The 57,108-nt window shown below is 61.0% G+C and carries 49 protein-coding genes and 1 pseudogene (1 of these 50 cut by a window edge); 27 read left to right on the top strand and 23 right to left on the bottom strand.

Translation table 11 applies throughout. The annotated features are described in order from the left end of the window. Positions 1-299: 299 nt before the first annotated feature. The gene (locus tag ACWHXD_RS10960; protein ID WP_032892485.1) at positions 300-1,118 is read right to left on the bottom strand and encodes a shikimate 5-dehydrogenase; all 819 of its coding nucleotides are present in this window, start codon (positions 1,116-1,118) and stop codon (positions 300-302) included. A gap of 156 nt (positions 1,119-1,274) precedes the next feature. Here ACWHXD_RS10960 and ACWHXD_RS10955 point away from each other — a divergent pair, with 156 nt between their 5' ends. From ACWHXD_RS10955 to ACWHXD_RS10945, 3 genes are all read left to right on the top strand, one after another. After that, positions 1,275-1,649, top strand: coding sequence for a hypothetical protein (locus ACWHXD_RS10955; protein WP_138762691.1), 375 nt, complete (start codon positions 1,275-1,277; stop codon positions 1,647-1,649). Positions 1,650-1,883: 234 nt separating this feature from the next. Beyond that, complete coding sequence (locus ACWHXD_RS10950; protein ID WP_003190284.1) at positions 1,884-2,078, top strand: hypothetical protein; 195 nt, start codon at positions 1,884-1,886, stop codon at positions 2,076-2,078. Positions 2,079-2,169: 91 nt separating this feature from the next. After that, positions 2,170-2,352, top strand: a complete 183-nt coding sequence (locus ACWHXD_RS10945; protein WP_003190283.1) for a hypothetical protein — start codon at positions 2,170-2,172, stop codon at positions 2,350-2,352. Between the two features lie 3 nt (positions 2,353-2,355). On the opposite strand, the gene ACWHXD_RS10940 is transcribed toward ACWHXD_RS10945, so the two are convergent. Beyond that, complete coding sequence (locus ACWHXD_RS10940; RefSeq protein ID WP_019818663.1) at positions 2,356-3,423, bottom strand: AI-2E family transporter; 1,068 nt, start codon at positions 3,421-3,423, stop codon at positions 2,356-2,358. 171 nt (positions 3,424-3,594) lie between these two features. On the opposite strand from ACWHXD_RS10940, the gene trhP reads away from it, so the two are divergent. After that, positions 3,595-4,908 (top strand): prephenate-dependent tRNA uridine(34) hydroxylase TrhP, encoded by a 1,314-nt coding sequence (gene trhP, locus ACWHXD_RS10935; protein WP_138762692.1) that lies wholly within the window; start codon positions 3,595-3,597, stop codon positions 4,906-4,908. Positions 4,909-5,482: 574 nt separating this feature from the next. On the opposite strand, the gene ctpM is transcribed toward trhP, so the two are convergent. Continuing rightward, positions 5,483-7,162, bottom strand: a complete 1,680-nt coding sequence (gene ctpM / locus ACWHXD_RS10930; protein WP_138762693.1) for a methyl-accepting chemotaxis protein CtpM — start codon at positions 7,160-7,162, stop codon at positions 5,483-5,485. 166 nt (positions 7,163-7,328) lie between these two features. Continuing rightward, entirely contained in the window at positions 7,329-8,648 is a 1,320-nt protein-coding gene (locus ACWHXD_RS10925) for a Na+/H+ antiporter family protein (RefSeq protein WP_161794324.1), read from the bottom strand. A gap of 229 nt (positions 8,649-8,877) precedes the next feature. Between ACWHXD_RS10925 and ACWHXD_RS10920 the strand changes: the two are divergent. Both ACWHXD_RS10920 and ACWHXD_RS10915 read left to right on the top strand, forming a co-directional pair. Further along, a pseudogene (locus ACWHXD_RS10920) lies at positions 8,878-10,167 on the top strand (methyl-accepting chemotaxis protein); the annotation flags it as partial. Positions 10,168-10,269: 102 nt separating this feature from the next. Beyond that, positions 10,270-11,025: a methyl-accepting chemotaxis protein gene (locus tag ACWHXD_RS10915; RefSeq protein ID WP_371914724.1), complete on the top strand. Its 756-nt coding sequence runs from the start codon at positions 10,270-10,272 to the stop codon at positions 11,023-11,025. Between the two features lie 147 nt (positions 11,026-11,172). Here ACWHXD_RS10915 and ACWHXD_RS10910 read toward each other — a convergent pair whose 3' ends face one another. Genes ACWHXD_RS10910 through ACWHXD_RS10895 form a run of 4 tightly spaced genes read right to left on the bottom strand, consistent with a single transcriptional unit; the run spans position 11,173 to position 13,764 of the window. Beyond that, positions 11,173-12,486 carry a sensor histidine kinase gene (locus ACWHXD_RS10910; protein WP_138762695.1) on the bottom strand — a complete coding sequence of 438 codons (1,314 nt, stop codon included), beginning with the start codon at positions 12,484-12,486 and terminating at the stop codon, positions 11,173-11,175. Beyond that, positions 12,483-13,151, bottom strand: a complete 669-nt coding sequence (locus tag ACWHXD_RS10905; protein WP_034135263.1) for a response regulator transcription factor — start codon at positions 13,149-13,151, stop codon at positions 12,483-12,485. The genes ACWHXD_RS10910 and ACWHXD_RS10905 overlap by 4 nt, the downstream gene beginning before the upstream one ends. Continuing rightward, entirely contained in the window at positions 13,151-13,462 is a 312-nt protein-coding gene (locus tag ACWHXD_RS10900; protein WP_003190266.1) for a PepSY domain-containing protein, read from the bottom strand. The genes ACWHXD_RS10905 and ACWHXD_RS10900 overlap by 1 nt, the downstream gene beginning before the upstream one ends. Then, positions 13,462-13,764: a PepSY domain-containing protein gene (locus ACWHXD_RS10895; protein ID WP_032892493.1), complete on the bottom strand. Its 303-nt coding sequence runs from the start codon at positions 13,762-13,764 to the stop codon at positions 13,462-13,464. Before ACWHXD_RS10895 ends, ACWHXD_RS10900 begins: the two co-directional genes overlap by 1 nt. A 158-nt stretch (positions 13,765-13,922) precedes the next feature. Between ACWHXD_RS10895 and ACWHXD_RS10890 the strand changes: the two genes are divergently transcribed. From ACWHXD_RS10890 to codA, 4 genes are all read left to right on the top strand, one after another. Then, on the top strand, positions 13,923-15,002 hold the full coding sequence (locus ACWHXD_RS10890) for a patatin-like phospholipase domain-containing protein (RefSeq protein ID WP_098952082.1): 1,080 nt from the start codon (positions 13,923-13,925) through the stop codon (positions 15,000-15,002). Between the two features lie 80 nt (positions 15,003-15,082). Further along, a complete protein-coding gene (queD, locus tag ACWHXD_RS10885; RefSeq protein WP_003237990.1) occupies positions 15,083-15,439 on the top strand; it encodes a 6-carboxytetrahydropterin synthase QueD in 357 nt (118 codons plus the stop codon). A 230-nt stretch (positions 15,440-15,669) separates the two neighbouring features. Further along, positions 15,670-16,938, top strand: a complete 1,269-nt coding sequence (codB, locus tag ACWHXD_RS10880) for a cytosine permease (protein WP_138762696.1) — start codon at positions 15,670-15,672, stop codon at positions 16,936-16,938. 50 nt (positions 16,939-16,988) lie between these two features. Further along, positions 16,989-18,224, top strand: coding sequence for a cytosine deaminase (codA, locus tag ACWHXD_RS10875; protein ID WP_138762697.1), 1,236 nt, complete (start codon positions 16,989-16,991; stop codon positions 18,222-18,224). 9 nt (positions 18,225-18,233) lie between these two features. Here codA and ACWHXD_RS10870 read toward each other — a convergent pair whose 3' ends face one another. Genes ACWHXD_RS10870 through ACWHXD_RS10855 form a run of 4 tightly spaced genes read right to left on the bottom strand, consistent with a single transcriptional unit; the run spans position 18,234 to position 23,890 of the window. Continuing rightward, positions 18,234-20,378 carry a lipase family protein gene (locus ACWHXD_RS10870; RefSeq protein WP_138762698.1) on the bottom strand — a complete coding sequence of 715 codons (2,145 nt, stop codon included), beginning with the start codon at positions 20,376-20,378 and terminating at the stop codon, positions 18,234-18,236. A gap of 14 nt (positions 20,379-20,392) precedes the next feature. After that, positions 20,393-21,154 carry a hypothetical protein gene (locus ACWHXD_RS10865; protein WP_178110703.1) on the bottom strand — a complete coding sequence of 254 codons (762 nt, stop codon included), beginning with the start codon at positions 21,152-21,154 and terminating at the stop codon, positions 20,393-20,395. Between the two features lie 4 nt (positions 21,155-21,158). Beyond that, positions 21,159-21,995: a DUF4123 domain-containing protein gene (locus ACWHXD_RS10860; RefSeq protein WP_138762699.1), complete on the bottom strand. Its 837-nt coding sequence runs from the start codon at positions 21,993-21,995 to the stop codon at positions 21,159-21,161. Then, positions 21,995-23,890: a type VI secretion system Vgr family protein gene (locus ACWHXD_RS10855; RefSeq protein ID WP_138762700.1), complete on the bottom strand. Its 1,896-nt coding sequence runs from the start codon at positions 23,888-23,890 to the stop codon at positions 21,995-21,997. Before ACWHXD_RS10855 ends, ACWHXD_RS10860 begins: the two co-directional genes overlap by 1 nt. A 1,135-nt stretch (positions 23,891-25,025) precedes the next feature. On the opposite strand from ACWHXD_RS10855, the gene ACWHXD_RS10850 reads away from it, so the two are divergent. Beyond that, entirely contained in the window at positions 25,026-26,177 is a 1,152-nt protein-coding gene (locus tag ACWHXD_RS10850) for an MFS transporter (RefSeq protein ID WP_098952092.1), read from the top strand. 8 nt (positions 26,178-26,185) lie between these two features. Here ACWHXD_RS10850 and ACWHXD_RS10845 read toward each other — a convergent pair whose 3' ends face one another. The 7 genes from ACWHXD_RS10845 to ACWHXD_RS10815 all read right to left on the bottom strand — a co-directional run bounded on the left by ACWHXD_RS10845 (position 26,186) and on the right by ACWHXD_RS10815 (position 33,434). Beyond that, entirely contained in the window at positions 26,186-26,848 is a 663-nt protein-coding gene (locus tag ACWHXD_RS10845; RefSeq protein ID WP_238344574.1) for a type III secretion effector protein, read from the bottom strand. Between the two features lie 424 nt (positions 26,849-27,272). Further along, positions 27,273-27,440 carry a type III secretion effector protein gene (locus tag ACWHXD_RS10840; RefSeq protein WP_084570923.1) on the bottom strand — a complete coding sequence of 56 codons (168 nt, stop codon included), beginning with the start codon at positions 27,438-27,440 and terminating at the stop codon, positions 27,273-27,275. A gap of 290 nt (positions 27,441-27,730) precedes the next feature. Beyond that, complete coding sequence (locus ACWHXD_RS10835) at positions 27,731-28,753, bottom strand: type III secretion effector protein (protein WP_192901655.1); 1,023 nt, start codon at positions 28,751-28,753, stop codon at positions 27,731-27,733. 235 nt (positions 28,754-28,988) lie between these two features. Further along, a complete protein-coding gene (locus ACWHXD_RS10830) occupies positions 28,989-31,382 on the bottom strand; it encodes a TonB-dependent siderophore receptor (protein WP_138762702.1) in 2,394 nt (797 codons plus the stop codon). A 97-nt stretch (positions 31,383-31,479) separates the two neighbouring features. Further along, positions 31,480-32,427, bottom strand: a complete 948-nt coding sequence (locus tag ACWHXD_RS10825; RefSeq protein WP_138762703.1) for a FecR family protein — start codon at positions 32,425-32,427, stop codon at positions 31,480-31,482. 26 nt (positions 32,428-32,453) lie between these two features. After that, a complete protein-coding gene (locus ACWHXD_RS10820) occupies positions 32,454-32,954 on the bottom strand; it encodes a sigma-70 family RNA polymerase sigma factor (RefSeq protein WP_032892511.1) in 501 nt (166 codons plus the stop codon). A 78-nt stretch (positions 32,955-33,032) separates the two neighbouring features. Then, the gene (locus tag ACWHXD_RS10815) at positions 33,033-33,434 is read right to left on the bottom strand and encodes a cytochrome c (protein ID WP_098952100.1); all 402 of its coding nucleotides are present in this window, start codon (positions 33,432-33,434) and stop codon (positions 33,033-33,035) included. Between the two features lie 146 nt (positions 33,435-33,580). Here ACWHXD_RS10815 and ACWHXD_RS10810 point away from each other — a divergent pair, with 146 nt between their 5' ends. Genes ACWHXD_RS10810 through ACWHXD_RS10800 form a run of 3 tightly spaced genes read left to right on the top strand, consistent with a single transcriptional unit; the run spans position 33,581 to position 37,099 of the window. After that, positions 33,581-34,381 carry a glucose 1-dehydrogenase gene (locus tag ACWHXD_RS10810; RefSeq protein WP_138762704.1) on the top strand — a complete coding sequence of 267 codons (801 nt, stop codon included), beginning with the start codon at positions 33,581-33,583 and terminating at the stop codon, positions 34,379-34,381. After that, entirely contained in the window at positions 34,374-36,200 is a 1,827-nt protein-coding gene (locus ACWHXD_RS10805; protein WP_138762705.1) for a glycoside hydrolase family 15 protein, read from the top strand. The genes ACWHXD_RS10810 and ACWHXD_RS10805 overlap by 8 nt, the downstream gene beginning before the upstream one ends. Beyond that, positions 36,188-37,099 (top strand): alpha/beta fold hydrolase, encoded by a 912-nt coding sequence (locus ACWHXD_RS10800; protein ID WP_138762706.1) that lies wholly within the window; start codon positions 36,188-36,190, stop codon positions 37,097-37,099. The genes ACWHXD_RS10805 and ACWHXD_RS10800 overlap by 13 nt, the downstream gene beginning before the upstream one ends. Here ACWHXD_RS10800 and ACWHXD_RS10795 read toward each other — a convergent pair. After that, entirely contained in the window at positions 37,085-38,053 is a 969-nt protein-coding gene (locus ACWHXD_RS10795; RefSeq protein WP_138762707.1) for a GlxA family transcriptional regulator, read from the bottom strand. The two genes, ACWHXD_RS10800 and ACWHXD_RS10795, sit on opposite strands and share 15 nt — an antisense overlap. An 88-nt stretch (positions 38,054-38,141) precedes the next feature. Between ACWHXD_RS10795 and inhA the strand changes: the two genes are divergently transcribed. Next, a complete protein-coding gene (gene inhA / locus ACWHXD_RS10790) occupies positions 38,142-38,822 on the top strand; it encodes an isonitrile hydratase (protein WP_138762708.1) in 681 nt (226 codons plus the stop codon). Between the two features lie 74 nt (positions 38,823-38,896). Here the strand turns inward: inhA and ACWHXD_RS10785 are convergent, their stop codons facing one another. Both ACWHXD_RS10785 and ACWHXD_RS10780 read right to left on the bottom strand, forming a co-directional pair. Continuing rightward, positions 38,897-39,151 carry a DUF6124 family protein gene (locus tag ACWHXD_RS10785; RefSeq protein ID WP_098952109.1) on the bottom strand — a complete coding sequence of 85 codons (255 nt, stop codon included), beginning with the start codon at positions 39,149-39,151 and terminating at the stop codon, positions 38,897-38,899. Between the two features lie 909 nt (positions 39,152-40,060). Next, a complete protein-coding gene (locus ACWHXD_RS10780; RefSeq protein WP_032892519.1) occupies positions 40,061-40,690 on the bottom strand; it encodes a LysE family translocator in 630 nt (209 codons plus the stop codon). Positions 40,691-41,412: 722 nt separating this feature from the next. On the opposite strand from ACWHXD_RS10780, the gene ACWHXD_RS10775 reads away from it, so the two are divergent. The 12 genes from ACWHXD_RS10775 (at position 41,413) to ACWHXD_RS10720 (ending at position 56,583) form a co-directional block, all read left to right on the top strand. After that, on the top strand, positions 41,413-42,852 hold the full coding sequence (locus ACWHXD_RS10775; RefSeq protein WP_032892520.1) for an undecaprenyl-phosphate glucose phosphotransferase: 1,440 nt from the start codon (positions 41,413-41,415) through the stop codon (positions 42,850-42,852). Further along, a complete protein-coding gene (locus ACWHXD_RS10770) occupies positions 42,852-44,312 on the top strand; it encodes a mannose-1-phosphate guanylyltransferase/mannose-6-phosphate isomerase (RefSeq protein ID WP_138762710.1) in 1,461 nt (486 codons plus the stop codon). The genes ACWHXD_RS10775 and ACWHXD_RS10770 overlap by 1 nt, the downstream gene beginning before the upstream one ends. Continuing rightward, positions 44,312-45,223 (top strand): glycosyltransferase family 2 protein, encoded by a 912-nt coding sequence (locus ACWHXD_RS10765; protein WP_138762711.1) that lies wholly within the window; start codon positions 44,312-44,314, stop codon positions 45,221-45,223. Before ACWHXD_RS10770 ends, ACWHXD_RS10765 begins: the two co-directional genes overlap by 1 nt. A gap of 6 nt (positions 45,224-45,229) precedes the next feature. After that, entirely contained in the window at positions 45,230-46,057 is an 828-nt protein-coding gene (locus ACWHXD_RS10760) for a polysaccharide biosynthesis/export family protein (RefSeq protein ID WP_138762712.1), read from the top strand. Positions 46,058-46,127: 70 nt separating this feature from the next. Further along, positions 46,128-48,107, top strand: a complete 1,980-nt coding sequence (locus tag ACWHXD_RS10755; protein ID WP_278917835.1) for a GumC family protein — start codon at positions 46,128-46,130, stop codon at positions 48,105-48,107. Then, on the top strand, positions 48,107-49,288 hold the full coding sequence (locus ACWHXD_RS10750; protein WP_138762714.1) for a glycosyltransferase: 1,182 nt from the start codon (positions 48,107-48,109) through the stop codon (positions 49,286-49,288). The genes ACWHXD_RS10755 and ACWHXD_RS10750 overlap by 1 nt, the downstream gene beginning before the upstream one ends. Next, on the top strand, positions 49,285-50,625 hold the full coding sequence (locus ACWHXD_RS10745) for a glycoside hydrolase 5 family protein (protein ID WP_138762715.1): 1,341 nt from the start codon (positions 49,285-49,287) through the stop codon (positions 50,623-50,625). Before ACWHXD_RS10750 ends, ACWHXD_RS10745 begins: the two co-directional genes overlap by 4 nt. 22 nt (positions 50,626-50,647) lie before the next feature. Next, complete coding sequence (locus tag ACWHXD_RS10740; RefSeq protein ID WP_138762716.1) at positions 50,648-51,862, top strand: glycosyltransferase family 4 protein; 1,215 nt, start codon at positions 50,648-50,650, stop codon at positions 51,860-51,862. Beyond that, positions 51,853-52,956: a glycosyltransferase family 4 protein gene (locus tag ACWHXD_RS10735; protein WP_138762717.1), complete on the top strand. Its 1,104-nt coding sequence runs from the start codon at positions 51,853-51,855 to the stop codon at positions 52,954-52,956. The genes ACWHXD_RS10740 and ACWHXD_RS10735 overlap by 10 nt, the downstream gene beginning before the upstream one ends. Continuing rightward, a complete protein-coding gene (locus tag ACWHXD_RS10730) occupies positions 52,956-54,359 on the top strand; it encodes an O-antigen ligase family protein (protein ID WP_138762718.1) in 1,404 nt (467 codons plus the stop codon). Before ACWHXD_RS10735 ends, ACWHXD_RS10730 begins: the two co-directional genes overlap by 1 nt. Continuing rightward, positions 54,356-55,177, top strand: a complete 822-nt coding sequence (locus ACWHXD_RS10725) for an acyltransferase (protein WP_138762719.1) — start codon at positions 54,356-54,358, stop codon at positions 55,175-55,177. Before ACWHXD_RS10730 ends, ACWHXD_RS10725 begins: the two co-directional genes overlap by 4 nt. Then, entirely contained in the window at positions 55,177-56,583 is a 1,407-nt protein-coding gene (locus tag ACWHXD_RS10720) for a lipid II flippase MurJ (RefSeq protein WP_138762720.1), read from the top strand. The genes ACWHXD_RS10725 and ACWHXD_RS10720 overlap by 1 nt, the downstream gene beginning before the upstream one ends. A 37-nt stretch (positions 56,584-56,620) precedes the next feature. Here ACWHXD_RS10720 and ACWHXD_RS10715 read toward each other — a convergent pair whose 3' ends face one another. Continuing rightward, on the bottom strand, positions 56,621-57,108 hold the 3' portion of the coding sequence (locus tag ACWHXD_RS10715) for a DUF4174 domain-containing protein (protein WP_032892532.1). 91 nt of this gene lie beyond the right edge of the window; the window shows 488 of its 579 coding nt (coding positions 92-579); its start codon lies beyond the right edge, outside the window; it ends in the stop codon at positions 56,621-56,623.

Raw genomic sequence — 57,108 nt, 5'->3', positions numbered from 1 at the left:
GATATGTACTCGGTATTACGGTGTCGACTGTGAGGCCGTCTTCGCGAGCAAGCCCGCTCCCACAGTTGGATCGTGGGGTGTCAGGGAGATAGCCGTCGCTTGGCAGGCCGCCATCGCAGGCAAGCCAGCTCCCACAGTTGGATCGTGGGGTGTCAGGTAGATAGGCGTCGCCTGGCAGGCCGCCATCGCAGGCAAGCCAGCTCCCACAGTTGGATCGTGGGGTGTCAGGTAGATAGGCGTCGCCTGGCAGGCCGCCATCGCAGGCAAGCCAGCCCCCACATTGGATTTGGCGCAAGGCTTTAGCTGCGGGCGAAGGCCACCGCTGCCTCGAACTGCTCCTGCGTAGGCCGCACGCCGGTATAAAGCACAAACTGCTCCAACGCCTGGATAGCGATCACTTCCAACCCGGTAATCACCCGCTTGCCCTGCGCACGCCCCCGCACGATCAACGGCGTTTCCGCCGGGATCGCCACCACATCGAAGACGGTCTCAGCCTGATCGATTGCCTCAGCCTCAAACGCCAATGCATCCGCCTCCGCCCCACCCGTCATGCCGATGGGCGTCACGTTGATCAGCATCTGTGGCCGCAGGCTACCCAGATCCGCCTGCCACGCGTATCCCAGGTTCCTGGCCAACGCCTGGCCCGCCACCTCATTGCGCGCCACGATCACGCCATTGGCGTACCCCCCGTCACGCAAGGCACTGGCGACCGCCTTGGCCATGCCGCCGCTGCCGCGCAGGGCGAAGCTGGAGTCTTTGGGCACGGCGTGCTTTTTCAGCAGTTGCTCAATGGCGATGTAATCGGTGTTGTAAGCCTTGAGGTGACCGTTGGTATTGACGATGGTGTTCAGGGAGTCAATGGCTTGAACCGAATCGTCGAGTTCGTCCACCAAGGCAATCGCGGCCTCCTTGAACGGCATGGACACCCCGCAACCCCGCACGCCAAGGGCGCGGATACCGCCGATCGCGCCGGGTAAGTCCTGGCTGCTGAAGGCTTTATAGTAAAAATTCAGACCCAGCTGTTCATACAGGTGGTTATGAAAACGCAGGCCAAAGTTCCCAGGGCGCGCCGACAGTGACATGCACAGTTGGGTGTCCTTGTTGGGGTGCATCTGCATGGATAACTCCTTGAAGTAAGCAAATCGGTACAGACCTTACACAACCTTTACCCAGTGGCGGTGCTGTTTTCTCGAAATACGTTGTCTTAAAAGTATCCCCGCGACAATCCTTGAGTCTATTGATTGCAGACCACAAGCGCAGGGGCTAATTGAGGAATGACCATCATGCGTAAACTCCCCAGGATCGCCTTGCTTATCGGCGCACTCGCGATGGCCGGCCAAGCCTCCGCCCACGGTGGTGGTTGGGGTGGCCCGGCCGTGTTCGGTGCACTTGTCGGCGCAGCGGTAGTCGGCTCCGTGGTTGCCAGCCAGCCGCGTGAGGTGTACGTGCAGCAACCGGTATATGTGCAGCCGCAGCCGGTGTATGCCGCTCCTCCCCCGGTCTACTACGCGCCACCGCCACCGGTGTATGTGCAACAGCAGGTTTACTACCGCCCGGCGCCCGTCTACTACGGCCCACCGCGCAGTTATTATGGACCGCCTCGTGGCTACTACGGCCCGCCCCACGGTTACTACCGCCGCGGTTGGTAAGTTCTAATACCCGTTGCCCCCACAGGCCTCGCCCACACGCGGGGCCTTTTTTTGCCTGGGAAGTCCGGATTTATCCTGCCAGTGTCGCTGTGAGAACAACGCACGAGCACCAATCCCACATCATAAGCGTCGAATATCCTCTTGATCGATTGCGGGCTGCGCTGTCATGTTTGCGTCACAAAACAGTCGCACTATCGACCCAGTCCAGCCAATAACAATTAAGGACGATTGACCATGCCCACACAAAACCCGCACCGCACCGCCGGCCTTTGCACCTCCAGCAAGGTCTACAGCGCCTTGACTGAGCTCAAGCACCTTGAAGGCCATCGCAGCGCCAAGTTCCTGGCATTGCTGGCCGAAAACCTGGTGCGCAAGGGCCTGCTCAGTGAGCACGAAGTGGTGAACATGCTCGACCAGGTGGTGGATTAACGCCTGGCATTGATGTCGACTATCGAGCCAGGTGATTTTTCCCAGGCGCCAGCAAACCGTAAGGTGACCTCCATAACGTTTGGAGGTACTTATGCCCACTGTTCAAATCATGTCTGTCATCGGTAGCGCCGTCCCCGCCCCTCTGCGCAAACTGGGCTTGCTCGCCTGCTGGTATGTGGTGCGCGATGGCGAGCCGATCAGCGGCCCGCTCACCTCGTTATCAGATGCCGAAACACAACGCCGGATGGCAACCGACTTCAGGCTAGAAGCCTGAGCGTTACGGCAGCGGCAGCTTGACCCGCGGCTTGGTTTCGACGAACAACGCCCAGCACGACATGAACAACGCTGCCACCAGCGGCCCGATGACAAAGCCATTAAGGCCGAACACCGAGAGGCCGCCCAAGGTCGAGATCAGGATCAGGTAGTCCGGCATCTTGGTGTCCTTGCCCACCAGGATCGGGCGCAGCACGTTGTCCACCAGGCCAATCACGAACACGCCGAACAGCCCCAGCACCACGCCCTGCCAGATCGAACCGCTCAACAGGAAATAAACTGCCACCGGCCCCCAGACCAGCCCGGCACCCACCGCAGGCAGCAGGGACAGGAACGCCATCAATACGGCCCAGAGCAAGGCACTGGGAATGTCCAGGAACCAGAAAATCAAGCCACCCAGCGCACCCTGGGTCACGGCCACCAGCACGTTGCCCTTGACCGTGGCGCGCACCACGCGGTTGAACTTGAGTTGCAGGCGACGCTTTTGCGGCTCGGCCAAGGGCACGGCTGTACGCACTTTGCGTACCAGCTCCGGGCCGTCGCGCAGCAGGAAAAACAGCAGGTACAGCATGATGAAAAAGCTCACCAGGAAATCAAACGTCCCCTGGCCAAAGCTGAACGCCTGGGAGGCAAAGAACTGACTGCCCTGCATCGCGCCCTTGACGACCTTTTCCCGCAGCCCTTCGAGGTTACCCATGCCGAAGCGGTCGAGCAATTGCTGAAAATACGGCGGTAGGACGTTCTTGAATTGCTCGATATAACCCGCCACGTCGAGTTTGCCGCTCTCGATGTTTTTGTAGAGCGTGGCCCCCTCTTGCACCAGCAACGCACTGGTGATGATCACCGGCAGAATCGCGATCACCAGGCACACCATCAAGGTGGTCAGGGAGGTCAGGTTGCGGTTCCAGCTAAAACGCTGCTGCAGGCGGCGCTGCATCGGCGCAAAGATAATGCCCAGGATCACGGCCCAGAACACCGCGCCGTAGAACGGCAGCAATATCCAGATAAAGGCCACGGTGACCAGGGCCAGTAGCAGCAACAGGGTTTTGAATTGCAGGTTGGTTTGATTCATGTCCGGTCCATGTCAGAAAAACAGGGCCGATCGCGGCCCTGTTGCTTAGTCCGCAGCCAAACCTGGGAGTGCCCTTGTTTTTCGAACAAGCATAGATCGCCCTGTTTAGACGTGGATCAATGCACGGCGCCCGGCCCTGCACTACCCTCGCGCCTTTTGCGACCTACAGCCATGCCCTCCATGATTGCCCCCGAACTGCTCGCCCCTGCCGGCACCCTGAAAAACATGCGCTACGCCTTTGCCTACGGTGCCGATGCGGTCTATGCCGGCCAGCCGCGCTACAGCCTGCGGGTGCGCAACAACGAGTTCGACCACGCCAACCTGGCCCTCGGCATCCAGGAAGCCCATGACCAGGGCAAGCGCTTCTACGTGGTGGTGAACATTGCGCCCCACAACGCCAAGCTCAAGACCTTCCTCAAGGACCTGGCGCCCGTTATCGCCATGGGCCCGGATGCGCTGATCATGTCCGACCCGGGGTTAATCATGCTGGTGCGCCAGCACTTCCCGCAGATGCCGATCCACCTGTCGGTACAGGCCAATACGGTGAACTGGGCCAGCGTGGTGTTCTGGCAGCAACAAGGCATTTGCAGGGTGATTCTGTCGCGGGAGCTGTCCCTGGAAGAGATCGGCGAAATCCGCCAGCAGGTGCCGGCGATGGAGTTGGAGGTGTTTGTGCATGGGGCCTTGTGCATGGCCTATTCCGGGCGGTGCCTGCTGTCGGGCTACATGAACAAGCGTGACGCCAACCAGGGCACCTGCACCAATGCCTGCCGCTGGAAATACCAGGCCACGCCGGCAGTGGAGAATGCCACTGGCGATATCGTCCAGAAATATCAACCCACATTGGGCATCGGCACGCCCACCGATCAGGTGTTCCTGCTACAGGAAACCAATCGCCCCGATGAACCCATGCCCGCCTTTGAAGACGAACACGGCACCTACATCATGAACGCCAAGGACCTGCGGGCCGTGCAGCATGTGGAGCGCCTGGCACAGATGGGCGTGCATTCGTTGAAGATCGAAGGCCGCACCAAATCGCACTTCTACTGCGCGCGCACCACCCAGGTGTACCGCCAGGCCATCGACGACGCTGTGGCCGGCCGTGCGTTTGACCGCGGCTTGATGACCAACCTCGAGTCCCTGGCCCAACGTGGCTACACCGAAGGTTTCCTGCGCCGCCACGTGCACGACGAATACCAGAACTACCAGAACGGCAGCTCGGTTTCCGAACGCCAGCAGTTTGTCGGAGAACTGACCGGCGAGCGGCGTGGCGCGTTGGCCGAGGTGAAGGTGAAGAATCGCTTTGCGCTGGGCGACCACCTGGAGTTGATGACGCCCGCCGGCAATTTTCACTTTGACTTGCCGAGCCTGCATAACGCCAAGGGCGAAAGCATCGAGGTGGCGCCGGGGGACGGGCATACGGTGTATGTGCCGATTCCGGCGCAGATGGACCTGCGCTTTGGCCTGCTGATGCGCGACGTTTAATCCCTGCCATGGGCATCGGTATCTACACAACTTTGTGGGCTATAGCAGCAGACGGTAACCACGATGCGAAGCGAGCCGCTCTTGCTCTTGATCTGCTGTTGATCTGCTTTTGATCTTGATCTCAGGCGCCCCGTCAAACCACGCTGGCCGGAATTCGACAGGGATTTGGGGGGTAAACCGGCAGGGATGCCGGTTTAGCCGCCCCGCGCCATGGATGGCGCGTGGCGGCGGCCCCCCAAATCACTGGCGGATTACGGGCACACCGAGCCTAAGCGAGGTGCCGAGTGGTGGGGCAAGAGCCCTTTTGGTTACTTTTGGGGCTCTTTTCCAAAAGTGACCCGCTGTCAGAGCGGAACCCTAAGTGGCCGTTACCGCAGGAATGGATATGTACACGGTCCAACAGTGTTGACTGTCAGGCCGTCTTCGCAGGCAAGCCAGCTCCCACATTTGGATTGCGGTGCCTCAGGGAGATAGGCGCCAGCTGTCAGGCCGTCACGGGAGCAAGCTCCCTCGCCACAAGTTCAGCGTCGCACCAAAATTGTGTAGATACCTATGCTGCCATGGGTTGAAAGGATCAGATCCTGAACTGGCCCACCAACTGCCCGAGGCGCTGGCCCAGGTCGGCCAGGCTGCGAGACGTCTGAGCGCCCAACTGGGTTTCGTCCGCCACGCTGTCTACCGCTACGGCAATCTGATGCACGCTGCGGTTGATCTCTTCCGCCACGGCGGTCTGCTCTTCGGCGGCGCTGGCGATCTGGGCGTTCATTGAATTAATAGTGCCAATCAGTTGCGCCATGGTGTCCAGGGACGTCCCGGCTTGGTTGGCCTGGGCCGAGGTGCCGTCGCCGGCATCGCTGGAGCGGCGCATTGCGTCCACGGCCGCCTCGGTGCCCTTTTGCAGGCGGTCGATCATGCCCTGGATTTCCTGGGTGCTGGTTTGGGTGCGGCTGGCCAGCGCACGCACTTCGTCGGCGACCACGGCAAAGCCACGCCCGGCCTCCCCGGCCCGTGCGGCTTCGATGGCAGCGTTGAGCGCCAACAGGTTGGTTTGTTCGGCGATGGAGCGGATCACGCCGAGCACGCTGACGATAGACGACACATCCTGCTGCAGGCTGTCCAAGGACACGCCGCTGCTGCGGATGTCGTTCACCAGCGCATGGATCTGCGCGATGCTGCCGTCCACTACACGCTTGGCTGCCTGGCCTTCGGCATCGGTCTGCTGCGCGGCGACGGCGGCGCCCTGGGCACTGCGCGCCACTTCGTGGGCAGCCGAGGACATCTGGTTGATCGCGGTGGCTACTTGGTCGGTCTCGTGGCGCTGGCGTTCCATGGCCTGCTCGGAGCGCTGGGCCTGGTCGGACACCTGGCTCACCAACCCGGTGAGCTGAGCGGTCATGTCAGTGATCTGGCGCACCAGGCCGTGGATCTTATCGACAAAGCGGTTGAACGCACCGGCCAGGTCGCCGAGTTCATCCTGGCTGGTGATGGCCAGGCGGCGGGTCAGGTCGCCTTCACCCGCTGCGATGTCATCGAGGTTGGCTTTCATCAGGTGCAGCGGACGCAAGATGGTATTGGCCAACAGCATGCCCACGGCGGCGATCACCAGCAACACCACCACGGCGACGCCGAGGATGCTCAGCAGTACACCTTGCATGCGCTTCTCGACTTTAGCCTGCACCACCGCCACCTGGGCGTCGATGCCATCGAGGTTCACCGAGGTGCCGATCACCATGTCCCACTTGGGCAGGTATTCGGTATAGCCGAGCTTGGGCACCAACTCGGTCTGGCCGGGCTGGGTCGAGCTGTATTGCAGGTAGTGGGTGCCGTCCTTGCCGACCTTGACCAGGTCGCGGTTGACGTAGACGCCGTTGGGGTCACGGTTGTCTTTGAAACTTTTGCCTACGCCGTCCGGGCTGTTGCCCTTGAACAGGCGGATGGTCTCGGAGTCGTAGCCGAAGAAATAGCCGTCTTTGCCGTAGCTGGTATTGGACAACAATTTGACCACCTGCGCCCGCGCCGCGCTGTCGCCGGGGGCTGCCGCGTCGTAGAGCGGCTTGATGGTGGTCATGGCCACCTCGACATAACCTTGCAGGGTGGCCTTGGCGTCGTTGAGCAGGCGCTGGCGGGTTTCATCCACTTCGTTGCGGGCCTGGCCCTGCAGAATCCACACGGTGGTCAGGCTGATGACCACGGCAAACAACAACACCGGCACGACAGCAAGGGCCAGGACTTTGGCCTTCAAACTCAGACGCATGGCTTTTCTCTCTTGTTAGTGGCGACTTGAGAGGTTAACGGCCATGTGAGCAATTTCTGTAGGAGCGAGCTTGCTCGCGAAGAACCTGAGAGCACTGCGGGGTGCCAGGTTGCCCGCGTTATCGTTGACGCTTTTCGCGAGCAAGCTCGCTCCTACAGGAACCTCGTCAGAGCGTCATCGCAGCCAACCAGCCGAACGCCAGCAGCGGCAGGTTGTAGTGCAGGAAGGTCGGCACCACGGTGTCCCAGATATGGTGGTGCTGGCCGTCGATGTTCAGGCCGGAGGTTGGGCCGAGGGTGGAGTCCGAGGCGGGCGAACCGGCGTCGCCCAAGGCACCCGCGGTACCGACGATGCACACGATGGCCAACGGGCTAAAGCCCAGCTGCACACACAATGGCACGAAAATCGCCGCGAGGATCGGCACCGTGGAAAACGACGAACCGATGCCCATGGTCACCAACAACCCCACCAGCAACATCAACAACGCCCCGACGCCCCGGCTATGGCCGATGAACGCCGCCGAGGCTTGCACCAGCGAGTTCACGTCACCGGTGGCCTTGAGCACTTCGGCAAAACCTGAGGACGCGATCATGATGAAGCCGATCATCGCCATCATCTTCATGCCTTCGGTGAACAGGTCATCGGTGTCGCGCCAGCGCACGATGCCCGACACCGAGAAGATCAGGAACCCGGCCAGGGCGCCGATGATCATCGAGTCCAACCACAACTGGATGATGAATGCCGAGGCAATTGCCAGGCCGGCCACCAGCAGGGTCAGCGGGTTGTACTGCACCGCCACTTGCTCGACGCGCTCGATTTTCTTCAGGTCGTACACACGCTTTTTACGGTAGCTGATCAACACCGCCACCAGCAGGCCCACCACCATGCCCAGCGCCGGCAAACCCATGGCGTGGGTGACATTGACCCCGCTGATATCCACCCCGCTCTTGGCGACGTTGGCCAGCAGGATCTGATTGAGGAAGATATTGCCAAAGCCCACCGGCAGAAACATGTATGGAGTAATCAGGCCGAAGGTCATCACGCAGGCGATCAGGCGACGGTCCAGTTGCAGCTTGGTCAGTACGTACAGCAGCGGCGGTACCAGCAGCGGAATAAACGCAATGTGGATCGGCAAGATGTTCTGCGAGGCAATCGCCACCACCCACAACAGGCCGATCAGCAGCCATTTGACGTGGTTGCCACCGCTGGCGTCCTGGCGGTCCACCAGCAGCAAGGCTTTGTCCGCCAGGGCATGGGCCAGCCCGGACTTGGCAATCGCCACGGCGAAAGCCCCGAGCAATGCGTAGGACAAGGCCACGGTTGCGCCGCCGCCCAGCCCGCCGTTGAAGGCCTTGAGCGTGGCCTCGATACCCAGGCCACCGGTCAAGCCGCCCACCAGGGCGCCGACGATAATGGCGATGACCACGTGCACGCGGGACAGGCTGAGTACCAGCATGGTGCCGACCGCGGCGATGACTGCGTTAATCATGGTTACCTCAAGCAGAAACAAAAAAGACAGGCATGCCCGCGCGCGGCCCATGGGAACAGCTGCCGGCGTGCAGGCTTGAAAGAGGTCTTATTAGAGGGCGCGCACTTTGCAGGAGCTGGGCTGCCATGTCAAAAACTGTGGTGAGGGAACGCTCTCTCAACAGATAAAGAATTGCAGGCGCCCGCCGATAAGCTGTCTCTATGTGCTTTCAGGTAAGGATGTCCCGATGTCGCTCAGGCAGCTCTCCATTCAATGGAAAATCACCCTGCTGGCGGGCCTGTGCCTGCTGGGGATCGTGACCCTGCTGGTGGGTCTGTCGCTGTATCGCATGGCGCAGAGCTCGCAGCAGGTCAAGGCGTCCAGCATGCAGATGCTCGACGAAGCCGCCCAGTCGCGCATCGAAGCCCAAGGCGAAGTGCAGGCGCTGGGCATTCGCCAGCAGTTCATGGATGCCTACCAGTACGGCCACGGTTTTTCCCGCCAGGTGCTGTTTTTGCGTGAGCAGGCCGAAAAGCGCTTTCTCGATGCCTTCGACACCCGTGAAGACCTGACCCGCCAGGTAAAGGCCGCGTTGCAGGCCAACCCTGACCTGCTCGGCTTGTCCCTGGTGTTCGAAGCCAATGCGCTGGACGGCAAGGACGAACTGTTCGCCAACCAGGCGGAACTGGGCAGCAATGACAAAGGCCGTTTCGCGCTGTACTGGTCGCAACCGACGCCGGGGAAAATCACCTCGATGGCGCTGCCCGAGAGCGACATGGCCGACACCTCCATCGGCCCCAGCGGCGAAAAGGCCAACGCCTGGTTCACTTGCCCGCGCACGACCCTCAAACCCTGCGTGATCGAGCCTTACTTTTATGTGATCGACGGCCAGAACGTGCTGATGACCAGCATCGTGTTCCCACTGATGGTGAACGGCAAAGTCATCGCCTCGCTGTCGGTGGACATCAACCTCAACAGCTTGCAGGCGGTCAGCCAACAGGCCAGCCAGAAACTCTACGACGGCCAGACCCAGGTCAGCATCCTCAGCCCGATTGGCTTATTGGCCGGCTACAGCCCGGATGCCAGCAAACTCAGCCAACGCCTGGAGCAGGTCGACCCGGCCAGCGGCGCGCAGTTGATCAGTGCCCTGGCCAGCAGTAACCAGACTCACAGCCTGCGCACCGACCATCAACTCAAGGTACTGGCACCTTTTGCGCCGATTCCCGGCGGTAAGGCGTGGGGCGTATTGCTGGATGTACCGGAACAAGTCCTGGTCGCCCCCGCCGAAGCGCTGAAAAACCAGCTGGACGCCGACAACGCCAAAGGCACCCTGTTGGAACTGGGCCTGGGACTGCTGGCCGCCGTGGTCGGTTTGATCCTGGTGTGGCTGATGGCGCGCAGCGTGACCCGGCCAATCCTTGGCGTGGCGCACATGCTTGAAGATATCGCCAGCGGCGAAGGCGACCTGACCCGGCGCCTGGCCTATGCCAAACAGGACGAACTGGGCCAATTGGCCGGCTGGTTCAACCGTTTTCTCGACAAGCTGCAGCCGATCATTGCCGAGGTCAAACGCTCGGTGCAGGATGCCCGCGGCACCGCCGACCAGTCCGCAGCCATTGCCACGCAAACCAGCGCCGGCATGGAGCAGCAGTACCGCCAGGTGGACCAGGTGGCCACCGCGTCCCACGAAATGAGCGCCACCGCCCAGGACGTGGCCCGCAGCGCCGCCCAAGCGGCCCAAGCCGCACGGGATGCCGACCAGGCGACTCGTCAAGGCTTGACGGTTATCGACCGCACCACCGTCAACATTGGCGAACTCGCCGCCGACATGAGCACTGCCATGGCCCAGGTAGAAGGCTTGGCCGCCAACAGCGAACAGATCGGCTCGGTGCTCGAAGTAATTCGCGGCATCGCCGAGCAGACCAACCTGTTGGCGCTCAACGCCGCCATCGAAGCCGCTCGCGCCGGTGAGGCCGGCCGCGGTTTTGCCGTGGTCGCCGACGAAGTGCGCAACCTGGCACGGCGCACCCAGGAATCGGTGGAAGAAACCCGCCTGGTGATCGAACAATTGCAAACCGGTACCAGCGACGTGGTCGGTTCCATGGGCAACAGCTATCGCCAGGCCCAGGGCAGCGTCGAACAGGTGGGCCAGGCCGTGACGGCCTTGCGCCAGATTGGCGATGCGGTCACGGTGATCAGCGACATGAACCTGCAAATCGCCAGCGCCGCCGAAGAGCAAAGCGCGGTGGCCGAAGAGATCAACAGCAACGTGGCGACCATTCGCGATGTGACCGAGTCGTTGTCGGAGCAGGCCAATGAGTCGGCGCGGGTCAGCCAGGCGTTGAACAGCCTGGCGAATCAGCAGCAGGGGTTGATGGATCAGTTCAGGGTGTAAGGGACCTTGCACACAACCTGAGATAGCAAAATCAGGGTGGGAGCGGGCTTGCTCGCGAATGCGGTGTATCAGTCGCCAATGCATTGACTGACACACCCTATTCGCGAGCAAGCCCGCTCCCACATTTTGAACTACGGTGTGTGAATGCTAGCGGCGTGGCAACTCGATCAATACCTTGAGCCCACCCAGCTCACTCTCCTGCAGCTGCAACACCCCGCCCCACACCTCAACGATGTCGCGCACGATCCCCAAACCCAGGCCATGGCCAACCCTCTGTTCATCCAGGCGTGCGCCACGGCTGAACACCTGGTCGCGCTGGGCCTCGGGAATGCCGGGGCCGTCATCTTCCACCGCCAGTTGGTAACCGTGGGGCGTCTCGCTGACGCTAAGGCGTACCTCGGCGTCCGCCCATTTACAGGCGTTGTCCAACAGATTGCCCAGCAGTTCCAGCAGATCTTCACGGTCCCAGGGCAGTTGCAGGCCCGGCGCCACCTGGTAGCTGAGGTCCAGGTGTTCGCCGTGGATCATGCGCAGGGTGGCCAGTAAACCGGGCAGCTCTTGTTCACAGTCAAACAACGCGCCCGGCAAGGCATCGCCGGCCAGGCGTGCACGGTTGAGTTCACGGTTGAGGCGCTGCTGCACCTGCTCCAATTGCTCGCGCAGCAACTGGCTCAACTGCGGATGATCCTTGAGGGCTTCACTGGAAGCGGCGCTCAACAACACCGCCAGCGGGGTTTTCAGCGCATGGCCCAGGTTGCCGAGGGCATTGCGGGAGCGCTTGAGGCTGTCTTCGGTGTGCGCCAGCAGGTGGTTGATCTGCGCCACCAGGGGTTCGAGCTCAAGCGGCACCTGGGTGTCGAGTTGCGAACGCTGGCCTTGTTGCAGTTGGGCGATCTGGTTACGTGCGGTCTCCAGCGGGCGCAAGGCACGGCGCACGGTGACCCGTTGCAGGATCAGCACCAGCAGCAGCGCCGCCAGCCCCATCACCAGGCCGACCTGGCGCATCAGGCGAAAGCTCTCGCGCACGGGCGTGTAGTCCTGGGCCACGCTGATGGAAATCGACTGGCCAAAGCGCTTGTAGTCCGAGCGCAACACCAACAGTTGCTGGCCTTCGGGCCCCAGTTGCAGGTTGCCCTTGAGCCCCGCCACGGGGAGCCGGGGCAGTTCCTGGTCCCACAGTGAGCGGGAGCGCCAGTGCACGTCGGCAAAGTCGATACGAAAGTAATGCCCGGAAAATGGCCGTTGGTACGCCGGCGACAGGCGTTGCTCATCCAACTGCACGCCGTTGGGCCCACGCACCAGCGCCACCAGCAGGTTTTCGCTGTCGTTGCGCAAGCCCGCTTCAAGGTAGCGCTGCAAACCCGCCTCGAACAACCACAGGCTGGTTTGCGCCAGCACCACGCCGACAATCACCATCACGCTGATCAACCCCAGGCTCAGGCGCCGCTGGATTGACCTCATGCCGGGGTGGCGCCGAAACGGTAGCCCTGGCCGCGCCGGGTCTCGATCACGCTGCGGCCCAATTTGCGCCGCAGGTGGTTGACGTGCACCTCCAGCACATTGGAGTCGCGCTCGGTCTCGCCGTCATACAAGTGTTCGGCCAGGTGGCTTTTGGACAGGATCTGTTCGGGATGCAGCATGAAATAGCGCAACAAGCGAAACTCGGCAGCCGTCAGTTGGATTTCGGCGCCGTCGCGTAGCACGCACTGGCGCCCTTCATCTAAATGCAGGCCGGCGGCTTGCAGGGTGGGCTGGTTCGTCTGGCCGTGGGAGCGGCGCAGCAGCGACTGGATGCGCAGGTACAGCTCTTCAGGGTGAAAGGGTTTGCTCAGGTAATCATCGGCGCCGGCCTTGAGCCCTTCGATACGCTCGGCCCAGGAATCGCGGGCGGTGAGAATCAGAACCGGGATGGCCAACGCGGCGGCGCGCCATTGGGCCAGCACTTCAAGCCCGGGCAACCCTGGCAGGCCAAGGTCGAGGATGATCAGGTCATAGGGTTCGCTGCGCCCTTGATATACGGCGTCGCGGCCATCGGCCAGCCAGTCGACCGCATAGCCCTGGCGCTGCAGGCCGGCCATCAGTTCGTCGGCCAGGGGGACGTTGTCTTCCACCAGGAGCAGGCGCATCAATCTTCCTCATCTTTGATCAGGTCACCGTTGGTGGCGTCCAGCTTGATCTCGCGCACCACGCCCTCGGTGGTCACCAGTTCCACTTCATAGGCATATTGCCCGTGTTTCTTTTCCAGTTCGGCTTCCAGCAGCCGTGAGCCGGGGTATCGTGCCATGGCCTGCTGCAACAGCTGTTCCAATGGCAGGATCACGCCCTGCTGGCGCAGGGCCAGGGCTTCGTCCTGGTTGAGGTCGCGGGCCGCCAGGCTGGAACAAAACACCATGAGCACCAGCGCCACGCGACTGCCGACGCGTAAATTTACCTTCATTACGTATCCTGATGATTCTTGAGAACCTGCCCGGTGAGCGCGTTCAATTCAACATCCCATTCAATGCCGTTGGTATCTCGTAGCTCGACTTCATAGACGTACTTGCCGTATTCCTCATCCAGATCGGTGTCCAGCAGCGTCGAACCAGGGTGAAGGGCCAGGGCCGTGGCGTCCAATTGATCGAAAGCGACAATAGTAACAGTGGCCGGCACGATCAGTGGCTTGTCGGGGTCCACGGCGGCGGCCGGGGTCGCCGTAACGAGGATGATAGCGGCGGCGCCCAGGGCAGTGAGGCGCTTCATGATAAGTCTCCGTTACATGATGTTTTCCTACATCGGCCACCGTACGCGCTGCAACTTAACTGAAACTGAATTGCCACCATGGCAATTGCGGTTAAGCCATTTTTCCCACGGCCTGCGAGATTTCCTATACTGCCCCGCTCGCCTCAACAGAGACCGGTATGACCGCCATCCATATCAAGTTCCCGGCCTTGACCCTCAAGGCCGGCAAACGCGCCTTCACCCGCATCCGCGAGCAGGGCCTTGCGCCTGCCGACGTCGGCATCCTCCCCGGTGCGGCGGGCGGCCCCAAGGCCCTGGGTATCCAAGGGCTCGACCTGGCGCTGTTCGGTGACTGGTTACGCCGTGCCCCGCGCGAGCGTGCGCTGATCGGCGCGTCCATCGGCTCCTGGCGGTTCGCCAGCGCCTGCCTGCCCGACCCGGTGCAAGGCTTGCTCGACCTGGGCCGCCTGTACAACGAGCAGCGCTTTGCCAAAGGCGTGACCATGGCCCAAGTCAGCCAGAGCTGCCAGCGCATGCTCGACGACCTGCTGGCCGGGCGTGATGCGCGGGTGCTGGACAACCCCGACTATCGGTTGAACATCATGGTGGTCAAGAGCCACGGCTTGCTCGCCGATGACCACCGTGGGCGGCTGGGGCTGGGCCTGTCGTCGGTGATTGCCGATAACCTGCGGGGCCGCGCACGGCTGTCGCGGCATTTCGAGCGGCTGATCATCCACGACCCGCGCCAGGCACCCCCGGTACACCCCCTGAAGGATTTCCCCTCGCGCTTCCTCAGCCTGGACGTGGGTAACCTGCGCCAGGCGTTGCTCGCGTCCGGCTCGATCCCCATGGTGATGCAAGGCGTGCGCGACCTGCCCGGAGCCGGAGCCGGCACCTACCGCGACGGCGGCCTGCTGGATTACCACCTCGACTTGCCCTACCACGGCGATGACATCGTGCTGTACCCGCACTTTACCGACCGGGTCATCCCCGGCTGGTTCGACAAGGGCCTGCCATGGCGACGCAGCAACCAGCAAGGCTTGCAGGATGTGTTACTGCTGGCGCCGTCCAGGGACTACCTGGCCCGCCTGCCCCACGGCAAACTGCCAGACCGCAGCGACTTCAAGCGGTTCATGGGCGATGATCCAGGCCGCAACAAATATTGGCAAACCGCCATGAGCGAGAGCCAGCGGCTGGGGGATGAGTTTTTGGCATTGGCGGATAACGGCAAGCTCGGCGACCGTTTGCTGGCCCTTTGACCGCATGGGCGGTATGCGCAGGGGCTGGTCAAGCTGTTAAACTCGCCGCCTGCCAGACACCTGACCGAGCTGAAAACACTGTGGAAATCTTCAAAGAGTTTACCTTCGAATCCGCCCACCGCCTGCCCCACGTACCGGAAGGCCACAAATGTGGGCGCCTGCATGGGCATTCGTTCAAGGTGGCCATCCACCTGAGCGGCGACCTGGATCCCCATACTGGCTGGATTCGCGACTTCTCGGAGATCAAAGCGATTTTCAAGCCGCTGTATGAACGCCTCGACCACAACTACCTCAACGATATTCCCGGCCTGGAAAACCCCACCAGCGAAGTGCTGGCCAAGTGGATCTGGACGGAGTTGAAACCTCTGCTGCCGGAGCTCAGTGCGATCCGTATCCACGAGACGTGCACCAGTGGCTGCATTTATCGCGGTGAGTAAGAACCACCTGCGGGTGGTTTTTTTCGAAGCGCCGGCGGGCTGACCCATCTGGGAAACCCGCACAAACGCTGTTCGACTGAGCCAGTTTGGCTCACCGCTGCACTGCTTTTGCGCTGATTGGAAGGGGGCAGCCTTATAAAGGGCTTGCTCCCGTCAGCGCATACCTGCTCGCATCTGCGTTGGCACGCGGGATGCACGCTACCTGGGTCACCACTCAGGGAGCAGCCCCCATGACGCAGCAAGACCCCGGCAACGACTACCCTCTCAGCGAAGTCCCCTTGCATGCGCGCAAGGGGCTGGCCTCTACGGCCATGGTGTTGCTGGGGTTCACCTTTTTTACCGCGACCATGTTCGCCGGCGGCAAGCTGGGGGTGGCGTTCAGCTTCATCGACATGCTTGGCGTCGTGGCCCTGGGTAACCTGTTGTTGGGTATCTACGCCGCAGGCTTGGGTTACGTCGCCTTCAAGAGCGGCTTGAACTCGGTGCTGATGGGGCGTTTCTGCTTTGGCGAAGTGGGTAGCAAGCTCAGTGACTTGATCCTCGGTTTTACCCAGATAGGCTGGTATGCCTGGGGCACGGCCACGGCGGCCGTGGTATTGGGCAAGTATTTCCAGTTGAGCCCGGGCAGTGTGCTGGGGCTGATGCTGGTGTTTGGCTTATTGTTCTGCGCCACCGCCTACGTGGGGTATCGCGGGTTGGAAATTTTGTCCTACATCGCGGTGCCGGCCATGGGGCTGCTGTTGCTGCTGTCGATGTGGGGCGCCACCGTGAAGGTAGGCGGGCTGCAGGGGCTGCTGGCGGTGGTGCCCAGCGCGGAGTTGGACCTCTCTACCGCCATCACCCTGGTGTTCGGGACCTTTGTCAGCGGCGCAACCCAGGCCACCAACTGGACACGGTTTTCGCGCTCGGCCAAAGTTGCGGTGCTGGCCAGCCTGATCGGCTTTTTTGTCGGCAACGGCTTGATGGTGCTGATCGGGGCCTATGGCGCCATCGTCTATCAGCAACCGGATGTGGTGGAGGTCTTGCTGCTGCAAGGTTTCGCCACGGCAGCGATGGCGATGTTGCTGCTCAATATCTGGAGCACCCAGGACAACACCATCTACAACTTCGCCGTCGCCGGTTGCAACCTGCTGCGCACCCAACGGCGCAAGAGCGTGACCCTGGCCGGCGCGGTGATCGGTACCCTGCTCGCCTTGTTCGGCATGTACGACCTGCTGGTGCCGTACCTGATCCTGCTGGGCACGGTCATCCCGCCGATTGGGGGCGTGATCATGGCGGACTTCTTCTATCGTTATCGCGGCCAATACCCACGCTTGGCGCAGGCTCGCCTGCCGGCGTTCAATTGGCCCGGCCTGATTGCGTATGGAGTGGGCACCGTGCTGGCGTTCAACTCACCGTGGGTCGCGCCGTTGGTGGGAATTGTTGCCGCGTCGCTGACCTATGTACTGCTCACGGCCATACTACGCGCCATGACCGCCTGGACATCAGTATCGCCCTGAGGATCTGGCGGCTGTCTGCCTGATTGTTTTTAGCCAAGAGGAACTTGAGCATGCACATCATCAATGCCCGCCTGCGCAACCGTGAAGGCCTGCATGATCTGCACCTGGAAAATGGCCGGATCGCCAGCATCACTGCGCAAACCGGGGTGCCGACGCTGATGGCCGGCGACTTAGACGCCGCCGGCAACCTGGTGATACCGCCCTTCGTCGAACCTCACATCCACCTTGACGCCACCCTCACTGCCGGCGAACCGCGCTGGAACATGAGCGGTACGCTGTTTGAAGGCATCGAATGCTGGGGCGAACGCAAGGCCACCATTACCCAGGAAGACACCAAGGCGCGGGCAAAAAAAACCATACAGGCCCTCGCCGCCCATGGCATCCAGCATGTGCGCACCCATGTCGACGTCACCGACCCGGACCTCACCGCACTCAAGGCCATGCTGGAGGTACGTGAAGAGAGTACCCACCTGATCGACCTGCAAATCGTCGCCTTCCCCCAGGAGGGCATCGAGTCATTCCGCAATGGCCGCGAACTGATGGAAGAAGCCATTCGCCTGGGTGCCGACGTGATCGGTGGCATCCCCCACTTCGAATACACCCGCGACCAAGGCGTGAGTTCGGTGAAGTTTCTCATGGACCTGGCCGAACGCACCGGCTGCCTGGTGGACGTGCACTGTGACGAAACCGATGACCCCCACTCACGCTTTCTCGAAGTCCTCGCCGAAGAAGCCCGCAGCCGCGACATGGGGGCCCGCGTGACCGCCAGCCACACCACGGCCATGGGCTCCTACGACAACGCTTACTGCGCCAAGCTGTTTCGCCTGCTGGGGCATTCCGGTATCAGCTTTGTCTCGTGCCCCACCGAGAGCATCCACCTGCAAGGCCGCTTCGACAACTTCCCGAAACGCCGCGGCGTCACCCGCGTCAACGAACTGCTTGAGGCCGGCATGAACGTGTGTTTTGGCCAGGACTCCATCGTCGATCCCTGGTACCCGCTGGGTAACGGCAATATCCTGCGAGTGCTGGAGGCCGGCCTGCACATCTGCCATATGCTCGGTTATCGCAATTTGCAAAACGCTCTGGATCTGGTTACCGACAACAGTGCCAAAGCCATGGCCCTGGGCGACCGCTATGGGCTGCAAGCAGGCCGCCCGGCGAACCTGCTGATCCTGTCAGCCGACAGCGACTACGAAGTCATACGTAGCCAGGGCCTGCCGTTGTACTCGATCCGCAACGGCAAGGTACTGATGAAACGGCAACCGGCCCAGGTGGAGTTTATGTAACCGCGTGGGTTAGACGACTGAGTCGATGTCCAGCGTTTGAGCCCGTGCCCGTTCGTCGTGGGACGGCGGCGGGATGCTGGCGAATTGGGCTGGCTCACGATTCTCGCGGTGGCTGAACCAACGTTTGAGGCTCGATTGCAGATGTGCGGAAGGGGCATGGCTGCCGTAGACATCGTGGGCTTGCAGGCGACGCCAGCGCAGGCTTGCCAAGCGCTCGCGGCTGGTGTGCAAACGGTCGATCTCTGCGTTCAAGGCATCGGTGGGTTCATGGCTACGATCATTGGCTGGGCGCCGCTGAGCCAGTTCACGCCGCTTGGCCCGCAGTTGCTCGCGCATCTCTTCAAAGGCCCGGTCGAGCAGTTCGAACTCCCGCTGGGTCACCAGCGGGCCCTCACTCTCCAGGGTTTGTTGCCAGCGTCGCAATGTCGCCCAGGCGGCGGGGATGTAGCTGGTGGTCATGAAGTGCTGGTCGGCTTGGAACAGCTGCCTCAGCAGATTATCGCGGTCGGGCATATCGCCCTGCAGTTGCAATGCGCGGTTGCAACCCGCCTCTTGGAGCGATTCGCACCCAGGCTTCCATAACACCGAAGAGTGGCTGCCATCCGGGAGCGTGATCGGCATGAAGTGATATTGCTCACCGTGATGCCGATAGGGGTTGCCGCCCACCCGCACCAGCCCTGCGGCGAACAGCAGGCCACCGGGTGCGGGGTTGCTGAATAGCGTGATGGCCCCGGGAATCCAGAGTTTGGCGGTGGTGTTCATCCAGGGCGCCGGGACACTGGGGACGGGGTCGTTGTGGTTGACGATGCGATGGTGGACCAGGGATGAGGCGCCGGCGGTGAATTCGGCGTCGGCGGCGCGGGGGGCGCCGAAGGTGTAGAGGAGTGGGTCGTAATCTCGATCTGGTGTGCGGCGTAGGGCCTCTGCCAATAAGAGTGCTATAGCCCCCCCAAGACTATGGCCACAAATGATAATTCGTTGTCTGCTGTGATATCGAAAAAGATAACCCGATACAAAATTATGCATGGCCTGAAATGCCTGATAAAAACCTTGATGGGCTTTTCCAACGCCCTCGATGAATGGGACTTGATGGGCGTTTGCATCGCGTAGAACATCGGCACCACTAGCGGTGCCGCGTACAGCAATAAGCACCACTTCATCGTGATGACAAATGAATGCTTGAGTATCTGTTCCAAACTCTACATCGTTAAAAAAGTGTATACGCTCCGGATGCTCGAGATCATGCGCATTGGCATTCTGCCTGTACAACTCTGGATCAAAAGGCAAAATCTCGAAACGACGGGAATAAGCTACGTCTTCATACAATGGATAAAATCGTTGCACTTGCTCTGAGTCAAACCTCCACGCCTCCCGGTAACATGACAAGCGTTCGGCAAACAGATTCCCGATACTTGGATGCCAAGGAAAGCTGACTTTATCCTTAGGTTCTGCTGAAGGATCTTGGCCAAACTCGCAATAGCTTAATGTTGCCATTAATGCCAGTTGGTACAAGTTCAATGCGCAAAATTGATCCTGCGTAGAAAGGATTGGCCGTAATGCTCTTAGAGGTCGCACCTGCAACATCGTGAATTTTTTCGGAAAGAGCACCAGCCCCTTGAAGGAAGACTCGGGAGGTCCAAAACCAAGGTCTGCCATCATCTTGAGTGCATGTCGCATTGGACGGTGAGCCTGTGACGACAGGGGCGGCAAGTGAGCGCTATGTCGAACCAGGTCACTCACTTCAACCTGATAAAAATGATCTGCATTTGGGCGTACGGGATTTTTTTCGACAATCTGATCGTGGTTATCAAGAAAATGGGTTTGCTCGGCACGCACTTGCAACTCAGTGATAGGCAATGCATAGAATGAACGTGTCATGAGCGACTGATAGAGCGTTTCCCGACCTGAATAGCGCTCCTCCATCATCAGAATTACGGGTCCACAGAAAAAGCCCTCCACTCGGGCAAAACCCTCCCCGTTCAACCGACCGTTGTATTGCTGACCAGCAACGTCACGCAGGGTGTAAGGCAGTCCCCCATAACTTTTTCCATTTCCCGTTTCATCGACTAAGCAGAAGGTCAACCAACCCCCATTCAATGAGCAAGCAGGCATCCTGTCGTTGAAAAACTGTTGCTTCCATGCAGCTTCTTCCATGAGGTTTCTCCTGATTAATCACAGGTCGGATAAATATTGCATAGACGCCCATCTGGCATTTTGAAAGCCTTGAAGTCAGAGACATTGCCGCGACAAAACGCAAATATGTCTTCCTGGCTTTCTCCCCTGCAACGCTTCCAGCCACCGACAACCTTTACCCAGTTGTCTTGCACTGCTGGTTGTTCTTCTTCCGTTAACGCCAGCACCATTCTCAGCGTCTTCCCACGCAACCCAGCACGGGACACATAACCGCCAGCACGAGCTTTCGTAAGCTGTCCGCTGGTGTTCAGCGAATTGCATTTAAGCCCCTTAATAAGGGCATGCTGGGGGCCAACAGTACGAAACAACCATTGGCATTGCCCTGGGAGCTCTCGGACATAACTTTCTGACATCAAAGACATTCCGCCCTCCCAACTATCTCGGATATAAACAGCGGCGTAATCCCGTCCGACGTCCGACCAACGCTCCCCCCACTTTGCGTTAATCGCAAACACAAGTTTACGTAACATCAGCGAGCAGCCTTCCACCCGCTCTGTCAGTGGCACGTCGAAACTCACTCTATTCGCTACGGGCTTGCTGGCAGCGTTGAATATTTTGAGATCCGGTCGCTTGCCATGTCTTCGAGGCAACTTGCACGTTTCACCCGGAGCGGGGGTGTAGGAAGCATCGCCCACAAGGCCGAATTGCGCCGGCAAATCCACCTCCAACGTAAAACTCTCCACCGCCCGCCCCGTACATCCCGAAAGCCCCATAACCACCAGTAGCACCAATCCCATCCATCTATTCACCACTCCCCACCTCCCTGCGCCACTGTGCCGCCACTCGTTCAAAATGCTCTTCTGGCGCCTCGCCTGCCCTCGGCTGCCAATGAGCAACACTGCTGCCGGTCGCCTCTGCCAACCGGCGTACCACCAGAAATTCGAGCTGCTCCGGCTCCCGCCATTGCCAGGTGCGCGCTTGCTTCAGTACCTGGGCCAGCCAAATCCTGGGGTCTTGGAATTCGACCAATGCCGCCAGGTCTTCGCTGTGCTCCGCCAGCAGGTAGCGCAGGATATTGGCGTGCAGGATGGCGTCGGCCTTGGGGTTGGGTGTGTCGAGCCACGGCGGGGGCTCAGGCGCCGGGTAGTCGCCCGGTGCAGGGTTTTCGTGATGGCACCAACGGCCTTCATGCCAATAGCACACGCTGATCATTGGCCCGAGGTAGACCGGCCAGTGTTCCTCGGCCAGATGGGCCAAGGCACGGGCCAGGGTGCGGTTGTCGTGAAAGCGATAAAGCGCCTGCTGGCCTACTGGCCCCAGGAGTAATCGCTCACGCCAATGACGCGCCATACCCGCCAAGTCGCTGGCCGGCAGGCTGGCGAGCCAACCCCAGTTCGACTCAGGGTGTAACAGCAGGTCGGCCAGTGCAGGCTCATTCATCTGCTCCAGTAACAGTATGAGCGGGCCTGAATTCGCCAACTCCGCCGCATCGGTCTCGCTGTACAGGCTGCAATAGTGCGACGGGGCGCGATCTGCCAGCAGGGGTTGGCGAGCCTCGTGATTACCCTCCAGCATCAGGCACAGTTGGTGTCCGCTCTGCTGTTGTTGGGCCATCCAGCGATGGGGCAAATTGTCCATCAGGCCGCCCTCCCCGCGATATTGCACAGGCCTTCGCGGCAGCGTTCGCACAGCGGGCAAAAGTCCGCGCCCAGTTGCTTGGCCAGATCCATGATGACGCCTTGCGCTGCAGAGATTTGCACGCCGGCAACCAATGACGGGCTCACCGAACGGCCTGCAGACGGCAAACCGCCCAGGGTGATGGACCGGCTGCTGCAAATACTGCCGGCTTGCATCACCAGGTGTTCGCCGCCCGCCTTCAAGCTCAATTGTGCACCAGCCTCTATCACCAGGCTGCCACCGGCCTTGAGATGAACCTGCTGCCCGGCTTCGATCACCAGGCTTTGGCCAACGCGAGTCAGGCTATCGCCCTCTACCTCCAGGCGACTGTCATGCCCCACCCGTTGCTCCAGGTCACGCTGGGCGCGCAGGTAAATGAGCTCTTCGCCGCGTCGGTCTTCAAGGTACAACTCATTGGCGCCCCCGCCGCTCGGCGAACTGCGGCTGCGCAGAACGCTGCGTGTCTTGTGCTGCGGCAAAGGGTACGCCGGCAAGTGCGATGCATTGGGCAGGCAACCGGTGACAAGGGGTTGGTCCGGGTCTCCCTCCAGAAAGCTCACCAGCACTTCCATGCCCACCCGTGGAATGACCATGGCGCCAAACCCATCACCCGCCCAACCGGACGCCACGCGCAGCCAACAACTGCTGGTCTCGTCGCCCTTTTCCGCGCGATCCCAGTGAAAGCACACCTTCACACGACCATAGGCATCGCAGTGCACGTCCTCGCCGGCAGGCCCGGTTACCGTCGCGGTCTGGCTGCCACTGATCGTTGGCTTGGGGTGCTTGAGGGCAGGTCGATGCACTGCGCGCCAGGGAGTTGCGGTGAACCGGTTGCGATAGCCTTGGAACCCATTGGCATCAACGATCGACTCCTCCAACACCTGCGGCTGGTAACCCTCATGACGCACCGAAGTCAACAGCCATAAGTCGTTGCAGGCTGGGTCCGGGTGATCACACAGCTCAAGAAAGTGACCACTGCACAATGCCGGTTGATCGCTCTTGCCCAGTACCCGATGGCGATCACGCTGGTGACGTTCCAGGCTACGTCGCGCCAGTTGTGCACCGCGTGCATGGCCATTAAAGCCGGCAGGATAGCCATAGTCCTCCAAAGGATCCGCCGGCCCGCTACCGGCCTGGGCATGCAGGCGAAACGAAGGGTGCTCAAAGTCATAATCACGACGTACTGTGCGCCGGCTGCGCGTTATTAGGCGCCGGTCGAAACGCTGGACAACCGGGGCCCCAAGCGATGGATCAGCCGAGGGACAATAACGCTGCACCGGCAACCGGCGAAATACCGTCTGGTCATCGCCAAACACCAGCAGATGATTCTCCGCGCTGTGGCGAAAGTGGTAGTGAATACCCTCCTCCTCACACAGCCGCTGGATGAAATGCAGGTCGGACTCCCTGTACTGCACGCAAAACGTGCGCGGCGGATACACCACCGGCCCCAACTCAAACGCGTAGGCGTCGGCAAAGATACCGTGATGTTCGAGGACCGCGGCAATGATCTGCGGTACGCTGCGCTGCTGGAAAACCCGCTGGTCGCAACGATGGGCAAGGGATGCCATGCGTGGGGCGAGCGTCAGGTGATAAAGGGTGAGCCGCGTACCGGGATCATCCCGACCGATGGCGTAGACTTGCCCATGCAAGCCCTGGTCTGCTTCGCCGAAAGCCAGATAGACGGGTTGATGGAGCAACGCCTCCAGGTCAAGGGAAGGATCTTCGCTGACTAACTGCACCTGTATGAAGTAAGGCTGATCGAGGGCTTCGCTGCCTTTGAACGCCACTACCTGAAGTTCTGTATTTATGCTTGCAAGGACTAACTTGAAACGCGACGAAACAAACCCGTTAACCATCCTTTGTTACCCGCCATCAACTTTCTCTTGAACGACTCTCTCTCGCCCCAATACCCATTCGGATTGCGAAAAAAAGCACCTGAACACGCCTAAGCTTAGCGACCCCAGGCACTTTTCGGTCCTTTTTGAATAAAACAGAAGTTTCGTACAGCGAAGATGGAAGTGTCTTTTACAGAATATATACAGCCAAAAAAATCTTCTAACAGCATGAAGAAAATTCCGACTACAGATTGTCTCTGTATAACTAAACCATAAGGAAACGGCTGACACTTATTAATGCGACAGTCGATTCCGCTTTTTAGTCGCCCTGTCCCGCTACAAGTGTCGGCTCCTGACCATGCCTAACCACGATGCGAAGCGAGCCGCTCTTGATCTGCTTTTGATCTTGATCTTAAGCGCCCCGTCAAACCACGCTGGCCGGAATTCGACAGGGATTTGGGGGGTAAACCGGCAGGGATGCCGGTTTAGCCGCCCCGCGCCATGGATGGCGCGTGGCGGCGGCCCCCCAAATCACTGGCGGATTACGGGCACACCGAGCCCAAGCGAGGTGCCGAGTGGTGGGGCAAGAGCCCTTTGGTTACTTTGGGGCTCTTTTCCAAAGTGACCCGCCGTCAGGCGGAACCCTAAGTAGCCGTTACCGCAGCAATGGATATGCACACAATCCAACTGTGTTGACTGCTAGGCCACCTTCGCGAGCAAGCCCGCTCCCACAGTTTGAGAGTGGGGTGTCAGGTAGATCTGCATCGGCTGGCAGGCCGTCATCGCAGGCAAGCCAGCTCCCACATTAGGATCGCGGGGCGTCAAGCCTCCCCACTGATATCGCCCCCGCGTCTCTACCTAGCGGGACTGCGGCGTATTACAACGCCAAGCCTGTGGAAAGTGAGCTGGAAGGTGGTAATCCGCCGCAAGAAACCTGGGGTTCAGCCACTCCCACAGGGATTACACACCTTCCAGCTCACCTCCTACAGGCTCGATCATTTCTACGTGGTCACCGGTGACCAAAGCGTTCCATGTTTGTAAAAAAATTTGCCTCGCACCCCATAACACCAAGGGAACCCGGCTCGCTCGAGAGGGCCTGATGTGCAAGGATGTCGCGCCGGACATCGTTCGTTGAACGCCAAACCAAGGATTTTTCATGACTGCCATTTCCACCCCTGCCCCCGTGGTTCCTGGGCGGCTGGAACAGATGTCGACCCGCATCGCTTTTTTTATCGCAGGTTTTGGTATCGCGGCCTGGGCGCCGTTGGTGCCGTACGCCAAGGCGCGTGCGGACCTGAATGAAGGCACCCTTGGCCTGCTGTTGTTGTGCCTGGGAGTGGGGTCGATCATCGCAATGCCGGCGGCGGGCGCGCTGGCCTCGCGCTATGGCTGCCGACGGGTGCTGACCGCAGGGACGCTGATGATCTGCATGGCCCTGCCGATGCTGGCCACCGTCAGTTCGATCCCGTTGTTGATTGCCGGGTTGTTCCTGTTTGGCGCAGGCCTGGGCACCGTGGACTCCACCGTCAACCTGCAAGCGGTGATCGTTGAGCGCGCCAGTGGCAAAACCATGATGTCGGGCTTCCATGGCTTGTTCAGCCTGGGGGGCATTGTCGGCGCAGCGGGCGTTGCGGGGTTACTGGGCCTGGGGCTGTCACCATTGCAGGCAACCCTGGTGGTGGTGGTTATCACGCTGGCAGCGCTGTTCAAGGCTGCACCGCACTTGTTGCCTTATGGCAGTGAAAGCTCGGGGCCGGCATTTGCAGTGCCCCATGGGGTGGTGTTGTTTATCGGTTGCCTGTGTTTCATCGTCTTTTTGGCTGAAGGCGCCGTACTGGATTGGAGTGCTGTGTTTTTGAGCGCCGAGCGCGGCCTGGATGAGGCTTACGCCGGCATGGGCTACGCGGCATTTGCCTTGACCATGACCGCTGGACGCCTGACCGGCGATGCCATTGTTCGACGCCTGGGTCCCACACGGGTGATTGTGATCGGTGGCGCGCTGGCCTGTGCCGGCTTGCTCCTCGCAACCCTATTGCCAGCGTGGGAAACGGCGCTGCTCGGGTATGCACTGGTGGGTGCCGGGTGTTCGAATATCGTGCCGGTGCTATATACCGCCGTGGGTAAGCAAACAGTGATGCCGGAACATATTGCGGTGCCAGCCATCACCACACTGGGTTATGCCGGCATTCTCGCCGGCCCCGCCATGATTGGCTTTATCGCCCATGGCAGCAGCTTGAGTACTGCCTTCATCCTGATCGCGGTATTGCTGGCGGCAGTGGCCATCAGTGGCAAAATCCTCAAGGTATAGCTCGCTTTTCAGCGTGCCTTGCGAGCGGCGTCCTGCTCATGCCACCGTTCGAGGCTTTTGTTGCTCAGCCACCCCTCTTTGTGAGGTGGACCAAATAGTCGTGTGACATTTGCACGCTCCAATGAGGGCAACAAGCCTGGGCGTTCAATAATGTTCTTGGCGGTGTAGACGCAGAGTTCGCTGTATTTGGGCTGGGGCATGCCCGTGGACGTATCCAGCACGGGCGCGCCCTGTTGATCAACCTCGTACGGGTCCTGCATGACCTCCTTGAGCCTGGCGATTTCAACGTACTGATGCTGTTCAAACAGGTAGGTTCGATCCATGGCCTCGTCTCTCAACAGCGCAAACTGGCTTTGCAGTGCCTCCACCACCTGCGCATTGCCTTGCGCATGAAACGGGTCTTGACTGAACACATTCGCCGAGCTGTTCCCCGGCAAAGCCTGGGCAGCCGTATTGAGGCTATCGCGCGTGATATCGCCGTCCCGGCTGAAAACCGCATCACTCAAGCGCGGGCGCTTGAGCATTTCCCTCACGACCTGAATCACGTCATCCAACGCCTCGCTTTCCCCCATAGGATGAGCGGCGATCCGCTGCAAGGACAGCCAGGTCAGTCGCCCATCACTCAGGAACGAGTGCAGCAAGGCGAAGGATTTTTCCAGCGCTTTAGCCAACTGGCTATCCGTTGACGTTGCACTCGGCAGGGCACCACTGGACCGCTCAATGGATAAGTTCTGCAAGTCTCGATGACGCAGAGCAGACAAGGGTGCACGAAAAAGACGGGCCTTGCGCGGGCCTTCCAGCGGGGACGTGGAAGAGCTTTCATGCCAGGTTTCAGCGGTGGCCGGTGGTGGCTTGGTTGGTTGTAAGGCCGGCCTGTCGGGGGGGAGAGGCCGGGAAGGTAGTACACCCTCGATTGTCATGGGTTTTCTCCAACTCTGTTCAGATGCATATCCGCTGGGTTGACGTTACCTTGATGGGCAAAATCAACGACTGGACTCCACTCAGGCAGGCACCTCATGTGTGGTTGGATGAACTCGACAGTTCCGAGTGGACGATAAATACCCATGACAATATGTAAACCGTGCTCAGCCACGGTTAGCCCAGCTTGCGCCTGCGCCACCAACTGGTCAGGCAGTTGATCAAGCCGGTGTCGTCCAACGAATCAGTACCCTGCCCCTTAACCTGTGGGTCTGCCAGCATGCCTCGGGAAAAATCGTCCGACACAGGCGCTTGGAATTTAAGCTGGCCGGCATAAGCTTTCATGCGCCGCGCCTGTGCCTCATATTCCGTCGACGCAAAAGGGAAACTGCACGAGGGTGCGCGGTCCTGGGAGACTGGCAGACTTTCACGTTGGGTATTGCGCAGGAGTTCGATGGGCCCGGTTGGGCGAGAATTAAACGAGGTTGAAGGCATATTTTTCCCTCATTCAGAATCTGAAAAGCGACGGCGCGAGTCGCAACCGCAGGTACCACTTATGTGGCAAATGGGCGTGATTCGTTCCTTGAAACATATAGGACTGGCGCCGCCTCCGAGAGGCGACGCCTGAAGAAGGCTCAGCGGGACAACAGGTACAGGCCTGTACGGCTGATCTTCCCATCGTCATCTTTACTGGCGCGGTTATCCATCCGCTCAAGCACGTCACTGCGCTTGAGCATTTCCTGGGCCAACTGGATCAGGTGATCCTTGGCCGCGTCGCCGGTAAGCGGCTTGCATGCCCACTTTTTCAAGTCGCAGATTTTAAGGCTTGAGCCCCCGCTACCGTCCTTCAACTCGTCAAAATGCTCAAGCAGTTCACCGGCCAGCTCTTTGTCAGTCTTGTACTTGAAGTAGTTTTCCCCTTGGATCACCGCATTCAGGCTGTGCCGGTCGACCAGGCCATCCAAAGCGCCCGTGGAACCGTGCCGATCCAGCGCGGCCATCAGTTCCGGACGCCGTAGCAACTCATTGGCCAGGCGAATGTTCTCGTTCATGCCCGAGCTGGGCGACCACCCTCTTTTGGCCATCGCAAGAATGCTGTCAACGCTGATAGAGCCAGGGTTCTTCGGGTCTCTGAAGGCATTGAAGCTGTCACGCAACTGCTGCGCCAACTCTTCTCGACTCTTGAGAGAGTACTGCGCGTCTGGCCTGCCGGGGGCGGGCGGATACGGCCGACATGCGGTGGGATCCGGTCGTGGTGGTGGGTTGCACTCACTAGGGTTCGGCCTGGGTGGCGGGTTGCTGCAACCTGGGTTCGGCCGTGGCGGCGGATGCCCACAACCAGGATGCATGGGTGGCCGATGCCCAGAGAACCAGTGGCTGATCCAGTGCTTGAGTTGGCTCAGGAAGTTCTGCATGGCCGGCGGGTTGTGGTGATGCCCAAGCACATCTGCCGCGGTGGTTGGCGCCTGGTGATGACTGAATACAGGCCCGGCCTTGTTGTCCCCGGTTTGAAAATTCACATGGGCAGCCTGCTGACCATTGAAGGAAGGCGTAGCAGGCGCCTGGCGGGTATTTTTGATCTCGGCCTTGGCATTGGCCGGTGAGAGGTCAGGCGTTGATGACGCAGAGACGGGTGCATCCGACATCGATACCGACATACGTTTCTCCATGACAGTGGGCGATTTTCAGCTTGTCGCTCCAACGTAATGTCGAAGCCCACCAGCTTTCCCATGTGTGGTTTTGCGTCGGAATCAGTTCCTGAGCCAGCAATAATCTGTGCGGGGGCGACGTAGGAAACGGAGGGTGGCCTGCCGGTTATGAGTGAGCAGAGCGCCTGACCCAGGCAAAAAAAATCGCAACCCTGGGGTTGCGATCTTTCCTACCAACAACAGATCAGAACCCCACGCTCGCCTGTACGAAAAACGTGCGAGGCTCACCCAGGTACAACCCGGCATTGTTGTCGCTGGAGCGCGTGTAATGCTGCTGGTCGAAGACGTTTTTCACACCCACCCCCAGCTTCAGGTTCGACAGTTGCGCGCCAAAGTCATAGCCACTGCGCACGTTGACCGAGACATATCCTGGGATATCACCGTATTGGCCATCCGCAGTGCCTTGGGTGATATAGGTGGTACCGGTGCCTGGCGCACGTTGGCCGGACTGGGCATAGACGTCCAGGTTGTGGGTCCAGTGGTTGACGTCGTAGCGCAGGCCCAGGGTCGCCACTTGGCGGGAATACAGTGGCAGGTCGCGGCCCTTGAACGGCACATCACCTTCGGAGGTGGCCTTGGTGTAGGTAAAGCCCGCGTTGGCGGTGAGGCCGTCGAGGCGCGGGTCGAGGTTGGCCAGGTCGTAATGGGCCGATGCTTCGATGCCGCTGTGCTTGGTGGCGCCGAGGTTGGTCCAGCCCACGTCATTACTGACGTATTGCAGTTCATCCGAGAAGTCGATGTAGAACAGCGTCACTTCGCCACCCCAGACGCTGTCGTTGTAGCGCGTACCAACCTCGTAGGTCTTGGCCTTTTCCGGGTTCAGGCCGTTGGCCGTCTGGTCGCCGGTACCGCCCTGGCCCAATTGGAAATACTGCAGGCTGCCGAAGGAGGTTTCGTAGTTGGCGAACAGTTTCCACGCGTCAGATACGTGGTACATCACGCTCAGGGCCGGCAGCGGTTCGTTGTTGTGGACTTCGCGGCGTTTTTCCTCGGTACGCTTGCCATTCAAGGCCACGACCGGACGATCATGCCATTCGGTGCGGATGTCTTCGAAGCGAATGCCGGGGGTGATGGTCCATTTGCCGATATCGATTTTGTTATCGATATAGAAGGCGTTGGCTTCGGTACCCCCCGTGCGGTCCTGGTATACGTGGCCGTCGCTCTGCCCGCCCGGCGTCGGCACATTGTTGACCAGGTTCAGGCTGCTGGCCTCCTCGTGCATGCCTTCTTTGAGGTAGCGATAACCCACGCTGACTTCCTGGGTGCTGGGCCCCAGGTCGAACACATGGGACACACGCGGCTCGATGCCGAAAGTGTAGTAGGTGCGCGGGTAGGAGCTGAGGGTCTTGAGGTCGCGGTTGGCAATGGTGCTGCCACGGAAGCTGTCGGAATAGTAAGTCAGCACTTCGGCCTGGGTACGGTCGTCGATCTGGCGGATGTACTTGAAGGACACGTCCTTGCGGCGCCCGCTGAAGTTGTCCCAGTCGCGTAACGATTGGTACGGGTTGGCGTCGAACTGCTGCTGGGTCAGGCCGCCGGGCATATCGGCGCTGGCATCGTAATAATGGAAGTTCAGCGAGAAATCGTCTTGATCGGTCGGCGCCCAGTGGGTCTTGAAGATCACGTCATCGATGTCGTTGCCGTTGTTGCTGTTGCGGTAACCGTTGCCGTTGACCCCGGAGTACAGCAGCGCGGCGCCGATACCGTTGTCGGCCGTGCCGCCGATAAAGGCGTTCTCCACATGTTTCCAGCCACCATGGGCGGAGGTTTGCAGGGTGGTGCCGACTTCCCCGGAGAAGTCTTGCGGGATCGCACGGGTTACGAAGTTGATCACACCGCCGACGTTCTGTGGCCCATAACGCACCGAACCCGCGCCACGGACAACGTCGATACTTTCCAGGTTACCGGCAGAAATCGGCGCCATCGACAGTTGTGGCTGGCCGTAGGGAGCAAACGCCGCCGGTACGCCGTCAATCAGCACGGTGGAGCGCGGCGACAGGCGCGACGTCAGCCCGCGTACACCGACGTTGAGGGAAATATCACTGCCACCGGTGCCGTTGGATTCCTGCACTTGCACGCCAGGCACGCGGCGCAACACATCACCGACGTTCATCGCGCCCTGCTCCACCATGGCCTCGCGGCGAATAACCGTGCGCGCACCGGGGTGGTTCTGCACCACTTCGGCATCGGCGTCGGCAAGCCAGTCGCCTACCACCTTGATATTGGTCACACCCAGCACCAGCGGCGAGCCGGCTTCACCGGTGCCGTTGCTCACCGGGCGCAAGGTCACGGAGCCGGCGTCAATCTGGTAATCCAGGCCACTGCCTTGCAGTAATTGGCGCAGGGCTTGTTCGGGCGAGAGCTTGCCATCCACCGCAGGGGCTTGCTTGCCGGCAACCATATCGGGGCTGAAGAACACTTGCAGCGAGGTCTGTTGGCCCAACTGGCTCAAGGCTGCGCCCAGGGATTGGGCGCGAATGTGGATGCCCTCGGCAGCCTGTGCGGTACTGATGGCAACGGCCAGGGCCAAGGGCGCCCAGCGGGAGATTTTATTGTTGTGGAGGGCAAGTTTTTTCACGTCGAACCTAGTCCTGTGATCGCAAGCATGCGCGGCCGTTAATGCAAACCAGTTGCAGTTGCAGAAGAAGACGAAGAACTCGAAAAAAACCTGAATGTCAGCGTGAAATAATTTCCTGGCTACCGTCCGACAAGGTGCGCAAGGCGACCGGCAGGATGTGGGGCAAGGCCTTGAGCAAGGCGTCGGTGTCGCTGGATTTGAACACGCTGGTCAAGCGCAGGTTGCCCACCGCTGCCGTACTGACGCGCAGCGGTTGCTCGCGGTAGCGCGACACTTCCCGCGCCACCTCACTCAGGGTGGCGTTGTTGAACACCAGTTTACCGCTGCGCCACGCGGTCAGTTCTTCAGGGTTCACTGCGTAAGCCGCTGCCACTTCGCCTTGGGGGTCGACATAGGTGCCACGCCCGGCGGTGAGCGTGACGATGTGATCGGACGCCTGGCCCTGCACCTTGACCGTGCCGGCTTCGACCGCCACGCGGGTCTGGTCCGCATCCAGGCGCACATCAAAACGCGTGCCGGTGACGGTCACCTGCCCTGCCCCGGCGGCGACTACAAACGGGCGGCCGGCGTCATGTTGCACGCTGAACATCGCCTCGCCCTGTTTGAGCTCCACGCCTCGCCGGCCCTTTGCGTAGTGAACCGCGACCACGCTGCGGCTGTTGAGGTCCATCACTGAACCGTCGGGCAAAGTCACTTGGCGATGCTCGCCCACTTGCGTACTGAATTCGGCATTGTAGGGCTTTGGCTCAAACACGCTGAATACACTCAAGCCCACTGCAACGGCGACCACACTGGCGGCCACGGCATAACGCATCAACGCACGCCGACCGGGGCGCTCGACCGGCGCGTCGCCCAGCGCCTGCAAGCGGGCCTTGGGCAGTAAATCCGTAGCGTTCCATAGCCCTTGCAGCACATCGATTTCGTACTGATGCGCGGGATGCGCCCCACGCCAGGCATCGAAACGTTGACGTTCCTGGGCACTCAATGGGCCGTCTTGCAGGCGTACAAACCACTGCGCGGCCTCATCACGGACACGGTTATCCATCGTGGAAGATCCTGTTTCAAAGCCGGTCATGGCGCGCTCGCATCCAGACGATCACGCAGATGCCGCAGGGTGCGGATCATATACTTTTCCACCATGTTTTTAGACAGCCCCAGGCGTGTAGCGATTTCCTGCTGGGTGAGCCCTTCGATCTTCTGCCAGATAAAAACCCTGCGACAGTTGAGCGGCAACTCGGCCAGCGCCCGCTCGATGGCGTCGGCCAACTGGACCGCGTGCATGTAATGCTCCGGGTCGCCGCCGTGGGGCGCACTGTGATCAAACGCCTGCAACGTCAACGCCTCGCGGCGGTCTTCGCGGCGGTAGGCGTCCACCGCAATATTGCGCGCGGTTTGATGCAGGTAGGCGCGCGGCTGCGCCACCTCGCAGGCAGCGGACTCAAGCACCCTCACGAAGGTGTCGTGCGCCAGGTCTTCGGCCTGCTGACGGTTTCTCAGGCGGCGCGTCCAGGTGCCGATCAACTCTTCGTAGTGCTCGAAAAAGCCTGTTCTGCGGGGCGGCTGCGGAGTCATCACGGGAGCACTGGGAAGGCGGGGCGTGAATAGTAATGCTTCCTATTAAGCGGGGCAATTGCTGCTCATCGCCCCCCGCTATTTGTTTGAAATGACCTCACTCATGTATTGATGCAAATCGCGAAAGTCTTTAACGCTCCAGGCATGCGGCGCGATCTTTACCCCATTGTCCTGCAGCGTCTTGGGGATCAGGTTGCCATTGGGGCGAAGGATGACCGAGGAGACGATAACGCCCGGATAATCATGGAGTCGTTTCTTGAAGGCGGCGGTTGTCAGGTCGGGGGTTGGCGGATTACTTTTTTTAGCCAATGGCCCCGTGCCTTTAATATCGGGCCCATGGCACACAGCACAGCGCTGTAGATACAGCGTTTTACCATTGCTGTTATCGGCGAGGCACAGGGCTGTCTGAGTCAGTGATAAAACGGCCAAGACGCCGCTGACTAACAGTTTGATCAATCGGGTATCGGCCCACGCATGCATTCCATCGCTTCCTGTATTGCCCTTTGTTTTCAGCATCATACGATAAGTCGCGCGTTTACTCGCGCTGGGCGTAAACGCCTGGGGGTGAACTTCCGCTCCCCGCCGCCAGTCAGCAAGAAGGACTCTCATAAAACGGTGGGTGGGCGATGCAGATTTCCTTGCAGCAACAAGTGGCCCTGGTCACCGGGGCCAGTTCCGGCATTGGCGCGGGTGCGGCCAAAGCCCTGGCCGCAGCAGGCGCGGCGGTGGTGCTTAACTACAACTCCCAGGCGGCACCGGCTGAGGCCCTCGCCGCGCAGATCAATGCCAATGGCGGCCAGGCGCTGGCGATTGGCGGCGATGTGTCCAAGGAGGCCGATGTCGAACGCCTGTTCGCGCAAACCCTCGACGCCTTCGGCCATCTGGATATTCTGGTGGCCAATTCCGGCCTGCAAAAAGACGCCAACCTAGTCGATATGACTCTTGAGGATTGGAACACGGTGATTGGCGTCAACCTCACCGGGCAATTCCTGTGCGCGCGGGCGGCGGTGCGTATCTTCAATCGCCAGGGCGTTCGTGAAGGTGTGTCACGGGCCGCCGGCAAAATCATCCATATGAGTTCGGTGCATCAAGTCATCCCCTGGGCCGGGCATGTGAATTACGCGGCGTCCAAGGGCGGTGTGGAGATGCTGATGCGCACGCTCGCCCAGGAAGTCAGCGAGCAACGCATCCGTATCAACGGCATCGCACCGGGGGCCATTCGTACGGCGATCAACCGTGCGGCCACCGAAGGCGCGGCAGAACAAGAGCTGCTTAAATTGATTCCTTATGGCCGCGTCGGTGACGTCGAAGACGTGGCCAATGCGGTGGTGTGGCTAGCCAGCGATGCCTCTGATTATGTGGTTGGCAGCACCTTGTTCATTGATGGCGGTATGAGCCTCTACCCGGAGTTCCGTGGCAATGGTTGATTTCAAGAACGAACCTCAAAGCGCCATCGATGCCCACGGGATTATCGGCGACATGCGCAGCGCGGCACTGGTGAATGACCGCGGCAGCATCGACTTCTTCTGCTGGCCGGAATTCGACAGCCCTTCGGTGTTCTGCGCATTGCTCGACACGCCCGAGGCCGGCACGTTCCAACTTACCCCGGACCTGCCCAACGCCCGCCGCGAGCAGATCTACCTGCCCGATACCAACGTGCTGCAGACCCGCTGGCTGAGTGATGAAGCGGTGGTGGAGATCACCGACCTGCTGAACGTCAGCGAAAACGTCGACGAACTGCCGTTGCTGATCAGGCGGGTACGGGTGGTCAGTGGCAAGGCGACTATCCACCTGAGCTGCGCCGTGCGCCATGACTATGCCAGGGCCGCCACCGAGGCGAAGGCCGAGGCTGCCAGCGTGGTGTTCACCGCCAGCGGCCAGCCCGGCCTGCGCCTGATCGGCAGCCAGCCGCTGACTCTTCAAGACAACACCGCCCTCGCCACCTTTACCCTCGCCCAGGATGAAGGTGCCGAATTTGTCCTCGGCGGCCAGGACGATGCGCGCGTCACCAACGACTGTACCGACCTCTACCTGGAGCGCACCTTGAAGTTCTGGCGCGGTTGGATCAGCCAGTCCAACTACCGCGGGCGTTGGCGCGAGATGGTCAACCGCTCGGCCCTCGCGCTGAAACTGCTGACCTCGCGCAAACACGGCGCCATCATTGCCGCGGCCACGTTCGGGCTGCCGGAAACGCCCGGCGGCGAACGCAACTGGGACTACCGCTATACCTGGATCCGCGATGCCTCGTTCACCGTCTATGCGTTTATGCGCCTGGGTTTCGTCGAGGAGGCCAACGCCTACATGCGCTGGCTCAGGGGCCGGGTCAGCGACTGCTGCGGCCAGCCGACTAAGATCAACATCCTGTACGGCATCGACGGCCGCCAGGAACTGCCGGAAACCACCCTCGACCACTTGAGCGGCCACGGCGGCGCCCAACCGGTGCGGGTGGGCAATGAGGCGTTCGATCAGATCCAGCTGGATATCTATGGCGAACTGATGGACGCGGTTTACCTGGTGAACAAATACGGCGAAGCCATCTCCCACCAAGGTTGGAAACACACGGTGGAAGTGGTCGACCAGGTGTGTGAGATCTGGAACCACAAAGACGTAGGCATCTGGGAAATGCGCGGTGAGCAGCATCACTTCCTGCACTCACGCCTGATGTGCTGGGTGGCCCTGGACCGCGCCATCCGCCTGGCCTCCAAACGTTCACTACCAGCGCCGTTCGCACGCTGGGACCAGACACGCCAGACGATCTACGCCGACATCTGGACGAACTTCTGGAACGAAGAACGCGGGCATTTTGTGCAGCATATCGGCAGCACCGCCCTCGACGGTTCCATGCTGTTGATGCCACTGGTGCGCTTTGTCGCCGCCACGGACCCGCGCTGGCTGTCGACACTGGAAGCGATCCAGAAAAGCCTGGTGCGCGACGGCATGGTCTACCGCTATCGCAATGACGACAGCCAGATCGATGGGCTGCAAGGCGTCGAAGGCGCGTTTGCCGCCTGCTCGTTCTGGTATGTCGAATGCCTGGCGCGCGCCGGGCAAGTGGAAAAAGCCCACCTGGAGTTCGAACAGTTGCTGCGTTACGCCAACCCGCTGGGGTTGTACGCCGAAGAGTTCGACAGCCAGGCCCGGCACCTGGGCAACACGCCCCAGGCCTTGAGCCATTTGGCGTTGATCAGCGCGGCAACATTCCTGGACCGCAAGCTCAGCGGGGAGAAGACCGTATGGCAACCGTGACCACCCCACCCGCACTGCTGTATGTGCGCACCACCCTGCTTGATGTGGCTTACGAAACCCACGGCCCCGTCGATGGCGAACCGGTGATCCTGCTGCATGGCTTCCCCTACGACCCTCGGGGTTACGACGACATCGCGCCGGTGCTGGCTGAACGTGGTTATCGGGTATTGGTCCCGTATTTACGGGGCTATGGCCCGACACGGTTTATCAACACGCAAGTGATGCGCTCCGGCCAACAGGCAGCGCTGGCCAAGGACTTGCTGGATTTCATGGATGCCTTGGCCATCCCGCAAGCCACCCTCGCCGGCTTTGACTGGGGTGGGCGTGCCGCCTGTATTGTCGCGGCGCTATGGCCCCAGCGGGTACGCGGCCTGGTGACCGGCGATGGCTACAACATTCAGGCCATCAGCCAGTCGCTCAAACCCAGGGCACCTGAGACAGAGCACCGGCTCTGGTATCAGTACTACTTTCACACCCAGCGCGGGGTCGATGGCTTGACGGCCAACCGGCGTGAACTCTGCCAATTGCTCTGGACGCTGTGGTCGCCGTCCTGGGCTGAAGGGCCAAGCCGCTACGCGCTGACTGCGCCGTCGTTTGATAACCCGGATTTTGTCGAGGTGGTGATTCATTCCTATCGCCATCGCTTCATGTATGCGCCGGGTGATCCCGCGCTGGAATTCATCGAGCAGGCGCTGGTGCCACAACCGCCGATATCGGTACCGAGTATTTCGTTGTGCGGGGCCGACGACGGTGTGGGCCCGCCGCCGCTTGTGGATGACGATGTGGAGCACTTCAGCGGCTTTTATCGCCGCCAGGTGTTGCCCGGTGTTGGGCATAATGTTTTCCAGGAAGCGCCCCAGGTCACGCTTGAAGCACTGCAGGAACTACTGGAGCGGTGAAAAACGCTCCCGATAAGCCTGGGGCGTCACCGACAAAGCCCTTAGAAAGCTGCGACGCAAGGTCTCTTCACAGCCAAAACCGCATTGCATGGCGATACGTTTGATGGAGGTCGTGCTGTCTGCCAGTTGCCGGCGTGCGTTTTCGACGCGGATCAGTTCCACGGCGCGTGCCGGGGTTTGGCCGGTCTCGGTGCGGTAGTGACGCACAAAGCTGCGCTCGCTCATGCCAGCCTGGGCCGCCAGAGTGGCGATGCTCAACTCCAGCGTCAGGTTATCGGCGATCCAGGCATGCAGCTCGGCAAAGCGGCTGTCGCTCTTTTGCAGGGATAACGTCACGCTGAATTGCGACTGACCGCCAGGGCGCTTGAGGAACACCACCAAGTGGCGCGCCACTTCCAGGGCAATCGCACGCCCCAGGTCCTCCTCTACCAAAGCCAGACACAGGTCGATCCCGGCGGTCACACCGGCAGATGTCCACACCGCGCCCTGCTGGATGAAAATCGGATTGGCCTCCACTGTGAGCGCAGGGAACTTGCGCGCCAGCTCTTCACAGCGCGTCCAGTGCGTGGCCACGCGGCAACCATCGAGCAAGCCACTGGCGGCCAGCAGAAAAGCCCCGGTGCACACCGAAGCCATGCGCCGGGTGTGCCGGGATTTATCACGCACCCATTGCACCAGCGTCGGGTCCTCGGCAACACCGTACACGCCCCAGCCACCGGCGATCACCAGGGTGTCGCAGGGCTGCTCAATGGCGGGCAACGCCTCGGCCAGCAGCGCCAGGCCGGCCGACGTCATTACCGGCCCAGCCTGAGTAGCAATGACGTTGACCGCATAGGGCAATGGCAAACCACGCTGGCGCGCCAGATCGTTAGCCGATGCGAACACCTGTAGAGGCCCGGTGACATCCAGCACCTGGACATTCTCAAACGCGAGTACATGAATAATTTTTGGCATGATTGGCGAGATTAGTGGGTTCAATGGCGTATTCGCCAAAGCCTAGGCTTCTACAGTAAGGACGTCCATTCCTTTCGGAGCTTGAATCATGACCTTGCAGATCGGCTTTCTATTGTTCCCCGGCATCCAGCAACTGGACCTTACCGGCCCCTATGATGTCCTCGGTTCGCTGCCAGACGTGAAACTGCACCTGGTGTGGAAAGACCTCGCGCCGATCACCTCCAGCACTGGCCTGGTGTTCACGCCGACCATGACCTACGCCGACTGCCCGAACCTGGATGTGCTCTGCGTACCCGGCGGCGCCGGTGTGGGCCCGTTGATGGAAGACCCGCAAACCCTGGACTTCCTCAAAGCCCAGGCACAGACAGTGCGCTACATGACCTCGGTGTGCACCGGTTCATTGGTACTGGGCGCGGCAGGGTTACTGCGCGGTCGCAAGGCCACCACCCACTGGGCCTACCACAACCTGCTCGCCCCGCTCGGTGCCATCCCCGTGCAGGAGCGTGTAGTGCGTGACGGCAACCTGTTTACCGGCGGCGGGATCACCGCCGGCATCGACTTTGCCCTGACCCTGGCCGCGGAGCTGTACAGCGAAGCGGCAGCGCAACTGGTGCAACTGCAAATCGAATACGCGCCAGCCCCACCGTTTGACTCCGGCCGCCCAGAAACGGCGCCCCAGCATGTGCTGGAAGAAGCCAACAAACGCACGGAAGAGTCACGCAGAGTGCGCGGGGAGATTGTGGCGCGGGCGGCTGCGCGGTTGGGGTGAATGTTCATCCGTGGCGAGGGAGCTTGCTCCCTCGCCACAGTACAGCAATGCTTCTTAACTGACGGGCATCGCCGTTACTGCGCTCGCGTCTCGCCGCCTCCCTCTACTACCCGATCAACCAGCAACTGAACACCCTCCACCATTCGGCAAATCCCCAGCACCACACTGCGCTGCGAACCCTCAACCTCAAAGGCCAGGTGCGCCGCTATCGCATTGATGGATTCCAGATCCTGAGAGGCATTGACCAACAGGGTTTCGGTGTCGAGGTTGGGATGGAGGGTGAAGAGCAGGTTGGAATCTGAAGGAGGATTGGGGCTGTCTTTGATCATGGTGTAGTTCCTGAGAGTAATGGACTACCACCGAGTTTTTCTCACGAACTGAAGGTGGCAGCTGTACGCGGAGTGAGAAAACCAAGACCCCAGGAGCTTGGCCACGCCGAAGCGTGCCCGCGCACAGCCGCCATAACAGCAAGCCGAAAAGCGCGTGCACTGTATACGGTGAGCGCTTTTGCGCCAATGGAGTAGTTCGGATTTCTCACGTCCGGTCGCTGAATTGGCAGCGACTGGGCAAGACTAGTGATGACCATTCCTAGCAGCAACCTTAAAGGGTTGTGGGAAAAAGCCGGCTTCAGCGCCTGGACGCAAGGTGAGTCCTAGGCTGCTGTACGAAACTTCTTTTGATTCTTTCGGTACTAAACGGCTGTCCGGTTGTAGCCGACAGTAACCACGATGCGAAGCGAGTCGCTCTTGATCTTGATCTGCTTTTGAACTTGATCTTAAGCGCCCCGTTAAACCACGCTGGCCGGAATTCGACAGGGATTTGGGGGGTAAACCGGCAGGGATGCCGGTTTAGCCGCCCCGCGCCATGGATGGCGCGTGGCGGCGGCGCCCCAAATCACTGGCGGATTACGGGCACACCGAGCCCCAGCGAGGTGCCGAGTGGTGGGGCAAGAGCGCTTTGCTTACTTTCGCGCTTTTCGAAAGTGAGCCGCCGTCAGGGCGGAACCCTAAGTGGCCGTTTCCGCAGCAATGGATATGTACACAATCCACCCGTGTTGACTGCCAGGCCGCCTTCGCGAGCAAGCCCGCTCCCACATTTGGATCGCGGGGTGTCAGGTAGAAAAGCATCGCCTGTCAGGCCGCCATCGCAGGCAAGCCAGCTCCCACAATTGGATTTTGGGATGTCCGGTAGATGAGCATCGGCTGTCGGCCCCCCGCCACAAAGAAACTTGCGTGGCTTCAGGCAGGACGCGACATCACCGCCAAACGCACAGCCAACGCCATCAGCACCGCCGCCAAGCCCCACTTCTGCAGCCAGGCGCTTTTTGTGCGCTTGGCGAAAAAGCGGCTCAGCGTCCCGCCAAACAGGCCCAACAGCACATGAAACACGCTCGCGATCAGCGTCAGCACGCCGCCCAGCACCATCAGTTGCAAAGCGATGGGCCCCGCCTCGGGCCGCACAAACTGTGGCAGGAACACCATGAAAAACAACAACGCCTTGGGGTTGAGCAAACTGTTGAACATGGCCTGCAAAAACACTCGGCCCAACGCCACCCGGCCGACGTGAGCGGCGCCCAGGCTGGGGCGTTTTTGCAAGGTTTTGAAGACCAGCCACAGCAGGTAGATCACGCCCGCATAACGGATCAGGTCGAATGCCGGCGGCCAACTGGCGACCACCGCCGTCACCCCCATGGCGGTCAATGCCGTCAGCAACAGGTCGGCCACGCCAATGCCCAGGGCCGAAGCAACACCGCCGCGCCAGCCATGGGTGACACCCTGGCTGATGACAAACGCCATGTTCGGCCCCGGTGACAGCAGCAATAGCAACACAGCGCCGGAAAAAACACCGAGTGTGACGAGGCTGATCATGGTTGAACCGTCCGCTGGGAAAAACCCAGATTAATCGGCGCTGGCAGGCCCTACAAAAAATTGTGCTGGATACATTGCTCACGCAGCGAACCCAGTGATTGCTGAAGACGCGGTCTCCAACACCCACTTGCCCCGACATAGGCTCAGGGTGTGGGGTGACTATCAGTTGGACGGTGGCGTCAACGGGGAGCCGCGTAACCTGACGCTGAGCCTCAAAGGCAAGCACCGCACCCCCTCCTGTAGGAGCGAGCTTGCTCGCGAAAAACTCACAGACGCCGCGTGTACCCAGGAAGCACGCGTTATCGTTGACGTTTTTCGCGAGCAAGAACTAGGCGTCCCCTCGCTCCTACAAAAAAGCCTCGTCCCCCTGCAAAAGCTTTTCTTCGCTGGCAGGCAAATCCCTAGGTTTGTTCCTACACTCCAAAAAGCCATCATCGATTCTCGATTATTCTGAAATACCCACCAAACACGTCAACAAACCGTCATACCATGGAGGCCTTGAGAGGATCATCGAAGAAAACGGACAAAAAGCCAAATCATTGACACAAATCCTCAAAGTAGCCACTATTTAGCCATCACCCAGTAAATGCCTGCGTCTAGACAGCCATTACGGATTACCCAGCAACAGAAGTCGTTCGATTTGCACCACTTGTAATGCATACCTGCCTTATGGATGAGCAAACGAATAGGAACGTTCTGGTGGTGTATTGAGGATCTGATGTATGCGCGGTAAATCGTCCGTTGATAGCCTGTTTTTGACTCGCACCGGTTTCGTTGAGTTTTTTGTCGTTTTCGTAAAACTGCTTCACGGGCTGACCGCAATCTCGCCGGCGATCATCCTGTTGTTCTACCCGGACCCGGTCGCGGAACACATGCGCACTCACTATCTGGGCCTGCTGGCGTTCTTTGCGATCCTGACCATTATTTTGTTCCAGGCCCTGGGGGTTTACTCCGATGACCTGTTCAGCAATCGCCTGCGTTTTCGCGTGATGCTGGTGGCCTGGGTCTCGGCGTTTTGCATTCTGTTGTTCATGTACCAGATCCTGCTCCTGTTCCCGCAGTTGAGCCCTCGCAACCTGATGTTCTGGTTTTCCGCGAGCCTGGTGCTGTTTGGCGTGGAGCGCATACTGATGCTGCGCCTGTACCGCCATTTGATGGACAACGGCAAGTTCCTTCAGCGCACCGTGATCCTGGGCTTTACCGACACGGCCGTGCATGTGGCTGAACACCTGTCGCGCAACAGTGACATCCGTTCCGGCCTGATCGGTTTTATCGACGACCGTACCGAGCGCATTCCCAAGGAGTTGAGCCGCCTGCCGTTGCTGGGCAATACCCGCGACCTGGAAAAGCTGATCCGCTCCGAACAGGTCAACCAGGTGATGATCACCCTGCCCTGGGCCGCCGAGCAGCGCATCAATGGGTTGGTCAAGCGCCTGCGGCAGATGTCGGTGAACGTCATGCTGGTGCCGGACATGGCCGCCCTGCGCTACGGCCATAACCGCATCACCGATGTGGGCGGCATCCTGATGTTCAACACCTCGCAGTTGCCGCTGCGGGGCTGGTCGCCCTTTATCAAGCGTTGCGAAGACCTGCTGCTGGCCAGCATCGGGCTGCTGCTGCTGTCGCCGGTGATGCTGGTGACCGCCATCGCGATCAAACTCGATTCCAAGGGCCCGGTACTGTTTCGCCAGAAGCGCTATGGCTACAACGACAACCTGATCCGCGTGTTCAAGTTCCGCTCGATGTACGTCGAGCAGACCGACCTCAACGCCGAGCACCAGACCACGCGCCAGGACCCGCGCATCACTCGGGTCGGCAGGATCATCCGCAAGACCAGCATCGATGAGCTGCCCCAACTGTTCAACGTGCTGCTGGGCAATATGTCGATGGTCGGCCCACGCCCCCACGCCACGGCCACCAAGGCTGCAGGGATTCCTTTCGAGGAAGCGGTCAGCGAATACAGTTCGCGCCATCGGGTCAAGCCTGGCATCACCGGTTGGGCGCAGATCAATGGTTACCGCGGCGAGACCGATACGCTGTTCAAGATTCAGAAGCGGGTCGAATACGACCTGGAATACATCGCCAAATGGTCCGTATGGCTGGACCTCTACATCGTTTTCATGACGGTCCCGGCCGTTCTTTCCACCAAGGAAGTCTATTGATGAACCCACTTAACGGATTGATTCCCTGCATCATCTCCGGTGGTTCGGGTACGCGGCTATGGCCGGTTTCGCGGCAGAACATGCCCAAGCCCTTCATGCGCATGCGCGACGACCAGAGCCTGTTGCAGAAAACCTTCCTGCGGGCCAGTCACTTGCCGGGCGTCGACAGCATCCTGACCGTGACCAACCGCGACCTGCTGTTTCGCACCCTCGACGACTACCGCGCGGTGAACACCCAGCGCCTGGGCCTCGACCTTCTGCTGGAGCCGTTTGGCCGCAACACCGCCGCCGCCATCGCCGTGGCCGCCTTGCATGTGCAGGAGCATTTTGGCGCAGACGCGCAGTTGCTGGTGATGCCGGCCGATCACCTGGTGCTGGATGAAAGCGCCTTTGCCCAGGCGGTGGAAAAAGCCTGCGCCTTGGCCGAGGCCGGTTACCTGGTGACCTTTGGCATCCAGCCTGACCGAGCAGAAACCGGCTTTGGCTATATCGAACAAGGGCCGGCACTGGGCGCAGGTTTTCGGGTGCAGCGCTTTGTCGAAAAGCCCGACCAAGCCACCGCCCAAGGCTACCTGGACGGCGGCAAGCACCTGTGGAACGCCGGCATGTTCTGCTTCAAGGCCGCCACCCTGCTGGAAGAATTGGCCAGCCATGCACCGGCAGTTTTAGAGGCGGCCAAGGCTGCGCTGGAGCACAGCCAGAGCCTGCAAAACAGCAGCAGCCGCCAGCGCGAGCTGAGCCCGGAAGGTTTCGGCACCGCGCCGGATATCTCCATCGATGTAGCGCTGATGGAAAAATCCGCCCAGGTTGCGGTCGTGCCCTGCGACATTGGCTGGAGCGATATCGGCTCCTGGGAAGCCCTGCGCCAACTCACGCCCAGTGACGACAATGGCAACCAGATCAATGGCGAGGCCATCCTGCATGACGTGCATAACTGCTACATCGACTCGCCCAAGCGGGTACTCGGTGCGGTGGGCGTGCGTGACCTGATCATCGTCGACACCCCCGACGCCCTGCTGATCGCCGACGCCCATCGCAGCCAGGACGTGCGCTATATCGTGGCCGAACTCAAGCGCCAGAATCACCCGGCGTTCAGCCTGCATCGCACCGTCACCCGGCCCTGGGGCACCTACACGGTGCTGGAAGAAAGCACGCGGTTCAAGATCAAGCGCATCGTGGTCAAGCCCAAAGGTTCGCTGTCCCTGCAAATGCACCATCACCGCAGCGAGCATTGGGTGGTGGTCAGCGGCGCGGCGATGATCACCAATGGTGAGCGCGAGATCCTGCTCAACATGAACGAGTCCACCTACATTCCCGCCGGCCACAAGCACCGCCTGACCAACCCCGGCATCATCGACCTGGTGATGATCGAGGTGCAGAGCGGTGAGTACCTGGGTGAAGACGACATCGTGCGCTATGACGACATCTACGGCCGCGCGCCGGTTGAAGTGAAGCCCTGATGCGTACGTCATTGATCATCCCCACCCGCAACGCGGCCAGCCACCTGGACCGCCTGTTGCCAGCGCTGCGCCTGCAGACCCTGCAGCCGGATGAAATGCTGGTGGTCGACAGCGCATCGAGCGATGACACCGTGGCGCGCTTTCGCGAGTTCGGCGCGCGCGTGGAGGTGATTGACGCCCGTGATTTCAACCACGGCGGTACCCGGCGCTGGGCCAGCGAGCAGGTGGGCGGCGACGCCTTGATCGTGATGACCCAGGACGCGATCCCCGCCACCGCCGAGACCTTCGCCAACCTGATCAGCGAGCTGCAACTGGAGCCGCTCAATGGCGTCGCCTACGGCCGGCAACTGCCGCACCCCGGTGCCGGCGTGCTCGGCGCGCAGTCGCGGCACTTCAATTACCCGGCGGCCAGCCGCACCAAGCGCCTGCACGATGCAGCGCAACTGGGCATCAAGACCTGCTTCAGCTCCGACTCGTTTTCGGTGTACCGGCGCAGCGCCCTGAGCGCGGTGGGCGGTTTTCCTCAGGACGTGATTGGCAGTGAAGACGCCTATGTGGCCGCGCGCATGCTGCTGGCCGGTTACCAGGTGCGCTATGCCGCGAGTGCGCAGGTTTATCACTCCCACGATTACCGCTTGCTGGAAGAGTTTCGCCGCTACTTCGATATCGGTGTGTTCTACGGCCGCGAGCCGTGGATTCGCCAGGCGTTTGGCGACGCCGGTGGCGAAGGCAAACGTTATGTGCTGGCCGAACTGCACGCATTGCGCGAGGCCAACGCGCTGTACCGCGCCCCCGAAGTGGTGGTGCGCAGTGCCTTTAAATTGCTGGGCTATCGCCTCGGCCACCTTGAACGCCACCTGCCCAACGCGCTTAAACGGCGCCTGGGCATGTTTTCCACCTACTGGACTTGAGCCGTCATGAAGACTACCAACCGACGTTTCCGTCTTACCCTGCTCGGCCTCTTGAGTGCCTCAATCTGGCTGGCTGGCTGTTCGACCCCCGCGCGGGTGCCGCTTCCTGATAACGACACGCTCAAGGCCGGCCATCAAGCGGCGCTGACCCTGGGTGACCTGCCGCCCCCGCAGGTGTTGATCCAGAGCGGCGACTCGCTGCGGATCGTGCGTGATGCCCAGGAGCCGGCGGCGGCCGATGACATGACGATATTCGTGGTGCGCCCCGATGGCGTGATCTCGGTGCCCAACATTGGCCGGGTCAAGGCAGCCTTGCGCACGCCCGAAGACCTGGGCAAGGAAATCACCGAGAAGTACAAGCGCATCTATCGCGAACCGGCGGTGACGGTGAACATCGCCAGCGCACCGAGCAACAAGGTGTTTATCGGCGGTGCGGTGTCCAACCCGGCCTTTTTCGACCTGGCCGGCAACGTCAGCGTCGAGCAGGCGCTGCTCAGTTCCGGTGGTGTATTGCCCTCGGCGGATGCCTCCAACGTGGCCTTGCTGCGCACCGGCCCCGACGGCAAGTACAGGACGTACTTCATCAGCCTGGAGAGCATGCTGACCAACCCCAATCACCCGCGGGTAGCGTTGCAGCGCGGCGATTTGATCTTTGTGCCGCAGTCGGGCATCGGCGCGACGGTGGAGGCTGTGGATATGTACTTCACCAAGCTGTTTCCGATCAACAAAGGGATTGGTATTGGCTTGAATTACGACCTGAACAAGAGCGATGTGAAAAACAGCGGCAACACCATCTACAACAACCCAACCATCAACGCAGGCCAAGGATTATGAAGCGGGCTTCGTATCACTCGAACCAAGCGTTCCCGCCTTTCGTAAACCCCATATGCAATGGAGTGATCCTGTGATCGAAATCCGCTCTCTTCGCGACCTGCTGCGGCTGTTTTTCATCTACCGCCGCGAATTCAAACTGGCCGTGCTCACCACGATCGTCATCGCCGTGCTCGGTGCCTTCCTGCTGCCGGCTCGCTACGAGTCGGACGCGCGCTTGCTGGTCAAGCCGGGGCGGGATAACACCACCTTGCCGATCGAGGCCGCCAACCGCCAGACGCTGATTGCTCCGAGCACCCAGCACGACCCGATTGTCGACGAAGAAAAAATGCTCACGGGCCGGCCCATCGTGCATATCGTCGCCGAGCGCTATATGGCAATGACCGCCGAGCCGCCGCAAGGCTTCTGGAAGGTCACCAAGTTCTACATCAAAAAGGGCGTGGGCGAAGTCATCAATGGCATTCGTAGTGTGCTGCAGTTCGTCGGCCTTGCCGAGAAACAAAGCCCGCTGGAGCGCTTGGCGACCTCACTGGAGAAGAACTTTACCGCCGGCCACGAGCCGGGTTCTTCGGTGATCGAGATTTCCTTCACCTGGGACGACCCGGCGGTGGCGCAAAAAATCGTCGAGACCTGGGTCAACGCCTACCTCGAAGAACGTGCGCGGATTCTCGGGCGCAAGAGCCTGCACACCTTCTATGAAACCGAACGCGCCAAGGTGGCGGAGAATATCCAGAGCCTGAAGGACCAGTTGCAAGGCCGCTTGAAGCAGATCGACTCGATCAGTGTCGATGCGCGCCTGAAGAACCTGACCAACCAGATCGACCGCGTCACCGATGCCAAGGTCAGCGCACAGAACCAGATCTCGGGGATTCGCAGCCTGCTGGCCAACGCCAGCCAGCAGATCAAGAGCCAGCCGGCAGACGTGGTGACGATGCGCGAAACCAGCCTCAACCCCACCCAGCTCGACCTCAAGCGCCAGCTCAATGCGCTGCAAGTGGAGCGGGCTCGGCTGTTGCGCACGTACCTGCCGGGCACGCCGCAAGTCAATCAGATCGAGCAGAACATCCGCGACATGGAAGCCCTCAGCGCCCAGGAAGCCACCCGCCTGGAACGCTCACAGAACACCGCGCCCAACAGCCTGGTGATCAACGTCAAACAGCAAATGATCGACGCCCAGTTGCAAGAGCGCAAACTGGCAGGGGAAATCGAGAACTACGACAAGACCCTTACCGAATTGCGCGCCCAGCGTGACCAGGCGATGACCGATGAACCGCAACTCAACACCCTGAGCCAACAACTGCGCACCGCCGAGAAAAGCTATGCCTTGTACTCGGACAATCTTGAACAGGCGCGAATCGACCACGAACTGGACAACAGCCAGATCAGCAACATCGCCCTGATCGAACACGCCACCCTCAACCCGGCACGCGTGTTTCCCAAGAGCCTGCTGATGCTGTTGTTCGCTATTCCCGCTGGCGTGGCCGTGGGCTTGCTGACCATCTATGTGCTGTACCTGCTGGACCAGCGCATCCACGATGGCACCCGCTTGCAGGAGATGTTCCACGTGCCGCTGTGGAGCAGCATTCCCGATGTGCAAGACGCAACGCCGGCAGCCGTCACCGCCAGCCTTTATCGCTTGTACAGCCTGTTGCCCCTGGATCGCATTGCCACCCAAGGTTTTGCCCTGGGCCTGACCTCGGCGCGCCATGGCGAGGGTGTGACCTTTATCGCCTCGCAACTCAAGCGTCTGCTGGAGGAGCGTGGTCACCGCGTCTCGGTCGATGGGGCGAACGCGCCAACGCCGGGTGAAGTGTTGCTGCTGGACGCCTCGGCGCTGTCCTCCAACCCGCAGGCCTTCCTGACGCTGCGCCGCGCTGACCAGATTGTGCTGGTGATCGAAGCCCGCACCAGCACCGTCCCGACGATCGAAAATGCCGTGTCGTTGCTGACCACCGCGTTCGGCAAAGTCGACGGCATGATCCTCAACCGTCGCCGCTTCGAAGTGCCGGCCAAGGTGCTGGCGCGACTCAATAGCTGGCGTGGGGCGGCCTGATGCGTATCGCATTGCTGGCGCCGCTGCCACCGGAGCAGACCGGGATCGCCGATTACGCCGCGCATTTGCGCAACGCGTTGATCGAACAAGGCCTGGAAGTGATGACCCCGCTCGCCGGCTGCCTGGAGCTGAATGAACAGTTGAAGCGCCTGCAGGCCTTTGACTGGCGCAGCGTGGACCTGGTGCATGCAGAACTGGGGGGTGGACGCTTCGGTGAGTTCCAGGCGCTGGAGTACCTGCGCCGGGCGCAACCGCACCTGCCGTTGACCGCCACGGTGCATGACCCGGAGCGCCTGATCTGGCGCCGGGCCAAGCTGTTTTTCCCTTTGACCCTGCTTGAACGCCTGCCCCACCCGCTCCCCCAGGCGGCGGCGCTGCTGGCCGACCCGTTGACCTTGCACGAAGAACGGCGCCTGGCCAAAGGCATGCGCCGCCTGATCACCCTCACCCGTTTGGGCGGCGACTGCCTGCGCCAGCGCATGGGCCTGCGCCCGGAACAGGTGGCGGTGATTGCCCATGGCAACCTGCCCATCGCACCCCAGGCGTTACCGCCACTGGCGCCGTTGCGCCTGCTGTATTTCGGCTTTATCTACCGCGGCAAGGGCATTGAGGACTTGCTGCTGGCCCTGGCCCAGTCACTGGCCGCCCACCCGCAATGCCGAGGCCAGGTACGCCTGACCCTGGCCGGTGGCACCGCGCCGGAAATGACCTTTGACCCCGCCGGCAACTACCTCGATGGCCTGCGCGAGCAGATCAGCGCCCTGCATCTTGAGGATGTGGTGGACTGGCAACTGGACCTGCCCTCGGCGCAGATCCCTTCTACGATCCAGGCACACCATGTGATGGTGCTGCCCTATCGCGAATCGAAAAAACTCAGTTTCCTGGGGCAGATGCGTGGCACCAGTGGCGCGCTGTCGTGGGCCAATGCCTGCGGGCGCGGGGTGATCACCTCCAACGCCCGCGCCTTCGCCGAAGAGGTGGCCGGCGGCAATGGCATCACCTATCAGCAGGGCGATACAGCGTCCTTGAGCAACGCCTTGAGCCGCTTGATCCTCGACCCGCAACAGGCGCAGCAATGGGCCGCACGGGCAGGAGAAATCGGCCACCAACGCCAGTGGGCCAACACGGCCCAGCGGTTTGCTGAATTATTTCGGGATGCTTGTGAGGAGCCGTTGCGATGAACCTGTCATCCGTTCGCCCACTGTGGCGCTACTTGCCGCTGGCGCTGTCAATCGCCGTCGGTAGCGCCCTGCTGTTGAGTGAAAAAGTCGATGCGCAGCCGGTGAACCTGGCCCCGGAGCGCACCGTAGTCTGGAAGGACTTTCTCGGCGTAAACGCCCACTTTCTGTGGTTCACACCCGAGCAGTACCACAAGCAGATCAAGCAGTATAAAAAGCTTGGATTGCAATGGGTGCGGGTCGACCTGCACTGGGATCGCCTGGAACCCAAGGAAGACGATTATCAGCTCGGCACCTTCGATGAACTGGACCGCACCCTCACCGCCGAAAAACTGCGTTCAGTGTTTTACCTGGTGGGCTCGGCGCCCTTTATCACCACCGCCCCCAAGGGCGTGCCGTTCCAGGACCAGTATCAGCCGCGGGACGCCAACATCTATGCCATGCGCCTGGCCGTCCTGGCCAAGCGTTATCCGAATATCGATGCCTGGCAGGTGTGGAATGAACAGAACCTGCCGAACAACTGGCGCCCCAAAGTCAACGCCAAGGAATACGCGCAGTTGTTATTGGCCAGTCACAAGGCCTTGAACATTGCAGCGCCGGACAAACTGCAGGTCATGGGTGGCATGGCGTATTACAGCCAGATGCCACCCCGTGGCAAAACCCTGATGTTTGAAGCGCTCGGCGCGCTGGGCGTGCAAAGCCTGGGCATGGTCGCGGCTTATCACCCCTATTCGATGACCCCGGAAACCGATGAGCCGGGCAAGAACGAAGTGCTGCTGCGCGGCGATCAACTCAATTCAATGCTGCACGGTGCCGGGATCAAGCAGGTCTGGGCCACTGAATGGGGCTGGTCCAGCTATGCCGGCCCCAAGGAGATGCAGGACCTGATCGGTGTCGACGGGCAAGCCGATTACACCTTGCGCCGCCTGGCGTTGATGGCGTCCCAGGACTACCAGAAGATCTTCCTGTTCGCGCTGTCCGACCTCGACCAACGCGCCTCGCCACGCGACCAGCATTACGGCCTGTTGAACCTCGATGGCGAACCCAAGCCGGTATACACCGCCCTCGCCCGCTTCCTAGAGATCACCGGCCCCACGCTTAAACCCGGCAACACGCCGCAGTTGCAGGATGTACCGGATAGTTTCTACAGCGTGGCCTGGACCCGCCCTGACGGAAAAAACCTGCTGATGTATTGGAGCGCCAAAGGCAGCAGCATCAGCCTGCCCGGCATCAAAAACGCAGAACTGCTGGACCCGCTGACCGGCGCCCGGCAAACCCTGAGCGACGACAACGGTATTCGCCCCGTGGTGAAGCCGAGCTTGCAGATATTGGTGTGGTAGCCCCGGGCATGGAGAGCTGTACATGAGAATCCTCTGGATTGTGCCCTACCTGCCGTGGCCGACCACCAGCGGCGGCAAGACGCGGCAGTACCATTTGCTGCGCACCTTGAGTGAGCGCGGGCATCGCATCACGCTGCTGGCGCAATCGAAAACGCTAGCCGATGACGCGGTGCACGCGGCCCTTGAGCCGCTGCTCGAGCGCCTGATCGTGGTACCGCGCCGGCCACTGAAACACCCGCTGACCCTGCTCGCTGGCTTGTTCGCGCCCTGGCCGCTGTTGACCACAGTCAACGGCCTGTCGGCACCGTTGCAGGCCCAGTTTGCGCAGCTGTTGAACGAGCGCTGGGACGTGATTCAGGTAGAACACAGCTACAGCCTGCAACCGTTTTTGCGCACCTTGCAGCAGCAACGGCGCGAGTTTGTGCTGACCGAGCACAACCTGGAATCGAGCCTCGGCGGCGCCACTTACGACCGCTTCCCCAAGTGGGCCGCGCCATTTGTGCAGTACGACCAGTGGCGCTGCCGGCAATGGGAACGCAAGGCGTTCGATGCCGCCGCTCATGTGGTCGCGGTGACCGAGGCGGACGCTCAGGCCATGCGGCCATTGTCGTCGACGCCGGTGAGCGTGGTGGTCAATGGTGTCGACAGCCGTGCCTTTGCCGAGGTCAACGCCGATGCACAGAGCCAGCGCCTGTTGTTCGTCGGCAACTACGAGTACGCACCGAACCTGGACGCCGTGCAGTGGCTGCTCGAAGAGATCTTCCCCAGGGTCTGGTTGCAGTGCCCGGACGCACGCCTGGCGGTGGTCGGCTATGGCTTACCCGAACACTGGCGCGAGCGTTGGCCCGATGAACGTATCGAGTGGCTGGGGTTTGTTCCCGACCTGTGCGCCTTGCAACGCCGCTGCGCCGGTTTTGTCGCCCCGTTGCGCCATGGCGGCGGCTCCAAGCTCAAGGTGTTGGAGGCTATGGCCGCCGGCTTGCCGCTGGTGAGCACGGCCCAGGGTGTTTCCGGGTTGGCGGTACAGCCGCAGGTGCATTACCTGGCCGGCGAAAACGCCGAGGCCCTGGCCGACGCCGTTGTGCGCCTGCTGGATGAACCGGCGCTGGCCGGGCGACTGGCCGATGCCGCACGCGACTATGCGCGGCAATACCACGACTGGGCGGTGGCGGGTAATGAACTGGAGCACCTCTACCACAGCTTGCTCACCGCCAAGGAGTCTCAGCCATGCGTGTAGCCCTGGACTATCGCCCCGCCACGGTTGCGCCGTCTTCGGGCATCGCCCGCCAGGTCGTGGCCCTGGAAGACGCCCTGCGCGCGCGGGGCAACACCGAGGTGGTGCTGTTCAGTGAGGCGCCCCTGGACCACCCGCAACGCCAGACTGCGGTTTGCCCGGCCTGGGCCAGCCCGCTGGACGGCCTGCAACGCCCACAGGTGCGCTTGCGGTTCGAGCGCGGCTTCTTGCCCAAGGCGCTGCACGAGCAGCAGATCGACCTGTACATCGCCACGGCCAATATGGGCTTGCCGCTGTGTCGCAAACCCGCCGGCACCCGCTATGTGCTGGTGCTGCATGACCTGTTTCAGCTCACCCACCGCAACTTTCATCGCTCCAAGCTCAAGGCCCTGGCCTACCGCTTGATCGACGGGGCTTCGATTGCCTGGTCGGTATGGCAGGCTGATCGGGTGTGGTGCCCTTCGCAGTTTTCCTGCAATGAGGCAGCGCGCCTGTTCCCCTGGGCTCGGGCCAAGTTCCGCGTGCTGAACAACCTGGTACCCGAACTGAATGCAGCGCCAGAACCGCTGCCCGCCAACCTGCCGGCGCGTTACTGGCTGGTGGTGGGCACACGGGAGCCGCGCAAGAACATGGCGTTCTTCCTGCGCCAATGGCAGGCCTGCCGTGCGCTGAACCCTGATGTGCCGGACATGGTACTGGTGGGCCACGCCAGCGATGTACCAGCGGCACTTGGTGACCTGCCGGGCCTGCATTGGTGCAGCGGTTTATCGGACGGCCAACTGCAAGCGCTCTACCGTCATGCCGCGTGCCTGTGGCAGCCGTCCTATGCCGAGGGCTTTGGCTTGCCGGTGGTGGAAGCCTTGAGTGTCGGCACGCCGGTAGCGGTGGCACGCGGCAGCGCCCTGGATGAAATCGCGCCGCCCAACGCCCCGCGCTTCGCCCCCCATGACGCAGAGCAACTGCACAAGGTCATGCAACAACTGGCCGGCGCCGAGGCCACGCAAGACGGCGAAACACACCGCGCCTGGGCCCGGCAATTTGCCGAACCGGCCTATCGCGCGCGCCTGGACACTTTGCTCAAGGAATTGGATCGCTAATGCTGCCAGGAAAATTCGTCAGTCTGCTGCTGGGCCTGGTGTTCGGCGGGTTGCTGTTGGCCCTGTCGCCGATCAAGGTCATGCTGGTGGTGGCCGGTGTGGCCGTGGCCTTGACGCTGATCCGCTTTCCCCTGTGGGGCTTGCTGATTTTCGCGGTACTGGCCACCAGTATTCCCTACACCACCTTGCAACTGGGCATCCGCACCACCGTCAGCGAGGCGGTGCTGGGGCTGACCTGGGTCGGGGTGTTCTGGCAATCGTTCATCGGCAAGACCCGTGGTTTCATGCTGTGGCGGCCGACCGAGCGGGCGCTGATGTGGCTGATGCTGTTCAGCACCATTCCGTTTATCTGGGGCATGCTGATCATCCATGCCGAAGGCAACGGGCCGGTGAACTGGGTGCGCTGGCTGATGAACCTGTCGATGTTGTTTATCGTGCCGCTGCTGCTGCGCACCGACGCCGACCGTGACAAGGTTGTGGTCGCCCTGTTGCTGGGTAACCTGGCGATGCTGTTGCTGTCGATCTTCATGTTCCTCAAAACACGCAACGCGATGTCGATGATCGATATTCTCACCGACCTCAAATACGCCCACCCGGAAGCGGTGAAGGATATTTTCTCCGCCAACTACACGCGCATGGCCTCGCCCTGGGTGCACCCCAACCTGACCGGGGGCGTGCTGGTGCTGTTTATTCCGCTGGCGCTGTTTTATGGCTGGACCCGCAGCGGCTGGCGCCGGGCCCTGGGCCTGGCGGTGGCGGTGCTGGGGTGTGCCGGCCTGCTGCTGAGTATTTCCCGTGGCGCCATCGTGGCCCTGGCGCTGGTGTTGATCTGGCTGGCCTACAAGCGCGTGCCCAACAGCGGGCGCATCATCGGTATCGGGGCGGCGTTCGCCGTTGCGCTGGTGATGTTCTATCCGCCGTTGCAGGAGCGCTTGCTGACCATTTTCTCGACCACCAACGCCAGTACCGAAATCCGCTTTGACGAGTACGCCAGGTTCCCCACCGCCATGGCGACCTTCCCCCTGGGGATCGGCTTCAAGATCGACCCGCCCGTGCCCGGCTCCAATCTGTTGGGGATCTCCAACCTGTGGCTGAACTTTATCTACAAGGTGGGCATTCCAGGGATGCTGCTGTTTATCACCGTCACCCTGTTGTGGTGGCGCGAAGTGCGGCCCCTGGGCCAGGTGCGCAAAGTCACGGCCGACAATGCGCTGTGGCTGGGGTGCATTTGTGGCGTGCTGGCGGCGCTGCTGACGGGGATTTTCGACCACTACTTCAGCTTCACCTTTGTACTGATCGCGCTGTTCTGGCTGTTGATGGGCATGAGCCTGCAACAGGTGCGCCTGCACCCCACCGTGACCGCCACTGTTCCTGCTACTGCGCCAAAGGATAACCAACCATGAAGCACCGGATGATTCACTCCACCGACTTGCGCGACCGCCTCCCCGCGCTGGCCGCTGAAATAGGCGTGAGCCTGCCAGACCTGGAAGAGGCGCTGGACTGGTGCCTGGCCCACGACGTGGTGTTTGAAGAGGGCGAAGGCGACAACAAGCGCTTCTGGATCAGCTCCATCGACCTGGAAACCGCGATTGAGCACCCGGTGGCGCGCCGCCTGTTCCACCGGATGAAACAGGACCTTGCGGCCCAGCTACTGCCGCGTTACGGCAAAAACTGGGCAACCGTCAAAGACCGATGGCGCAGTGTCTGGGACATGGCCTACAACATCTTGATCAACAAGATCCCCAGCCACCATGTGCGCATCGCCTGGCTGCGCCTGGGTGGCGCGAAGATCGGCAAGGGCTCCAGCGTGTGGCGTAACACCGAAGTGCTGGGCATGCACAATCTGGTGATCGGTGACGATTCGGTCATCGGTTGGCATTGCCAGGTGGACGCCCGCGCCGGGCTGGTGATCGGCAACCATGTGGCGATTGCCTCCCACGTGCTGATCATCGCCGGCAGTCATGATTTGCAGGCGCCGGAGTTCTGGTCGATTTCCGGGCCGATCTACATCGACGACTATGTGTGGATCGGCAGCCGAGCGTTGATCGGCTACGGCACGCACCTGGGCCATGGTTCAGTGATCAGCGCCAATACCGTGGTGGCCAAGGCAGTGGCCCCCTACAAAATCATTGGCGGCAGCGGCGCCAAAATCATGGGCGAACGTTGCCATGACCTGAACTACAAGGTGGGTGGCAAAGGCCTGTTCACCCTGTTTCACTGATGTTCGGCAGCACGCTCTGGCTGACCCTGGCGACGCTCGCCGGGCTGGTGGCCGGTTTTGCCCGCGAATGGCTGCTGGTGGCGGCCTGGGGGGCGGGCAGTCGCAGCGACGGGTTTCTGGTGGCGGTGTTTTTGCCCGAAGCATTGCGCATGACCCTGACCGCCGGCTTGCTCGCAGCGGCTGCCCTGCCCCTCTATCAGCAACGCGACCCACAGCGCCAGCAAGCCTGGCTGGCCAGCCTGTCCCCCCGCCTGCTGGGCGTGGGCCTGGCCCTGTTTGCCCTACTGGCGCTGGGCGCGCCGCTGTGGGTGCGCCTGATCGGCCCCGGCCTGGACGCCGCGGCCCAGGCCCAGGCCGCCGCCAACCTGCGCTGGCTGGCCGCCTGTGCGCCAGGCTTGGTGATGCATGGGCTGTTCAGCATTCCCTTGCAGGCACGCCAACGTTTTGTCCTGCCGGGCCTGGGCTCCTTGCTGTTCAATCTGCCACCGGTGCTGTACCTGTTTATCCGTGGCAGCGCCAGCGACAGCGCCGAACTGGCTATGTGTTTTTTTGCGGGTAGTGTGTTGATGTGCCTGCCGTTGCTGGCGCCGGTCTGGTCCTTCGGCTGGCGGCCGTGGCAGGTCAGCGGCGACCCGCTGGCAGGCCGCGAATTGCTGGGGCGCATCGGCCCATTGTTGGCCAGCAACGTGGCCAGCCAAGGCCTGGCGCTACTGGAGCGGTTGATCGCCAGTTTCCTGGGGGACGGCGCTGTGACGTGGGTCAACCTCGCGCGCAAGCTGATCAACCTGCCACTGATTGCCTTGATGAGCCTTAACCAAGTGCTGCTGGGCATGATGAGCGGCGAGCAAGGCCAACAGCGCCTGGCGCTGCTGCGCCGCGGCCTGGATGCAGCGACCCTGCTGAGCCTGCCTGCGGCCTTCGGCCTGATTGGCGCCAGCCCTACGCTGATTCATCTGCTGATGCCCGCCCAGAGCGCCGACGGCCCACTGCCGGCGCTGCTGGCCTGGTTCGCCACGCCGCTGGTGTTTGGCGCCTGGAACGCCATGCTCGCGCGCTACGCCTACGCCAGCGGTGACACGCGCCTGCCGCTCAATTGCGAACTGCTGGGCAGCCTGGTCAACGCCGCCTTGTTGGTGGTGCTGCCCTATTGTTTCGGGCTGCCGGGGATCGCCCTGGCGGCGTTGGGTGGCGTGGTGGTGACCAACCTGTTGCTGATGCACCGCCAGCAACTGCTCGGCCAACTGGGCTGGCCGTTGCAGTGGGGCTTGAGCGGGGTGCTGTTGGGTGTGGCGGCGCTGGCCCTGCACCCCTTGCACAACGATGGGTGGCAGTTGGGGTTGAGCAGCCTGGCCGGCGCGCTGGTGTTGCTGGGGTTGGGGCTTTGGCTCAAGCCGTGGAAGGCCTGAGGCCGGATCCCACCAGAGCGGTGGGATGGGGACCCGTTCAATCCTCCAGTGGCTTGGGGGCTTTACTGCCGGGCTTGGCGGGTTTGCTGCCCTTGGCCGGAGCCGCTGGCGCGGCTGGAACAGGCTCTGGCTCCGCAGGTGCGGCAAGCTCCTTTTCCGCCTGAGGCATCTGGTCGATGGCGCTGAAGAATTCCTTCAGGTCGAGGCTGTCTGGGGGTACGGTTTTTTCGAGTTTCTTCTCGCCGTCCTTGCCGATCAGGATCACCTTGGTGCCGCTGCCGACGCCGAGTTTGAGGGCGCGGATCAGCGCGTTGGTTTCTGGCGGCGTGAGCTTTTTACTGTCCTTTGGGTCCTTGGCGAACTTCTCCCCTTCGGCGCCGATACTGCCGAACTTGACGGTGTAGAACACCATGCTGCGCTCTTCGAAGGACTGCTTGGTGGCAGCCTCTTCCAGTTGTTTCTTCAGGGTTGCCAGTGTCGGGTTTCCAGCATCAAGCTCTACGACCACCAGGGGGCGCGTCTTGC

The organism is Pseudomonas fjordensis (assembly GCF_976987115.1).
Note: the sequence above shows the minus strand (reverse complement) of the source record. Positions and strands in the feature narration are given on the sequence as shown.

Excerpts from the sequence above, each read along its gene's own strand:
- ACWHXD_RS10960 (WP_032892485.1), bottom strand. The coding sequence starts at position 1,118 with ATGCAGATGCACCCCAACAAGGACACCCAACTGTGCATGTCACTGTCG.
- ACWHXD_RS10955 (WP_138762691.1), top strand. The coding sequence starts at position 1,275 with ATGACCATCATGCGTAAACTCCCCAGGATCGCCTTGCTTATCGGCGCA.
- ACWHXD_RS10950 (WP_003190284.1), top strand. The coding sequence starts at position 1,884 with ATGCCCACACAAAACCCGCACCGCACCGCCGGCCTTTGCACCTCCAGC.
- ACWHXD_RS10945 (WP_003190283.1), top strand. The coding sequence starts at position 2,170 with ATGCCCACTGTTCAAATCATGTCTGTCATCGGTAGCGCCGTCCCCGCC.
- ACWHXD_RS10940 (WP_019818663.1), bottom strand. The coding sequence starts at position 3,423 with ATGAATCAAACCAACCTGCAATTCAAAACCCTGTTGCTGCTACTGGCC.
- trhP (WP_138762692.1), top strand. The coding sequence starts at position 3,595 with ATGCCCTCCATGATTGCCCCCGAACTGCTCGCCCCTGCCGGCACCCTG.
- ctpM (WP_138762693.1), bottom strand. The coding sequence starts at position 7,162 with ATGCGTCTGAGTTTGAAGGCCAAAGTCCTGGCCCTTGCTGTCGTGCCG.
- ACWHXD_RS10915 (WP_371914724.1), top strand. The coding sequence starts at position 10,270 with ATGGAGCAGCAGTACCGCCAGGTGGACCAGGTGGCCACCGCGTCCCAC.
- ACWHXD_RS10910 (WP_138762695.1), bottom strand. The coding sequence starts at position 12,486 with ATGAGGTCAATCCAGCGGCGCCTGAGCCTGGGGTTGATCAGCGTGATG.
- ACWHXD_RS10905 (WP_034135263.1), bottom strand. The coding sequence starts at position 13,151 with ATGCGCCTGCTCCTGGTGGAAGACAACGTCCCCCTGGCCGACGAACTG.
- ACWHXD_RS10900 (WP_003190266.1), bottom strand. The coding sequence starts at position 13,462 with ATGAAGGTAAATTTACGCGTCGGCAGTCGCGTGGCGCTGGTGCTCATG.
- ACWHXD_RS10895 (WP_032892493.1), bottom strand. The coding sequence starts at position 13,764 with ATGAAGCGCCTCACTGCCCTGGGCGCCGCCGCTATCATCCTCGTTACG.
- ACWHXD_RS10890 (WP_098952082.1), top strand. The coding sequence starts at position 13,923 with ATGACCGCCATCCATATCAAGTTCCCGGCCTTGACCCTCAAGGCCGGC.
- codB (WP_138762696.1), top strand. The coding sequence starts at position 15,670 with ATGACGCAGCAAGACCCCGGCAACGACTACCCTCTCAGCGAAGTCCCC.
- codA (WP_138762697.1), top strand. The coding sequence starts at position 16,989 with ATGCACATCATCAATGCCCGCCTGCGCAACCGTGAAGGCCTGCATGAT.
- ACWHXD_RS10870 (WP_138762698.1), bottom strand. The coding sequence starts at position 20,378 with ATGGAAGAAGCTGCATGGAAGCAACAGTTTTTCAACGACAGGATGCCT.
- ACWHXD_RS10865 (WP_178110703.1), bottom strand. The coding sequence starts at position 21,154 with ATGGGATTGGTGCTACTGGTGGTTATGGGGCTTTCGGGATGTACGGGG.
- ACWHXD_RS10860 (WP_138762699.1), bottom strand. The coding sequence starts at position 21,995 with ATGGACAATTTGCCCCATCGCTGGATGGCCCAACAACAGCAGAGCGGA.
- ACWHXD_RS10855 (WP_138762700.1), bottom strand. The coding sequence starts at position 23,890 with ATGGTTAACGGGTTTGTTTCGTCGCGTTTCAAGTTAGTCCTTGCAAGC.
- ACWHXD_RS10850 (WP_098952092.1), top strand. The coding sequence starts at position 25,026 with ATGACTGCCATTTCCACCCCTGCCCCCGTGGTTCCTGGGCGGCTGGAA.
- ACWHXD_RS10840 (WP_084570923.1), bottom strand. The coding sequence starts at position 27,440 with ATGAAAGCTTATGCCGGCCAGCTTAAATTCCAAGCGCCTGTGTCGGAC.
- ACWHXD_RS10835 (WP_192901655.1), bottom strand. The coding sequence starts at position 28,753 with ATGTCGGTATCGATGTCGGATGCACCCGTCTCTGCGTCATCAACGCCT.
- ACWHXD_RS10825 (WP_138762703.1), bottom strand. The coding sequence starts at position 32,427 with ATGGATAACCGTGTCCGTGATGAGGCCGCGCAGTGGTTTGTACGCCTG.
- ACWHXD_RS10820 (WP_032892511.1), bottom strand. The coding sequence starts at position 32,954 with ATGACTCCGCAGCCGCCCCGCAGAACAGGCTTTTTCGAGCACTACGAA.
- ACWHXD_RS10815 (WP_098952100.1), bottom strand. The coding sequence starts at position 33,434 with ATGCATGCGTGGGCCGATACCCGATTGATCAAACTGTTAGTCAGCGGC.
- ACWHXD_RS10810 (WP_138762704.1), top strand. The coding sequence starts at position 33,581 with ATGCAGATTTCCTTGCAGCAACAAGTGGCCCTGGTCACCGGGGCCAGT.
- ACWHXD_RS10805 (WP_138762705.1), top strand. The coding sequence starts at position 34,374 with ATGGTTGATTTCAAGAACGAACCTCAAAGCGCCATCGATGCCCACGGG.
- ACWHXD_RS10800 (WP_138762706.1), top strand. The coding sequence starts at position 36,188 with ATGGCAACCGTGACCACCCCACCCGCACTGCTGTATGTGCGCACCACC.
- ACWHXD_RS10795 (WP_138762707.1), bottom strand. The coding sequence starts at position 38,053 with ATGCCAAAAATTATTCATGTACTCGCGTTTGAGAATGTCCAGGTGCTG.
- inhA (WP_138762708.1), top strand. The coding sequence starts at position 38,142 with ATGACCTTGCAGATCGGCTTTCTATTGTTCCCCGGCATCCAGCAACTG.
- ACWHXD_RS10785 (WP_098952109.1), bottom strand. The coding sequence starts at position 39,151 with ATGATCAAAGACAGCCCCAATCCTCCTTCAGATTCCAACCTGCTCTTC.
- ACWHXD_RS10780 (WP_032892519.1), bottom strand. The coding sequence starts at position 40,690 with ATGATCAGCCTCGTCACACTCGGTGTTTTTTCCGGCGCTGTGTTGCTA.
- ACWHXD_RS10775 (WP_032892520.1), top strand. The coding sequence starts at position 41,413 with ATGCGCGGTAAATCGTCCGTTGATAGCCTGTTTTTGACTCGCACCGGT.
- ACWHXD_RS10770 (WP_138762710.1), top strand. The coding sequence starts at position 42,852 with ATGAACCCACTTAACGGATTGATTCCCTGCATCATCTCCGGTGGTTCG.
- ACWHXD_RS10765 (WP_138762711.1), top strand. The coding sequence starts at position 44,312 with ATGCGTACGTCATTGATCATCCCCACCCGCAACGCGGCCAGCCACCTG.
- ACWHXD_RS10760 (WP_138762712.1), top strand. The coding sequence starts at position 45,230 with ATGAAGACTACCAACCGACGTTTCCGTCTTACCCTGCTCGGCCTCTTG.
- ACWHXD_RS10750 (WP_138762714.1), top strand. The coding sequence starts at position 48,107 with ATGCGTATCGCATTGCTGGCGCCGCTGCCACCGGAGCAGACCGGGATC.
- ACWHXD_RS10745 (WP_138762715.1), top strand. The coding sequence starts at position 49,285 with ATGAACCTGTCATCCGTTCGCCCACTGTGGCGCTACTTGCCGCTGGCG.
- ACWHXD_RS10740 (WP_138762716.1), top strand. The coding sequence starts at position 50,648 with ATGAGAATCCTCTGGATTGTGCCCTACCTGCCGTGGCCGACCACCAGC.
- ACWHXD_RS10735 (WP_138762717.1), top strand. The coding sequence starts at position 51,853 with ATGCGTGTAGCCCTGGACTATCGCCCCGCCACGGTTGCGCCGTCTTCG.
- ACWHXD_RS10730 (WP_138762718.1), top strand. The coding sequence starts at position 52,956 with ATGCTGCCAGGAAAATTCGTCAGTCTGCTGCTGGGCCTGGTGTTCGGC.
- ACWHXD_RS10725 (WP_138762719.1), top strand. The coding sequence starts at position 54,356 with ATGAAGCACCGGATGATTCACTCCACCGACTTGCGCGACCGCCTCCCC.
- ACWHXD_RS10720 (WP_138762720.1), top strand. The coding sequence starts at position 55,177 with ATGTTCGGCAGCACGCTCTGGCTGACCCTGGCGACGCTCGCCGGGCTG.